Here is a 45,503-nt window from a genome sequence, read left to right on the forward strand (position 1 = left end):
GTCGGTGTCGACGTTCGACTGGCACAGCATCGCGCCGGCCACCCTGAAGCGGATGCCGTGGGGCGAGCTGGCCGTCATGGCGATCACCGTCGCCGGCACGCTGACCACCCACAACCTCGCGGTCGGCGTGGTGCTCGGCGTCCTGGCCGCAATGATCGTCTTCGCCCGCCGCGTCGCGCACTTCGCGTCGGTCGAAAAAATCGACAACACCTATCTGGTACGCGGGGAGCTCTTCTTCGCGTCGAGTAACGATCTCGTGTACCAGTTCGACTACGCGGGCGACCCGGACCACGTCGTCATCGACCTGTCCGGCACCCACGTCTGGGACGCCTCCTCGGTGGCCGCCCTCGACGCGATCACCACGAAGTACGCCCAGCGTGGCAAGACCGTGGAGATCACCGGCCTGAACGAGGCCAGCGCCCGCATGCACGAAACCCTAGCCGGACAGCTCAACGCCGGCCACTGAGAGACTGGTCCGATGACCGCAGGACTGATGCAGATCGGCGAGGCCGCCGACCGGGTCGGGCTGAGCATCCGCACCATCCGCCACTACGAGGAGGCCGGCCTGGTCCTGCCGTCCGCGCGCAGCGAGGGCGGGTTCCGGCTCTACACCGAGCCCGACCTCGACCGGCTGCGCGTCATCAAGCGGATGAAACCCCTCGGCTTCACCCTCGACGAGATGCGCGACCTGCTCACCACCCTGGACGCACTCAGCGACCCAGCCGTCACCGGCGACGCCCGTGCCACGCTCCAGGATCGGCTCGGCATGTTCCACGCCGCCGCCCGCAACCGGGTAGACGCGCTGCGCGACCAGCTCACGATGGCCGAGGGCTTCGCCAGCCAGATCGAGGAGCAGATCGACCGGCACAGTTAGTTAGTGGGACATCCGTTGTCGCCGCCGTGCTTCCGGCTATCCGCCCCGTCGGCTATCCGCCCCGTCGGCTATCCGCCCCGTCGGTCATCCGCCCCGTCGGCTATCCGCCCGCCGCCTGCTGCCGGCCATCCATCCATCCGCTGCCCGCTGCTCGGCGCCCACCGTCCGCTACTCGGCGCCCACCGTCCACTGCCCAGCGCCCACCGTCCGCGGCAAGTCGGCCAGTACCGAGTCCGCTGGATTCGCCACAAGCATTTCTCCGTGGAGTCCCTCGATCGCCATTCTTCCGTTTTCCGGATACGGCCACTTCGCCAGTGCGATATGAGGATTCCGTTACCCCCGGAATACCCACCTGGGCAGAATTGTGGGCAGGCTCCGGTCATGTGGGCGCCGGCCATCGGGTCACGATGGATGCCCGATGAATCCGGCACGGGGCACGCGGCCTCGCCGTACTCTTGCGGCTGCCGTGCGTGGTGCGAAGTAGCAAGCCGAACGTCTGCGCTCGGCCGTCGGCCCTTACTTCGGGCCGGCGATCATCAGCCGAGCGGTCCCGAGGCGTGTCGGTGTGCCCCACGTTGCTTCGGACCCTGCCGTCTTGAGCTGAGCCGTCTTGGGCTTGGCCGTTTTCAGCTTGACCGTCTTGAGCTGGGGCTTCGTGAGCCTGGCCGTCTTGAGCTGGGGCTTCGTGAGCTGCGCTTTCTGGCCGTTCGGGAGGTCCGGTTCCGGCTGCCGCCGGCTGCACGTCACGCTGATCCACCGTGCTGAGCGGCGCTGCCGGACACAGGTCATCAAATCCGGGCTGCGGACCCGCGGACCTCTCCTCGTACGCGCGCAACTGACGCAGGCGCCGGCCGTGGCGCTGCGTCAAACCCCACGAACGGTGCCGCCCATGCTCTCGCCGAAACTCCTCAGCTTTCGGCGAATAGTTGCGACGCAGCGTCCGGTCCCGCAAATGCCTGGTGGGAAACAATGCGAGCTGCGCCATACCCCCATTGTCCCCGGCGCCCCGGGAATCAGCGATGCCGGCCGCAATTATTTCATATCAGGAAATCATCCGAGTCCGACTGGATGATCCGCACATCCGGCGCTACGAGAAACAGCGATAAAGTGACAAGATCGACGCGGGCGATTCGTCGCCGCTTCACCCATTCGTCCACCTCTACCGGGCACTTCTCCGTCTGCGCCACTCCGGCGAGGGCTTCGGGCCGCGGCGTTTGCGGAGGGGACGGGGGTCGTCGTCGTGGACGTAGCTGATCTCGACGTCCGGCAGTTCGTTCTGCAGCAGGTACGCCAGCCGCAACCCCTCCTGCCTCCAGGCCTCCTCCACCTCCGCACTGGGGAACTCGAAGCCGGTCAGGGCGATCGCGTTGAACTGAGCGTTCCACGCCTGCAGCGACGAGATCAGCGACTCGCTGATCCCGAGGTCGGCGAGCACCACGGGACCCATGTGGTCCCAGTCGCTGTCCCAGACCGGGTCGTCGTCCATGTACTCGGCCATCACACGCAGCGCGACCGGGCGGTACCACTCTTCCACCTGATGATCATGGCAGATGATGATCATGGCGGGCGGAGAGGCGAGCGGCGGGGCCCTTCCGGCCATGGGTTGGCGGCGCGGCGCGGCCCGCTGGCCGCCATGGCGCCGGCCGAACTCGTCGACCGGCTCACCGGAACGCTGCGGACGATCATGTTGGAGCGACAGACGCGGCCGGATGCCCCGGCCCCGCCCGGCCAGGGACCCCCGGCCCGGCCAGGGACCGCGAGGGCGAAGCGGGGATTCTGCCCCTGCGTGCCGCCGGCGGTTCTCCTGCGTACGGTGTGGCGTAGAGCGCTGTCCGATCCTTTCCGTCCGGTGCCGTGGCTGTGTCACGGTTGAGGCCGATCGACGGAAGGAGGTAGTCCCATCATGAATGCCGCCCCGGTTGCGTCCGCCGGCATCTCGATCATTCTGTTGGTGCTGGCTCTGCCGGCGTTGCTGCTGCTGGCGAACCCGCGAGCGCTGCGGGACCCGCGGCTGGCCACGCTGGAAACGGTCGGTGTGCTGCGCCGCCTCCGGAGGGACCGGTCCCGCCGGCGCGAGCAGGCGCTGGAGGCGGTGCGTTACGCCGCGGAGGTCCGGGTGGCCGCCGAGCGGGCACACAACGCCGCCCAGCGATGGCAGGAGATCTGGCGGCAGGCCGAGGAGCACGCCGAGGGCGCGTGGCAGGCCTGGCGGAACGCCGAAGAACAACTCGAGCGCACGCGCGAGGCCGCGGCCTTCCCGGCGCCGCGTTCACCGCAGACCCCGGCAGAGTACGCCGACCGCGAGCAGGCTCTGCGCCGGATGCTCCAGGCCGCCGCGGATCGCGGCGACCTGCCTGCCGAGGCTGTCACCATGCTCCAAGCCGCCGCGGATCGCGGCGAGTTGCCCGCCGGGGCTGCCGGCAGCAGGGCCGTCGGTGGCGAGGCAGCCGTCAGCGGCGGTTGGAACCCGAGATCGCACCCGGTCGAGCAGGAACTGCAGGTGCACCGCGCCATCGCCGCGCACCGGCACCGGCTGTACCGGCAGGCCGTCGCCGCCGAACAGGCCGCCTGGCACGACGCACAACTCGCCGCCGCCACCCGCGACAGCCTGCGCCGCGAGTGGGCAGCCGCCGCCCGCACGTCGAGCGACCTGCGGATCCCCGAGCCCGCCGCGGTGCCGGCCCGCCTGCGCCGCTGGGCTCAGCGACGGGTGGTCCAACGCGCGGCGTGATGCCGGCCGGTGTGCCGGTCCGGCCTGCGTCGCTGTGCGGCGGCCTGCTGTGTGATGCCGGCCGTTGCGTCGCCGGGCTCAGCGGCACGTGTCCGGCCCCGGCGTGACGCGGCCCGGTCGTGCCGTCGCACTGTGTGCCCGGGCAGCGGTTCGTCGCCCGGGCACGGCGGCGGTTCGTCGCCCGGGCACGGCGGCGGTCTGGCTAGGACTCGTCGGCGGCCGGGGCGAAGTGCTGGACGCCGAACTCGATCGCGGCCGCGAGGGCGTCGTCGCTGGTGCCCCAGGCCTTTTGGATGGCTGCTCCCCAGGCGTGGCAGCTGCGAGTCGCGAACTCCTTCGCCTCCGCGGTGTCCTCCCAGGTAGCCGGGTCGATCGGCTCGCCGCGCAGGTGCAGGTCGAGACCGAGCAGGGTGAGATCCCACCCGCCGCCGATGCCGATCGTGCCGCCCGGGCCGTACATCTGCACCAACTCGTCGACGATCTCCGCCGGTGAGGAGTGCTCCAACTCGAACGCGGTGCGCTCATCGCCGTCGGCCGCCAGCCGTACTTCGACTTCGGTCGCCATGCCTTCGCCGAGCACCCAGGTCACCTTGAGCAGGTGCGGCTGCTCGCAGCGCAGGATCTCCCCGCCGGCGTTGTCCTTGAGCTGGAACGTGCCCCCGAGCTTGAAGTCGCCATCCACTTGGCCCAGCCAGCGGCTGAGCCGCGCCGGATCGGTGCAGGCGTCCCAGACGTCAGCGATCGGCGCCTCGTAGACCCGTCGCAGCAACAGCGACCGGCCTGGCCCACTGGACACCGGCAGTTCGCCGATCTCGCGGTGAGTGGCGTTGATCTGGTTGACGATGTCGATCACTTGTTCTCCTCACTATGGGGACGATCGGTGTTGCCGGTGCTGGTGCTGGTGCCGGTGCCGGTGCTGGTGCTGGCGCTGGCGGGGCGGTCTGGGCCGGACCCGGCGCGCTGGTGGCGTTCGCGCCGGCCCCGTGCCAGTTCGGTGGCCAGGGCGTCGAGCCGCTGATTCCAGAACGGACGGAATCTCTCCAGCCAGATATGCGCCTCCTGGAGCGGTTCCGCCTCCACGGCGTAGAGGCGGCGAGTGCCCTGCGCCCGGACCGAGGCGAACCCGGACTCCCGCAGGACCCGGAGGTGCTGGGACACGGCAGGAGGTGAGATGCCGAACTCGGCCTTGATGACGTCACTGATGGCGCCGGCGGACTGCTCGCCTGCGGCCAGCAGTTCCAAGATCCGGCGCCGGACCGGATCACCGAGGATGTCGAACGCGTGCACCTCCGCACTATTTCAGGGACTACTTAAGTAAGTCAATACTTAAGTAGCTGTGTCGAGAGGGCGGCAGTTGACCCGTCCCCGAGAAGGAGGCGCAAGCGGACGGCGGCGCCGGACCACGTCGGTGTTTTCGGCGGCTGGAACCGGGCAATGCTGTCGCATGTTCCCAGCTGAGAACCTGCGTGACTGGCGCGGCGAGAACGTCGTCGACCCGGAGGGCGACAAGATCGGCGAGTTGGAGGCCGTCTACGTCGACACGGTCACCGACGAACCGGCGTTCGCCACGGTCCAGATCGGCATGATCGGGCGGCACCGGCTCGTCTTCGTGCCGCTCGCCGGGGCGACCGTCAGTCCCAAGGCTGTGCGCGTCCGCTACGACAAGAAGCTGGTCGGCAACGCGCCCGGCATCGGCATGGACGGCGAACTCGCCGCCGCCGACGAGCCGTCGCTCTTCGCGCACTACGGCCTGCCCTACGATCCCGGGTCCTCCGGAGCACGGCGCCTCGCCCGCCGGTGAAGCCCGCTGCTCTTCGCGGCGCGAGGAACCGGTGCGCCTGGCTGCCGTCGAGGAGCGGTATTCAGTGAGTGTCCGCACCTCCTTCGAACGTCCGCATGGCGGGAGTGATCTCGACGGGTCTACGCCGCTGCGTGCCGCTGCGACTTTGAGTTCGGCGAGCGAGCGAGCGAGGGCTGCGGCGGCGGGCGCGGACGTGCCGAGTGGCGCCCGAATCGGCACTCGGATCTGCCGTAATGTGCAGGGCTCCGGAGGGCCCGGTCGATCACCCGGCGATGGGCTTGGGTAACGCGTCCTGTCGGCAACTCCGGTCGGCGCGGGCATGCCGACCGGCATTAGAAAGATGTCGTGAGGTCGTTCCTGAGCGGTCGGCGGTATAGCCCTCAGCGCTGCGACTCGAAGTGCTCCCGCAGCGCCGGGTAGTAGTCGTCGAACGATGGCGCCGGCGTGCCGTCGCGGGAGGCGACCAGCAGGTCCAGGTAGTACTCCCAGCCGGGGCCGACCTCGCCGACGTTCTCCTTGCCGGTCAGGTGCTGGGTGAAGCGCAGCTCGGTCACGCCGGCGGTCTCGGTCAGCGTCAGATCAAGGTGCCAGGCGCCGTAGTCGTCCACCGCGGACAGCGTCAGCCGGCGCGGCGGCTCGCAAGCGTCGATCGTCATGTCCATCCATGGCTGGCCCTCCTCCTGCGTCATCTGAACCTTGATCGGGCGACCCGGCGCCGCGTCACCCTGCCACGGGCCGAACCAGCGGGCCGTCCGATCCGGCTCGGTGAGGCTCGCCCACACGTCGTCGATCGGTGCGCGGAACGTGCGGGTCAGCACCAGGTCGTTGCCGAACAGCCGTCCGGTCGGGGTGGGGCTCATGCGATCTCCTCCTGGGATGGGCGCCGCTCGCGGCGTGTGCGGTAGACCTCGGTCTCGAGGGCGTCGAAGCGGTGGTGCCACCCGGACGGGCGCCGCACCTGGTCCAGCCAGGCGGTCAGCTCGTCGAGTGGGGCGGTGTCGAGCGTGTAGACGCGGTGCCGACCCTCTGCGGTGTCCTGGACCAGGCCGGACTCGCGCAGCACCCGCAGGTGGCGGCTGACGGCGGGCCGGCTGATCTCGAACCCGTCGGCGATCTGGCCTGCGGTGAGCGCGGCGTCGCGCAGCATCAGCATGATCTGTCGCCGAACCGGGTCGGCGATCGCGCCGGCCACCTCGTCCATTTGCTCCACCGGGAAAGCGTAACCCGCTGGTTACGCGTCAACAACTGGTGACTTATGGGGGTGGCTACACCGTGGTGTCGGCCGGGAGCTCGTGCAGCCATGCTTCCGGCGCGGTGCGGAACTGCTCGTCGACCGGGACGGCCGCGTCACGCAGCGCGCGCTGCCAGGCCGCCGCCCGTGACATCCGGGTGACCCGGCAGGCGAGGGTGACCGATCTGCGCAGCGTCGCCGGATCCGGCAGGTCGGACCACGGTTCCAGGTATGCGTCGCGCAGCCGGGCCACCTCGCGCCGCCGGTCCGGCGTGTCCAGGGCGTCGTGCATGACAGGGGCGCATGCGCACCCGCTCGATCGGGCCGCTCGGCGGGGTGCCGAACTCGGTGAGCCGAGCGGTGAACCATGCGTCGGCCTCGGCTTGCCAGGCAGGGTCGTTTCAGTCGTTGGCGCGCACGAGCGTTGACAGTAGAGGTCGGCGGGGCCGGCGATCATCCGGAATTCGGCGCTGGCGCCGGACCCGGCGCGGGTGCTGCCGCGCCGGGCCGGATGCGTGGAGGGTGGACGTGCTGAGCCGGATGCGTGGCGGGTCGACGTGCTGGCGGCTCCTCCAGGCGTCGAATTCAGCATCGAACTCAGGCGTCGTGGTCAGACGTCGATGAAGATGGGGTTGGTGTAGAACCAGGTGTCGAGCCAGGGATCGCCGTCGCCGGGGGTGTGCGCCACCGGGCCGTGCGGGTCGATCGCGGCGCCGAGCAGGCCGGGCCCGTTACGGCGGCCGTCGCTGCCGCGCAGGCGCAGGTACGTCGGCTCACGCACCGGATCGATCGGGATGCGCAACGTGTACGTGCCGGTCCGTCCACTCACGTCAACGCTGCGCGCGACCTTGGTCGCGGGCGCCCGCCATGATGTGCGGTCGGCGGCCGGGCCACGGACCGCGCCGCGGATCACGTCGACGTGGGCCAGGGCGGGCAGCACGCCGTGATAGTTAGGCCGCGACGCGGTGGTGACCGTGACCAGCAGGGTCAGCTTCTGACCCTTGCGGGCGCGCAGCCGTCCACCGAGGGTCGCGCCGCGCCCGGAACCGCCGGCGACCAGGCGCACGTCGATCGCGTCGATCAACTGACCATGGTCCACCCACACGCGGCCCGCCCGGAGGCCCGCCATCACCTCACGGTAGCCGTACCGGGTGACGCCGACGTGGGTGCGGCTGAACTGGCCGGGCCAGAAGTCGCTGCCAGGCTGGGGCGTGCTCGTCTGCACCGGGTCGGGCAGCTTGCCGGTGTTGTCGAAGTTCTTGCCGGGCGCCCAGTCACCGTTGCGCCAGGTGTCGTACACCGTACGGTGGCTGTCCGAATTTGATGTGATCGAGAAGAGCTTGCCCTCGGCGAGCAGCGCGTCCCACATGCCGCCGACGGTCGCGGCCATCCAGTCGAAACCGCCATAGGTCACATACGACTCGGCGGGATAACCGGGCCAGGACTGGGCGGACGGCTTGTTCTCGTACTCGCCGCGGATGCTGTTCGCGCCGCGCCAGCCGGGCAGCGCCGCACCCTGGGCACCCGGAGCACCCTCCATACCGATCATGATGCCGGGTGCGGCATCACGCCATCCGCGCATCTCAGCGGGGGAGTCGATGCCGAGCCGGGACGGGTGGTTGGCGAACACCAGCGCGTCGGGCACGTCGCCGGCCCGCTTGCGCGCGGCCAGCCACGTCAGCGCCTCGACGGCGAGAGCCTGGTTCTGCGGGGTGTCGGTGGTGCGGTTGAGGAGCTTTCCGTCGTACGCCAGCTCGAACTGTCGCAGAATCTCCGCTTCGTTGGGGCCGGGCGCGGTGAAGACGGTGGCGTGCTCAGCGGCCGGGATGTACCACTCGAGGCCTTGGAACAGCAGCATCCGCGGGTTCTCGGCGCGGGCCGTGACCACCTCGGCGTGTTCGGCGAGGGCACCGCCGGCGTTGGCGTGACCGATGTTGCTGTGCTCGGTGAGCACCATCCAGTCCAGACCGAACTGGGCTGCACGCATGGCCTGCTGGCTGAACGTGTATTTCGCGTCGTGGCTGTAGACGGTGTGCACGTGGTGGTCACCCGCCAGGTACACGAATTCGGGATCGTCGTCCCCGTGGGACGGGCGTGACGCGGTGGCGGCAGCAGAGGCTGCGGCGGGAGAGGCGAGCACGCCGGCGGTCGCGAAGCCCGCTCCGAACAGGCCGGCGTTACGCAGCAGGCCGCGCCGGGACACACCCTGCGCGTCGAGCCGGTCGACGGAGACGGCGGGGTCCGCCCACTCCGGCAATGGTTGTTCCGTAGACATGATCATGGAGGCTTGCCGACAAGGCCGTCCGGCGTGCCAACGCCCGGTCAACGGTGGGCGGCCGATGCACCAACTCCTCATCGGTCAACCCCTCTCCGCGCTGCGGCGACGAGGCGCGATGAGGCCGGATTCGTAGGCCCAGACGACCAGTTGTGCCCGGTCGTGACAGTGCAGCTTGATCATCGCCCGGTTGACATGGGTCTTGGCGGTGAGCGGACTGATCACCATCTGGTCGGCGATCTCGTCGTTGGTCAGGCCCCGCCCGACGAGTTCGACGATCTCCTGCTCGCGGGCCGTCAGGACGGCACGGCCGGCCGCCGGGTCTCCCGGCGGCCGGCTGGACACGAACTCGCTGATCAGGGTGCGGGTCACCGTGGGGGCGAGCAGCGCCTCGCCGCGGGCCACTGTGGTGATGGCTCGGAGCAGGGTGGCTGGGTCGGCGTCCTTGAGCAGGAAACCGCTGGCACCGGCGCGGAGGGAGGCGAACACGTACTCGCTCAGCTCGTAGTTCGTCAGGATCAGCACGCGGACGCCGGTCAAGTCGGGATCGGCGCTGATCCGGCGCGTGGCTTCGATCCCGTCCATGCCGGGCATCTGCACATCCATCAGGACGACGTCGGGCTGCAGCTTCCCGGCCATGTCGACGGCAGCAGCGCCGTCGCCGACCTCACCGACCACCTCCAAGCCGTCCTCGGCGTCGAGCAGCGCCCGGAATCCGGCTCGCATGAGCGCCTGGTCATCGGCGAGAAGCACCCGGATCACGCGGGATCCCTCAACGGAAACGCGGCTCGGACGGTGAATCCTCCGTCCTCGTCATGCGCGGCGTGCAGGGTGCCGCCCAGCCCGGTGACCCGTTCCCGCATGCCGTGCAGACCGATCCCCGGTGTCACCGCCGGGTTCGCGGCAGGCTGACCATCGTCGGTGACCGCCACGGTGAGCTCGGTGGGGGAGTAGCCGACGTGGACCCTGGCGTTGGCGGGACCGGCAGCGTGCCGGGTGACATTGGTCAGCGCCTCCTGAACGATCCGGTAGCTGGCCTGGTCGACCTCGACCGGCAGCTGCATCGGCGGGCCGGAGAAGGTGATCTCCACGGGAACGCCGGCCGCCCGGGTGCGCTCGGCCAGCTCGTCGACCCGGGCCAGACCGACACGGTCGGCGTCACCGGGAGAACGCAGGACGGCGAGGGTGGCGCGGAGCTCGCGCATCGCCGCACCACTGGCCTCCTGGATCGCCAGCAGCGCCGGAGATGGCTCGTCGCCGTTCTTACGGCCCAGGTGCACGGCGATGCCCGCCTGCACCTTGATCACCGAGATGTTGTGAGTCAGCGAGTCGTGCAGGTCACGGGCGATGCGCAGCCGCTCCTCGCCGGCGCGCCGCAGCGCCACCTGCTCGCGGGTGCGCTCCGCCTCGAGGGCGCGTTGCTCAGCCTGCTCCAGATAAGCGCGATGCTGCCGTGCGACCAGGCCCGCGACGTTGGCCGCGACGAACCAGCCCAGCAACAGGGTGGTGCGCTCGACAAGGAGTTGAGCGGGCCGGCCGGCGGGTGCGGTCGCGATGTCACGGGCCAGGAAACCGGCGAGGAAGAGCACGCTGGTGATGCCCGCCGCGAGCCGGTGACCGCGCCACGCCGCCAGATAGACAGCCGCGAGAACCGGGAACGCCGCGGTCACCCCGGCGTGCACCCGGACATGTAAGGCCAGCATCGCGACGGCGACCACGCACAGGGTCAGAAGCGGGAAGCGACGGCACATGGCGAACGCGGCCGCCATCGCCAGGACCAGGGCAACATCGATCAAGCTGAGCGCCGCGGCGTCCGGTGACAGAGCCGCGTTGCCGAGCAGGAGGGCGCCGAGTGTGACGCCGCCGAGGGCGTAGGGCAGGTCCGAGCGCATGAGCGAACTGTAGGACGCACATCGACCGGTGGGCATCCCACGCTTGCGGTATGTGGATAGTACTGCGGGCGCGGTATCGGCATCCGGTCAAGTGCCTGCGGCGGCAGGACGCTTCGCCGGCCCGCCGGGACGAGCATCGACGGCATGGCATACCGCTTCTTCGCACCGCCGCCGGCCAGGGCAGCGACCGGCCGCGCCGCACAGGTCTATCAGCAGATGCGCGACGACTTCCCCGGTCCGGCACCGACGTTTCACGCGCTGTCGGTCGCGCCGGACGTCATGGCCGCCACGTGGGCGCTGATGCGCGAATCCCTGCTGGCGAACCGCGACGGCCGGTCCAGCGACGGCCGGTCCAGCGACGGCCCGTCCAGCGACAGTCGTGCGACACCTCACCGGGCAGGTGATGGCGCGAGCCGGGTTGACCGGGAGGTCGTCGCGGCTGCGGTGTCGCGTGCCAACGACTGCCGGTTCTGCGCCGACGCCCACGTGACTCTCCTGCACGGGCTCGGCGAGCACGACCTCGCCGAGACCATCGCTCGCGGCGGCTCCCCACCGCAACCCGCCCAGGCCGAGCTGGCAGGGTGGGCCCGAGCCAGCCGCCACCCCCGCGCGACCGGATGGACCAGCCGATATAACCCTCAGCTGACCGGCACCCTGCTCGCCTTCCACTTCATCAATCGGGTCGTCTCGGCGCTCCTCGCACCGGACCTGCTACCCGGCGGCCTGCAACGCTCGTCCACCGCCCGGGCCGCCGGCGGCCGCCTCCTCGCCCGCAGCCTCCGCACCTCGATCGTGGCGGGTCGTAGCCTGCCACTGCTGGACGTTGCGAATGGGCCGCCCCCGGCGTGGGCAGGAAACGACCCGGTCGGAGCGGCCTGGGTCGCGCTGCGCGATGCCACGGCACGCGGTGGTGACCTGCTGGGCGACCTGGCCCGGCACACCGTCACGGCGACCGTTCGCTGGGAGGACGGTGGTCATCCCGCCGACCCCGTCGCCTGGGCCGGCGACCTGGTCCGGGACCTGCCGGCCAAGGAGCGGGTCGGCGCCCGCATCGCACTGCTGGCCGCGTTCGCCCCCGAAGCGATCACCGCCGGAGACATCGGTCTCTGGCGGTTGACTCATCGGTCCGACGCCGACCTCGTCCGGCTCGTCGCTTATGGCGCCATCACCGCGACCGAGCATGTCGCCCAGGCGCTCGACCCCGCGCCTGCCCTGACCCATGCCCACGATGCCGACCGGGAGGAACCGTCGTGCGCAGAGCTTTCGTGATCGCCAGTGGCGCGCTCCTCGCGGCGTTCGCGCTGCAATTCGTGTTCGCCGCCGTCGGCGCGTTCACCCAACCCGCCGAGGACGGCTCCTACCGCCTGCACAGCATCACCGGCATGGCGGTGATGCCCGCATTGTGCCTGGTCACCACCCTGTTCGCGGCATTGGCCCGAGCGCCCGGCCGGGTCATCGCCCTTACTTTGCTGCCGTTCGGGCTGGTTCTGCTTCAGGTGTTGCTGGCGACGCTGGCGAGCGCTTTCACCGGCCCGTCCGGCGCCAGCACGCCGCTCGGCCTCACCATCGGCGGACTGCACGCGGTCAACGGCATCATCGCCGTGCATGTCGTCGCCGGTGTCCTCCGCGAGGCCTTGAAGCCGGCCGCGCAACCGAGCATGGCTGGTACCAGCGCATGACCGTCGGCACGCTGCTCGCCCTCGACCTGGTCATCGCCGTGATCGCGTCCGCCGGCTGGCTCGGCGCCGGTGCCGCGGCGGCTGGCGGCCACCGCCGAACCGCACTGGGTGCGGCGACGGCTGCGCTGGCTGCCACCCTGGCGCGGGCGGCGACCACGATCGCGCTGGCCGGGGCCGGGTGGTGGTTCGCCGCCGAGAAGGTCATGCTCGCGGCCCCGCTGGCGCTCGCGTCCGTCGTGGTCGTGATGCCGCGGCTGGTGAGGCCGCCCGGCGACATCCGCCGGGCGACACTCGCGCTTCTCTTCGCCGGGTACGCGCAGAGCAGTGCCCTGCTCGTCACCGTGCTGCACGGATACCCGCTGTCGGCGGGCGTCGTGCTGCTCGCGGTGGCCGGAGTGGCAGCGGCGACGCTTGTCACGTGGCGGTTGACCGGTGCGCGGCCGGCCCCGGCGATATCACGGGCGGCCGGTGTGGTGACCCTTGCGGCGGTGACGGCCGGCTTCGGGCTCATGGTCGACGCGGACGCCTCCGTACCCGTACATGACCACTCAGATCTCGCGGCGCCCACCGCAGGCGACCCGACCCGGCGTTTCACGCTGACGGCCGGGACGGCTGTGGTGAAGACCGAGGGCCGCGACGTGGAGGCCTGGGCGTTCAACGGGCAGGTGCCGGGCCCGGCGCTGACCGCGACCGTCGGTGACGTGATCGAGGTGACTCTGCACAACCGGGACATCGCCCGTGGGGTGACGCTGCACTGGCACGGCTACGACGTGCCGAACAGCCAGGACGGTGTACCCGGGGTCACCCAGGACGTGGTGCTGCCCGGCGCGAGGTTTGTCTATCGGTTCCGCGCCGACCAGACGGGGACGTACTGGTATCACACGCATGCGGTCTCGGATGTCGGCGTGCGGATGGGACTCTACGGGACCCTCGTGGTCGCGCCGGCACGCCCGGTGCCCGGCGTCGACGTTGTCGTGCCAGTGCACACCCTCAACGGCCGGCTCCTGCCGGAGCCGGTCGTGCAACCCGTCGGCACGGAGCGGAGGCCGGTGCGGCTGCGGCTGATCAACACGGACAGCGTGACCCACCGGTTCGCGCTGGCGGGCACCGCGTTCCAGGTCGCCGCGATCGACGGGACGGACCTGCGCGGGCCGCCCTCGGTGGCGGAGACGGCGGTGCTGATTCCGGCAGGTGGCCGATATGACCTGACGTTCACCGCCTCCGGCGCGGCGGTGGGGCTGTTCGTCGATGGGCGGATCGTATGGTCCACCGGACCTGTCACGGCGGAGACCGGTGGATGGCCGGTGCTCGATCCGTTGAGCTACGGGACGCTCGGGCCGGCACCCTGGGCACGGTTCGACCGAGAATTCACGCTGGTGCTCGACCGAGGGCTGGATCTGCACGGGCTCCTGCCGCGGTACGCGCACACGGTCAACGGGGCGGCCGGTCCCGGCATCGCGGATCAGTCGGTGCGGTACGGAGAGATCGTGAAGCTGACGATCGTGAACCGGTCACTGGTGGTGCATCCGTGGCATCTGCATGGTCACCACGTGCGGGTGCTGCGCCGGGACGGGCAGGAGGCTCGGGGCAGTCCGCTGTGGCTGGATTCGTTCGACGTGCTGCCGGGCCAGGTCTGGGAGGTGGCGTTCCGGGCGGACAACCCCGGGATGTGGGCCAACCACTGCCACAACCTGCCGCACGCCGAGCAGGGGATGACGCTGCATCTGAGGTACGGATGAGCGGGTTCCCGAGCCGCCGTACGCCAATGGCCTGCGCTGACCCGGTCAGCGCCCTGGTGCCGGCAGGTCCCCAGAGGACCTCCCGGCACCACCACGAATCCGGCGAACCGTCAGAAGCTCTCGCAGTTGACCGTGGTCCCGCCGCCCAGGCTCAGCCGGCAGGTGTCCCCGGCGTCGGTACGGTTGGCGCCGCCGTCCAGCGCGTCCGGCCCGTCGAACTCGCTCACCCCGCCCTCCAGGTAATCGTCGCCGCCCCGGCCGGAGATGGTGTCCTGGCCGCTGCTGCCGTACAGCGCGTTGTCCCCGCCGTTACCGATCAGCACGTCGTCCGCGGTGGTCGCGGCGATGTTCTCGATGCGCAGCAGCGAGTCGCCCTCGCCGGGTTCGCCGTCGTCGCCGCGGGCGTTGTCGAGATCCGCGACGATGCCGCTGGAGCGCTCGGTGTAGAAGGCACCGTCCCGGCCCGCGCCACCGTCGTGCAGGTCAGCGCCGAGCCCGCCGATCAGCTCGTCGTCGCCGTCCCCGGCCAGCAGCAGGTCGTCGCCGTCCTCGCCGTAGAGCACGTCGTTGCCGCCCGCGCCGTCGAGCAGGTCCTTGCCCGGCCCGCCGGACACCTGGTCGGCGCCCGGACCGCCGCTGACCGTGTTGTCACCGCCTCGGCCCTGCACGCTGTCGGCGCCGGCCTCGCCGCGCAGCTGGTCCGCCGCGACGTCCGAGCCGATCAGCGTGTCGTCGCCCAGCCCGCCGGAGGCGAGCAGCCCGATGGCGGTGTCGTTGATGACGGTGTCCGCGCCGTCGCGGACGTTGACGACCAGGCCGAGCGCGACTGCCGGGGCTCCGAGATCACAGGTCACCTGCGTGGGGTCGCCGGCGACCGACGCGCAGCCCGCTCCTGCGGTGATCGTGACGTCGTCGTCGAACGTCACTGCCTGCCCATCTCCGGTGATGAGCAGATTGTTGACCTCACCGGCGGCGGCGTCGAAGCGGACGCTGCCGGGCGCGGCCACGGAGGCGGAAGCGCCTGCCGGCGCCGAGAAAGCCGGCAGCGCGGTGAACACCAGCCCGGCCGCGGTCACGGTGGCGATACCACCAGCGACCTTGGCGAAGCCGCCAACCTTGGCGAAGCCGCCAACCTTGGAAACGCCGGCCATCGAGAAGCCGCCGACCCTGGAAAAGCCGGTGAATTGGAACATGGAGTCCCCCGTGGGTTGAATGCCGCACATCGGACGAGCGACACGGTGATCACCATGAATACCCGACAGCGGCCCGCACCGCGACCCAATCCATCCGCCTCTACTGTGGACCGGTGCGCATTCACCCACGTACCGTGGGATTTTGTGAATGCGGAATCCGTAACCGACATCCTGTCCCCGGAGTGCCTGGCCGACCCGATCCCGGTGTGGGAGGCGCTGCGGGAAACCGCACCGCTCGCGTTCCACGAGGGCATGAACGCGTACGTGATCAGCCGTTACGCCGACGTCGAACGCGCCTTCAAGGACCCGGTCTTCAGCACCGACAACTACGGCTGGCAGCTCGAACCGGTGCACGGGCGCACTATTCTGCAGATGGACGGCCGGGAGCACTCCATCCACCGCCGCCTGGTCACGCCCGCGTTCCGGGGCAGTGAGCTGACCGCGACGTTCGTGCCGGTGATGCGCCGCAACAGCAGCGCGTTGATCGACGGGTTCCGGCACGCGGGCGAGGTGGATCTGGTCGACGCGTTCACCATCCGGTACCCGATCAACGTGATCGTGGACATGCTCGGCCTGCCCACCTCCGACCACCTGCTGTTCCACCGCTGGTACACCTCGATCATGGCGTTCCTGGCGAACCTCACCCAGGACCCGGCGGTGGCCGAGCGGGGCCTGCGCACCAAGGATGAGCTCCAGGACTACCTGCTGCCGCGGATCGCCGCCCGCCGTGCCGATCCGCGCGACGACCTGCTGTCGCTGCTGTGCACCGCGCGGATCGACGGGGAGCAGATGACCGAGCTGGAGATCAAGGCCTTCGTCAGCCTGCTGCTCGTCGCGGGCGGCGAGACGACGGACAAAGCCCTGGCGAACATGTTCCTGAACCTGGTCCAGAATCAAGACCAGATCGCGAGGGTACGGGCGGACCGGTCCCTGATCCCGAACGCGCTCGCCGAGACACTCCGGCACTCCCCGCCGGTCCAAATGATCATGCGGCAGCCGTCCGAGGACGTCGAGTTGTCCGGCGGAACCGTGCCCGCGGGCGCCACGGTGGTGTGCCTGATCGCCGCCGCGAACCGCGACCCGCGGCGCTTCACCGATCCGGATCGCTTCGACATCACCCGCGACGACCTGGACTTCGCCAAGGCGTACACGGCGGCGGCGAACCACGCCGGCTTTGCCCTCGGCCGGCACTTCTGCGTCGGCGCGACCCTCGCCAGGACGGAGGTGGAGGTCGCCGCCAACGCGCTGCTGGACGCGATGGACGACATCGAACTGGTCGAGCCGCCGGTGTCCCGGGGCCTGTTCACCAGGGCGCCGTCGTCCCTGCGCCTCCGATTCACCCCGACCGGCTGACGCTGGTCAGGGCATTCGCTCGGCTTCACACCGATCGGCTGACGCCAGTCAGGGCAGTCTCTCGGCGAGCTTGACGGCCTGCGTGCCGAGCACGTCGTCATGCCGGGCGATCTCGGTGCCGCCGCGGTACACCGTCACACCGCCCTGCCACGCACAGTACTCGACCTCCTGGTAACGACTGACGCTGTCGTCGTGGTGGTGAACTTCGAGGACATCCGCTCCTGTTGCAGCCATCAGCAGGACCGCCTTTCATCACGTGGTCCGGGGACACGACCTATCGGCCGGGTATCCGTGTGCTGAAGGATTCGGGTGCCACCAGGTTGCGGATGTCTGGTTAGCTGGTTCGCGGAGAGTGATGACTGTGGACAGTGACGGTGACTACGGCATCGATGCGGTCGATTCGCCGGAGCTCAGCTCCCCGGAGTCGCGGGTGCTGGAGAGCTTTCCGGTTCGAGCGCTCTGGATGATCAGCATGCTGGTGGTGTTCTTCGGGTGGACGCCGCTCTACCTGCTCGACTGGGAGGAGCACTCGTGGAACGACGAGCACGCCTTCTGGTGGCGTTTCACCCTGTTCGCGTGGATCGCCGCCATCGTCGTGGTGTCCGCCATCTCCCTGGCCGAGCGCATCGCACATCGCCGCCTACTGCGCCGCCTGTCCGAAATGCCCCCGCCGTGACGCCGCTGTCACGGGTGCCCGACGACAGCGGAAGCGCCGGGCACCGCGATCAGCTGTCCTTGTTCACCAGCGTGGGGTGGTCGAGCAGGAACTGCGCCACGGTGTCGGCCTTGACCGCGTCGAAGAACTCCTGTGCCAGTTCAGGCTGGGTGAACTCCTCGCCCAGGTAATCGTCGGTGCCCGGCGCGTACTTGCCGCCACCGGGCAGCTTGATCGTGACCATGTCGTCGACGTTGACGCCCTTGAGCGCCACCGCCCATTCGATCGGGCTGTTGCCGCCACCGGCGAACGTCAGCGACTCGCCGGCCGCGTCCAGGATCTTGCCCATCTTGCCGACGTCGGTGATGACGTCCTTGCTCATCGCCTCTTTCGCCATGGCCTTGATGAACTGCTGCTGGTGGCGCTGCCGGTCGTAGTCGGTCATCGGCGGACCGCCCTTGAACCCGTAGCGCTGCCGCACGTAGTCCAGCGCCTGCCAGGGCTCCAGCCGTACCGGCTTGGTGCTCTTCTTGTAGTAGGCCTGCGGCCCGGTGTACGGGTGTGAGCAGTCGCTGGTGACCGGGCAGCTGCGCAAACGCGGCCGCTGCTTGCCGTCGGGCGTGAGGTGCTCCGACTTCACGTCCATGTCGATCACCATGGAGACGCCGCCGAGCGCCTCGACGATCTCCTTGAAGCCGCCGAAGTTGATGATCGCGGCCGCGTCGAACTCCTTGATCCCGGTGAACTTCGTGATCGTCTTCGACAGCACCTTGAAGCCGTTGATCACGTCGATCTTGCCGTCGACCTGGCTGCCGTTCGCCATCGCGGAGTTGATCTTCGCCTGGTGCGTGCGGAGGCCCGCCTTCTCGTCAGCGGCGATCTCCACGTAGAGGTCGCGGGGGATCGAGAACAGGTAGGCCGTGCTCATGTCCTTCGGGATGTGCGCGATCAGGATCGAGTCGGAGAGCGGCGGCGTGGTCGCCTTCCGCGGGTCGATGCCGACGAGCAGGATGGTCAGCGGGCCCTTGATGTCCTTCTTCCCGGCCTGCGCGGCGCCGGTGTCGAGCAGCGCGTCGTTGGTGATGTCACCGGTGTACTTCGAGATCAGACTCTGACCGGCGACCAGGGTGCCGCCGCTGATCACCATCAGCGAGCAACCAAAGATGGCACAGAGCCGCGTCCACAGTGGCGCGCGGCGTTTCGCTGACGTACCCAACCCGCTGTCTCCAACCCCGTGCTCGGATATCGAGCACGCATGATTCCACGACCGGTCAAGAACCGTTATCTAAGGTATGGCAGTGAAGATTTCCCATCGCGCTCAGGCCGTCGCACCCTTTTACGCGATGGAAGTCGCCAAGCACGCCGCCATGTTAGAGACCGACGGCCGCCACGTCATCCGGCTCAACATCGGCGAACCGGACTTCGGCGCCCCGCCGGTGGTGCGCGAGGCGATGCGTGCGGCGATGGACGGGCGCCCGATGCCGTACACGGCGGCGCTCGGCCTGCCCGCTCTGCGCCAGGCGATCAGTGGCTTCTACCGCGACGAACACGGCGTCGAGGTGGACCCGGCCCGGGTCGTGGTGACCGCCGGGGCGTCCGCCGCGCTGGTGCTCACCGCGGCGGCGCTCGTCGATCCGGGCGACGAGGTGATCATCGGCGATCCTTCATACCCCTGTAACCGGCAGATCATCGAGAGTTTCGGCGGCCGGGTCCGTCTGGTCCCCACCACCGCGGACACCCGCTTCCAATTGGACCTTCCTTCGGTACGGGCACACTGGTCCCCGAAAACCGCCGGGGTGATGATCGCCACCCCGTCCAACCCGACCGGCACCTCGATCCCACCCGCCGAACTCGCCGCCGTCTGCGACCTGGCCCGCTCCCACGGCGCCTGGCGGATCATCGACGAGATCTACCTGAACCTCGCCCTGAACCCGGCGCCGACCGCCCTGAGCTCCGACCCGGACGCCATCGTGATCGGCAGCTTCTCGAAGTACTTCGGCCTGACCGGCTGGCGGCTCGGCTGGTGCGTGCTCCCCGACGCCCTGATCCCGGCCGTCGAGCGGCTGGCCCAGAACTACTACATCTGCGCGTCCGCCCCCGCCCAGGAGGCGGCGCTGGCCTGCTTCACCCCGGAGGCCCGCCAGGTCTGCGAGGACCGCCGCCTCGAGTTCGTGGCCCGCCGTGCCCTGGTCCTCGACGGCCTGGCCCGGATCGGCCTGCCGGTGCCGGTCCCGCCGGACGGCGCGTTCTACTGCTACATCGACGTGAGCGGCACCGGCCTGGGCTCGTGGGAGTTCTGCGAGCGGGCGCTGCAGGAGGCACACGTGGCGCTGACCCCGGGCCGGGACTTCGGCACGCACAGTGCGGAGACCCACGTGCGGCTGGCCTACACCGCCTCCATGCCGGACCTGGCCGAGGGCTTGAGCCGCTTGGAGCGCTTCGTGGCCACCCTCTGACGCGCGCCCCTGTGTACTGCGGCCCGGGCGAGCCGAGGCGCGCGTGTTGATTTCGGGCACGGAGCGGACCCGAAGTCGACATGCTCGTGCGGGTCGGGGTGGGTGTGTGGATTTGGGGTGCGGAGCGGACCCGAAGTCGACACGCTCGTGCGGGTCGGGGTGGGTGTGTTGATTTCGGGCACGGAGCGCGCCCGAAGTCGACACGCTCGTGCGGGTCGGGGTGGGTGTGTTGATTTCGGGCACGGAGCGCACCCGAAATCCACACGCTCGGAGGGGCGTGGCGCAGTCGGACATCCCCGTCACGGGGCTTGACCCTGCCGCCCCCGGCCTTTCCGCGCGGCGCCGTCGGCGGGCCCCGGCCTCCCCGGCCTCCCCGGTCTCCTCGCTGCCGCTGCCGCTGCCGCTGCCGGTGACGGTGCCGGTGAACCCGGCACGCCGGACGCGCCCGGTCTCGCGCCGAGGCGGTTCGGCCGGTCGGGTCGTTCGAGCCAGGGCCGATGCGTCCGGATCCACCGCTCCACATCGGCGATGTCCCACACCTTGCCCATCTGCAGCACCTGGTAGGGCTCCGGGAAATCCTCCCGGCTGATCAGCTGATAAGCGCGCTGCCGGGACACCCGCAGCCAGGTGCGGATCTCCGCCGGGCCCACAAGGACCAACTTCGTCATGCCTGCCTAACCTAGTCCCAGGCCTAGTAGTGCGCGACAACTTGTCCCGGGCTTGGCACACTTCGGCGACCCGGTTCCCCCGCAGGGAGGAACCCGCCCGGTACCGGTCACCGATTACGCGATGATCACACGTCGTGCCCGCATTCAAGGCACGCGCTGCCGAGGCGCTGCGGGCGCGGCGATCGCCGGGGCGGTCGCGGCGGCGTGCGAAGGCCATAATCGGACGCATGACGTATCCGCCGCCGCTCTACCACGGCGCCACGGGTGAGGTCTCCGCGACTCACCGTCCCGCCGACGCCGCGCCCGAGCTCGTCTACCCGAACGGCACCCGCGTCCACTACCTCTCCACCGGGGAGTCGACCGGGGGGCTGTTCGGCCTCTACCGCTGGGAGTGCGGGCCCGGCGTGACCGGCCCCGAGCCGCATTTCCACCACACGCTGTCCGAGTCGTTCTACATCCTGTCCGGCGTCATGAACATCTACGACGGCAACCGGTGGATCGAGGCCGAGCCCGGCGACTACGTGCACGTCCCGCCGGGTGGCATCCACGCGTTCAAGAACCGGTCGGGCGCACCGGTGTCGATGCTGCTGCACTTCTCGCCGGGCGCGCCGCGGGAGGGTTATTTCGAGGGCCTGACCCGGGTGGCGGAGATGACAGAGGAGGAGCGTACGGCCTTCTACCTGGAGCATGACAACATCTGGCAGTGACCATCGTGCACCCGCTCGTGCTGATCTCGCCCGCCATGGGGATCGGATCGCGGTACTACCGGCCGCTCGTCGAGGAGTTCGAAACTCGTGGCTGGTCGGCTGCCGCGCTGCCGCGCCGCGGGTTCGAACCGGGTGATCCGCGGGCGTCCCGGGACCACGACTGGTCGTACCGCGACGAGATCGACGAGATGGCCCGGGCGGTGGACGCCGCGCGGGCCGGGGCGCCCGGCCGTCCGGTGATCCTTCTCGGGCACAGCCTGGGTGCTCAGATCGCGGTGGGACATCAGCTCAGCCGGGTTCCCGCGGACGGGGTCGTCACCGTCGGCGGCTGCCTGCCGTACCACCGGGACTACCCGTGGGGCGGCCCGCATCTGGTCCTGATGGGCGCGGTGATCGTGCCGGCGCTCACCGCTCTCTTCGGTCACCTGCCGGAACCCGCGTTCGGCGGTCCCGGCGCGCGCACGCTGATGCGCGAGTGGGCCCGGATGGCGGTCACCGGCCGCACCCCGTTCCCGGCAGCCGGAACCGTCGGCACGCCGTCGCTGGTGGTCGCGCTGGAGGGCGACCGGCTTGCCCCACCGACAGCGGTCGACCGGTTCGCCACCCGCATGTTCACCGCCGGGAGCGTCACGAGCTGGCTTTACCGCCACGAGGAGGTCCCGGAAGGGGCGAGCAACGACCACATCTCGTGGGTACGCACTCCGGCGCCCGTCGTCGACCAGGTGATCAGCTGGTGGGTGAAGGCCGGATCCGTCCCCTCCACTTCTAAGCTATAGCCGAGGTGGGGGCTTGCCGCAAGACCGGGGGTGTCGCGCAGAATCGCCCGGTCTGCGAGCGAAAGGACGGTGGACGGTTTGACCCGCCACGTCGTGAATCTGGATGAGACCGACCGGGACGAAGCCGGTGGCAAGGCCGCGCACCTGGGGCAGCTGTCCCGGATAGACGGCATCCGGGTTCCGCCCGGGTTCTGTGTGACGACCGGTGCCTTCGAGCGGGTCGTGGCGGAGACGCCGGCGATCCGGGAGTTGCTCGGCCGGCTCGCGAAGACCGACCCGGACGACCGGGAGGCGATCCGGACGCTCAGCGCGGAGGCGCGCGCGGCCGTCGAGGCGGCCGACATACCGGAGGAGCTGGCAGCCGAGATAACCGGCCGGATCAGCCCGGCGGGGGAGAAGAACCGGGCGGGGGAGCAGACCCGGGCGGGGGAGGACGCCGCGTGGGCGGTGCGGTCCAGTGCGACAGCCGAGGATTCGGCGGCGGCCTCGTTCGCGGGGCAGCACGACACGTACCTGAACGTCGTCGGCCCGGCGGCGGTCCTCGATGCCGTCCGGCGCTGCTGGGCCTCGCTCTTCACCGAGCGGGCCGTCACCTACCGGCTGCGCACCGGCGCGGGCCTCGACGTGCGGATGGCCGTCGTCGTGCAGCGGATGATCTTCCCGCGGGCGGCCGGAATCCTGTTCACCGCCGACCCGGTCACCGGCAACCGCACTGTCACCTCGATCGACGCCGGGTTCGGCCTCGGCGAGGCGCTGGTCTCCGGCCTGGTGAACGCGGACGTCTACCAGGTCCGGAACGGCGCGGTCATCGGCCGGACGATCGCCGCGAAGGGCCTCGCCATCCACGCCGTGCCGTCCGGCGGGACCGAGCACCGGCAGATCGAGCCGGACCGCCGGGAGCTACCGGTGCTGACCGACGACGAGATCGTCAGCCTGGCCGCCCTGGGCCGGCGGATCGAGGAGCGTTTCGGCGCCCCGCAGGACATCGAATGGTGCCTGGACGACGACGGGTTCGCGATCGTGCAGACCCGCCCGATCACCACGCTCTTCCCGATCCCGGCGGTCGGCGACGACGAGAACCACGTGTACGTCTCGGTCGGCCACCAGCAGATGATGACCGAGGCGATGACACCGCTGGGACTGTCGGTGTGGAAGCTGACCTCGCCGGCTCACATGGTGGACGCGGGCGGGCGCCTCTTCGTCGACGTCACCCCGCGGCTGGCGTCCCCAGCGACAGGTCCGGCCCTGGCCGAGATGCTGGGCCGCTCGGACCCGCTGATCGGCGACGCGCTGCGCGCCGTCCTGGACCGCAAGAACTTCCTGCCCACACCCCCCGATCAGGGTACTGCCACACCCCCCGATCAGGGTACGGAGCCGGCCCCGCCCCCCCGAGCAGCCGGAACCGATCTCCACCGACCCCGGCATCGTCGCCGAGCTGATCGCGCAGCGCCGGGCGTCCCTCGCCGTGCTGAAGCGGGAGATCCGCGGGAAGACCGGCCCGGAGTTGCTGGACTTCGTCACCGCGGACATCCACGGGATGCGGAAGATCCTGTTCGACCCGCGCGGCATGCCGGCGATCATGGCGGGCATGGAGGCCACCTGGTGGCTCAATGAGAAGCTGCGGGACTGGCTGGGCGAGGTGAACCCGGCGGACACGCTCAGCCTCTCCGCGCCGAACAACGTCACCTCGGAGATGGGGCTGGCGCTGCTCGACGTCGCGGATGTGATCCGCCCGTACCCGGAAGTGGTGTCCTTGCTGGAGGCCGCCGCCGACGACGGTTTCCTGGACCGGCTGCCGGAGGTGACCGGCGGGCGCGAGGCGCGCGACGCCATCGAGCGGTACCTCGACGAGTACGGGATGCGCTGCGTCGGCGAGATCGACATCACCCGGACCCGGTGGAGCGAGCACCCGCTCACGATCGTGCCGATGATCCTCAGCAACGTCCGGAACGCCGAGCCCGGCGCCCGCGAGCGCCGCTTCGAACAGGGACGGCGGCGGGCGTACCGGAAGGCGGAGGACCTGCTCGCCCGGCTGCGGGAACTGCCCGGCGGTGAGGAGAAGGCGGCCGAGACGAAACGGATGATCGACCAGCTGCGGACGTTCATCGGCTACCGCGAGTACCCGAAGTACAACATGGTCAGCCGGTACCTCGTCCACAAGCAGGCCCTGCTCGCGGAGGCCCGGCGCCTGGTGGACGCCGGGGTGCTCGCGGACCCCGAGGACATCTACTTCCTCACCCTGCCGGAGCTGGCCGGTGTGGTGCGCGAGCAGCGGGCCGACGCGCGGCTGCTGGCCGAGCGCAGGGAGGCGTTCGCGTCGTACCGGGCGCTGACCGCGCCGCGGGTGCTCACGTCCGAGGGCGAGGCCGTGACCGCCACCTATCAGCGGGACGACCTGCCGGCCGGGGCGCTGGCCGGGCTGGCCGTCTCCAGCGGAACGGTCGAGGGCCGGGCCCGCGTCGTGTTCGACATGGCCGAGGCCGACCTGGAGCCCGGGGACATCCTGGTCACCCCGTACACCGATCCGAGCTGGACCCCCGCGTTCGTCACGATCAGCGGTCTGGTGACCGAGGTGGGCGGCCTGATGACCCACGGCGCGGTGGTCGCCCGGGAGTACGGTCTGCCGGCCGTCGTCGGGGTGCAGAACGCGACAGGGCTGATCACCGACGGTCAGCGGATCCGCGTGCACGGCCGGGACGGGTACGTGGAGATTCTCTAGTCGTCGCCGATGGCCGGCAGCGTCCGATCCGGGGACGCGCCGGCCTCGGCGGCCTGCCGGTCGGGGAAGATCAGCAGCTCGTCGCCCGCGCGGACGACCCAGGGCGTGGTCCACCGCTCGCCGGGTCCCGGCTCCAGCACCCGGTCCGAGGATCGGTCCGCGTCGTGGATCAGCACCGAGTTGATCACGCTGCCGCCGAAGCCGTAGTCCTGCTCCGGGTGGTCGTCCGGCCCGTCGACCTCGATCACGTAGAACCGGTCGTCGAGCCATCGCCCCCACTCGCCGAGGCGGATCCGCTCGCCGACCCGGACGCCGTCGATCCAGAGCCGCACCCGCACCTGGTCGTCGGTCCAGGTCACCGCGCGATGCCGGTCGCCGGCGCTGAACTCGACCCGGACGCGCTCGCCGGCGTACGTCTCGCGGTAGAACGTGTCGCAGGCGCCGGGCAGCGGCCCCTCCCGGCGCACCCGACCGTCCGGCGTGCCATCGGCGCCGGCCGGCCGGTCCTGCGAGCAGATCTCCGGCCCCCGGCATGCCCGGTCCATGCGCCGGGTGCAGCCGAACCGTGCCGCCGCGCAATCGCGTGGCGCCACGCGGGCCAGAATCTGAATCAATTGCCTCCGGTACGCGTCATCGCCGAGCAGATACCGATACTCGTCCTCGGCGGTCGCCCGGGTGTACAGCTCCACGCCCGTCGCGGACTCCCGCAGCCAGTCCTGCCAGTGGTCCATCGCGTCCCGCCAGCGCCGGGCGCCGCGCAGGTGAACGGGTTCCGGTGGCTTCATCAGCGCCCGGACGATCTGCTCCTCGCGGGGGAGGTCCCGCCGCCACTTCACCCGATCATCATCACCGCCGATGTCAACCGGAGATTCGCGTGCCGTGTCCGGGATCTGCCCATAAGGTGATTTCATGAAGATGCTGGCGGGACGGTTGCACCTCAAGGAACGCGCGCTGCGGATGGAGACCGTGGACGTGCCCGAGCCAGGGCCGGACGAGGTCCTCGTGAAGGTCACCGCAGCGGGGGTCTGCCTGTCCGACGTGCACCTGATCGAGGGCGGGCTGACGCCGCGGCTCCTCGACGGCGATGTCGTCACTCTCGGGCACGAGACAGCGGGAATCGTCGACCGGCTCGGCGACCGGGTGGAGGGCTGGAAGCCCGGCGACCGGATCCTGATGCAGGCCGGTCAGCGCGACCGGCGGGGCATCGTCTACACCCGCGGCGTGGACTACGACGGCGGCTGGGCGGAGTACACGGTCGCCCGCGCCGACACGCTCGTCGCGATCCCCGACGACCTGCCGTTCGAGCAAGCCTGCATCATCCCCGACGCGGTCTCCACGCCGTGGGCCGCGATCACCGCGACCGCGCAGGTCAAGCCCGGTGACGCGGTGGCCGTCTGGGGCGTCGGCGGCCTCGGCGCGCACGCCGTGCAGCTGCTCCGGCTGATCGGCGCGGCGCCGGTGATCGCGGTGGACCCGCTCGCGCCGGCCCGGGAGCGGGCCCTCGCGCTCGGCGCCGACATCGCGCTGGACCCGAGCCAGGCCGACACGATCAGGGAGCTCACCGGCGGCGGGCTGGCTGTCGCGCTGGACTTCGCCGGTGTGCCGGCGGTGCGCGAGCAGGCCCTGACCGTTCTCGGACGAGGCGGGAAACTGGTACTGGCCGGCATCGCGAACAAGCCGGTCACGATCAGCTCGGACAGCTTCTTCAACTACCTGAAGCTCTCCATCCACGGGCACTACGGGTCCGACCCGGAGCACGTGGAGGAGCTGGTCCGGCTCGCCCGGCAGCGGCGCCTCGACCTGGCTGCCTCGATCAGCGACGTGCTGCCGCTGGCCGACGCGCCGGCCGCGGTGGAACGCCTGCAGCGCAAGGAGGGCAACCCGATCCGGCTGATCCTGCGCCCCTGACCGGCGTCAGACGCGCGCCAGCTCGGTCGACAGGCTGACCATCGTGTCGCTCACCTCGCGGGCCTGGTCGTGCAGGTCACGCAGGATGTCGGCGGAGCCCTCCGGGTGCCGGACCGCGCGTTCCTCCAGGTCGGCGCAGATCGCGGCGAACCGGTTCGCGCCGAGCGTCGAGGACGAGCCCTTCAACCCGTGCGCCAGGCGGGCCAGGTTGCGGGCGTCGCCGGACGCCGCGGCGTGGTCCATCTTGTCGAGCACCACCGGCAGCCGGTCGGCGAAGTTGTGCAGGATCGTGGCGATCCGCTGCCGGTCGTCCGGGACCGCGCCGGCGATCGCGCCGACACAGGCCCGGATGCTGGCCGGCTCCTCGACGTCCGAGTCGACGAGCGGGCTCTGCCCGGCCAGCCGCACGTCCGCGTGCGCGGCGGCGGTCGCCAGCACGGTGTCCAGGTCCGTCTCGTTGATCGGCTTGGCGAGGAAGCCGTCCATGCCGGCCAGCTGGCTCGCCTTGCGGTCGTCGACCAGGGCGTTCGCGGTCAGCGCGACGATCCGGGGCGCGCCGTGGGCGGGCGGGTCGGCGCGGATCATGCGGGTGGCGTCCAGGCCGTCCAGGACCGGCATCTGCACGTCCATCAGGACCAGGTCGTAACGGGTGCGCATGACCGCCTCGACGGCCGCCTCGCCGTCACTGACGATCTCCACCCGGTGGCCGCGGCGCTCCAGCAGCAGCTGGGCGACCCGCTGGTTCACCGGGTTGTCCTCGGCGACCAGCACCAGCAGCGATCGGGCCGTGGTGCCCCGGCTCGCCACGGCGGTGCTCCGGTCGTACCCGGGAAGGGTGTTGATCTCCGGGGTGGAGGACTCGCCCAGGCGCAGGGTGACCGCGAAGGTGGAGCCGTGGCCGGGCTGGCTGTCCACGGTGATGCCGCCGTCCATCGCCTCGGCCAGCCGCTGGCTGATCACCAGGCCCAGGCCGGTGCCCTCGTAGCTGCGCGCGGTCGTCGCGTCCACCTGGCTGAACGGGAGGAAGAGGCGGTCCATCCGGTCCGCCGGAATGCCGATGCCGGTGTCCCGCACGGCGAGCCGGATGGCCACCCGGCCGCTCTGCCCGGCGGCCAGATCGGGCGCCGACGAGACCGCCACCGTGACCGCGCCGTGGTCGGTGAACTTCACCGCGTTGCCGAGCAGATTGACCAGGATCTGCCGGATCCGGGCCTCGTCGCCGCAGACCACTTCCGGACACTCGGGCTCGAAGTGGCTGGACAGGTGCAGGCCCTTCGCGTCTGCGGTCAGCGCCACCAGGTTCATCGCCTGCTGCACGCACGCGCGCAGCACGAACGGCTGCTCGTCCAGGCTCAGCTCGCCCGCTTCGATCTTGGAGAAGTCCAGCACGTCGTTGATGATCACGAGCAGCGAGGCGCCGCTCGCGTGCACGGTCTCCACCAGCTCCCGCTGCCGGGCGTCCAGATCGGTCTCCATCAGCAGGCCGGTCATCCCGATCACGGCGTTCATCGGGGTACGGATCTCGTGGCTCATGGTCGCCAGGAACGCCGACTTCGCGGCGGTCGCCGCCACCGCCTCGTCATGGGCGGCCAGGATCGCGCTCATCGACGTGTTCACCGCCTGCGCCATCTGCGCCAGCTCACGGGGCGACGTCACCTCCGCCCGCCGGGTCAGGTCACCCGCGGCCACCCGCTGCGCCGCCGCGGTGATCTTCTTCGTCGGCTGCGTGATCCTCTTGGTGATCCAGCGCGCGCAGAGCGCGACGAGCACCGCCGTCGCCACCACGAACCACAGGATCAGCCAGCGGGTGTTCTGCGCGCTGGCCCGGCTCTGCGCCAGCTTGCCGGCCAGCTCCGCCTCCTCGTGCTGGTGCATCTCGCTGACCAGCGGGAACAGCAGGCTGACGTCGCCCTGCGGCTCGGCGATCCGAGCCTCGACCATCGGCTCCAGGCGGTTCAGCAGCTCCTGATGAGTGTTGTCACCGGCCGACGCGGCGCGGACCTCACGCAGCCTCCGCTCCACGGTCGCCGCACTGCTCCGGTAGCTCTCCGCCCACTCCGCGCTCGGCGGATCCGGGCGGGTCCGGGATGCCCGGTCGAGCACGTGAAGCGCGTCGCCGAGGCCGCCGATCTGACCGAGCAGCACGTGCGAGTGACGCAGCGGCGTCTGGCTCTCCACCAGGCTGCCGATCCGGACGTAGGCGCTGATCCCGACGACCACCAGGGCGACGAGGGCGAGAAGAAAACCGGCCGCCAGCATCCGGCCTACGGTCCACCGGGACATGAGTCTCACTCTAGGTTTTTGTGGTGGGCTTGGTGGGCGTCCCGAGGTTCCTGCCCGATTGACCGGTTCGGCGTTGTTCGGGGACGCTCGTCGGCCATGAGCGCCACACCGGTAGCGGTCCGTCGCCGCACAGACCGGGGAAATCGTGGGTCGGGGTGATCGGAACCGCCATACCCTGAGGTGGTGACGTCGGTGCTGGTGGTGGACGACGATCCCACGATCCTGCAGATCGTGGAGACGGTGCTGCGGTCGGGTGGGCTCGATGTGGACACCCGCAGCACCGGGCGGGACGGGCTGGTCGCCGCTCACGAACGGCATCCGGACTGTGCGGTGCTCGACGTCAGCATGCCGGGCATGACCGGGCTGGAGGTGTGCCGGGCGCTGCGGGACGACGCGGAGACCGCCGACATCCCGATCCTGCTGCTCACCGGGCGGGGGCAGTGGCTGGACGTGGCGTCCGGGTTCGACGCCGGGGCCGACGATTACCTGGTCAAGCCGTTCACGGCGCAGGACCTGCTGACCCGGGTGGAGGCCCTGACCGCGTCGGTCGCCGGCTGACGGCGCCGGTTGCCGGTTGACGGCGCCGGTTGCCGGCTGACGGCAGCGGTTGCCGGCTGACCGCGCCGGACGTGAGGCGGCGCTGCCTGGTTGTCGATCGTGGAGCGGTGGGAGCGGGCCGGCGCTGAGTGCTCTCGAAACAAGCGTCCGGCAGCACTGGGGACCAGCTCACACGGGCCGGCTGGCTCTCCGGGTGCCAGCGGAAATGCGAAATCCCTGAGCCCCGCGCCCCCGCGTGCCCCGCGCTGGCGTGCTGCGGCTGCCATCTCGCATCTGGCACGTACCGCCTCGCCGATCTTGGAACCCGCCGTCCCGGCCGTAGCTCAGACATGTGATCAAGCCCGGATAACCGCTCTGGCCTACGGCTCGCGCCGCCCAGCCGTAGCTGCGACATGTGATCAAGCTCGGTTAACCGCTCTGGCCTACGGCTCGCGCCGCCCGGCCGTAGCTCAGACATGTGATCAAGCTCGGATAACCGTTCTGGCCTACGGCTCGCGCCGCCCAGCCGTAGCTCCGACATGTGATCAAGCTCGGATAGCCGCTCTGGCCTACGCTCCGCCGGACCGTAATCGGGCTGGTCCGGCTGGCTGTGAGTGCTCTGGGGCGCGGCCATGCTCCGGGCGGCGCCGCGCTGACCGGAACGTTGAGCGCCGGCCTGCGTCCTCAGCGTGCGCTCAGGACCGCCGATGGATGCTGTCGGCCGTGACATTCATGATCCACGGTTTACACCTGACCATTGCCGAACTCGCTGTCGTCGTGGGTTCGATCGTGCTGGTGCTGGCTCGGTGGCTGCCGCCGGCCGCCCGTGGCCGCGCCGCCGCCGGCGCGACGGTACTGGTGATCGCGGGCGCCGCCGGGACGCTGCCGGAGCCGCGCTGGCAGATCCTGATGGTGCTGGGTGCCGACCTCCTGATCGGTGCGGCGACCGGCGCGGCGTGGTGGTGGGGGCGGCGCAAGGACCGGCGCGACGAGCGACGCGACGACGGCGTGCTGAGCGGTGGGGCGGGGCGACGCGACGACGGCGTGCTGAGCGGTGGGGCGGAGCGACGCGACGACGGCGTGCTGAGCGGTGGGGCGGGGCGGCGCGACGACGGGAGGAGCCGGCGGGTCCGCTGGTGGCTGGCGCTGCCGGGGTCGGTGCTCTGCGGCGTCCTCGTGCTCGGCGGCGGCGTCGCGGCCTGGGCGCTGCCCGTCCCGACATTTCCGGAATTGTCCGGGCCGTCGCAGGTTGGCACCACGGTGCTGCAGTGGACCGATCCCACCCGTGACGAGCCCGCGACCCGGGACGCCGCCGACCACCGTACCGTGGTCGTGCAGTTGTGGTATCCGGCGCAGGGCGTGGCCGGCGACGCGGGACGGGCGCAGTACCTGGGCCGCACCCGCCGGGAGGCGGACGTCGTCGCCGGCGCGGTGGCCGGCTACCTCGGGGCGCCCGGCTTCCTGCTCGACGGGCCGACCCGCGCGCGCACGCACGCGGTGGCTGGCGCGGCGCCGGCGGACGGTCGGTTCCCGGTCGTGCTCTTCTCGCCCGGGCTCGGCGGGGTGCGCACCCAGAACACGGCGTGGGCCGAGGACCTGGCGAGTCGCGGGTACGTCGTGGCCGGCGTCGACCACCCCTACGACTCGGCCGCGGTGGTGCTCGCCGACGGCCGTACCGTGAAGACGCGGATCGCGGCGACCGGCGACCGGGCCGAGGGCGAGCGGCTGAGGACCGCCTGGACGGCGGTGCGGGCGGCCGACCTCAGCTTCGTCCTCACCCGGCTGGGCCGCCTCGACCAGGGTGAACTCGCCGGGCGGATCGACATCGGGCGGGCGGCGGCGACCGGCCACTCGATCGGCGGCGCCGCGGCCATGCAGGCCGCCGCGCAGGATCCGCGGTTCACCGCTGTCATCAACATGGACGGCGGCCTCAACCCCGGCCAGGGTCCGCTGCGCCAGCCGGTTCTCGCCCTGACCCACGAGGTGCGGGATCAGGCGGACGCCGATTTCGTCGCGAAGGTGGACACCGTGCTGGACCGCGGCGGCGCGACGAGTTACCAGCTGAGCGTGCCCGGCAGCGCCCACCTGACCTTCACCGACGCGCCGCTCTACCTGCCACCGGTCCCGGCGCTCGTGGGTTCCCTCGGCGGGTCCGGCAGTGTGCGGATGACCGAGGCGACCACTGCCGCGTTCCTCGATGCCACCCTGTCCGGCCGGGCCGTCGACCTGCGCGCGACGCTGGCGGAGTACGGGACCCTCTCGGTCCACGATCACTGATCTCGGTCACCGAGGGAGTGTGGCGCACAGGTACGGCGTACCCCGCGATGTCTCGACCGCGACGTGCCCGCCGTGCCGGCCCACCACCGCTCGTGCCAGCATCAGCGCCATGGCGTTGCCCTGGCCGCCGCCGCCCGTGAACAGCCTGTCGGTGGGCTGTTCCGGCGGCAGGCGGAACGCCACCTGCCAGTGGCCGTCCACCACCGCCGCCTCGATCGCGCCGTCGCCGCCGAGCGCGCGGACGGCCGCCAGCAGGCGGCGGAACGCCTGGCCGAGCCGCTCCCGGTCGCCGGTGATCCGGCCGGCCGCGGGCGCCGTGAGGGAGGCGCCCGCGCCGATCTCGGCCAGCAGCTCGGGCAGGTCGAACGGGACCTGATCGAGCGGGATCGTGCCGTTCTCGATGCCGCTGATCGTGGCGATCTCGGCGACCACGTCGTCGATCCGGCGCAGGTTGCGGGACAGGATCGGCAGCACGTCGTCCAGAGCCGGGTCGCCGGTCCGCTCGGGCAGCAGCCCGAGCACGGCCAGCGCCGCCGCCAGCGGGGTGCGCAACTCGTGCAGCAGGGCGCTGACCAGCTCGGCCTTGGAGGCGGTCAGCTCGGCGAGGGCGCGGTTCTGCTGCCGCTGCCGGTGCCGGTGGTGCGCAGTCGGCAAAGAGGACTCCTGCGGATCGGCGAACGGCGACAATGCGAACATGAGCACAGTAACGGGGCAAAGCCGGGCTAAACGGCGCGTTCGCTGGATCGGCGCGGCGATCGTGCTGGCCGCCGCGGTCGCCGGCGGGATCATGCTCGCCGTGGCGGGCGAGGAGACCACCACGACGATCAAGGTGGTCACGGTGGCGGTGGACCGCGGCGAGGTGACGCTCGACGTGGCGACGACCGGAACCGTGGAGCCGGCCACCACCCGCAGCCTGTCGTTCGCTGTCGACGGCACCGTCGCGTCCGTCGCGGTGCGGGCCGGCAACAAGGTGAAGGCGGGGGACCAGCTCGCCGTCCTGGACAAGACCGGCGCCACCGAGGACGTGAGCGACGCCCGGGAGAAGCTCGCCGACGCGCGGGAGCGGCTCGCGGCCGCCGACGACAACGCGGCGGCCGCCACCGCGAGCGCGACAGCGTGCGCCGTGGCCACCCCCGCCGGTCCGCCGGTCGTGGTGGCCGCCGAGCCGTCGGCGGCGGCGACCGTGCAGGCCGCCGCGACCCCGTGTGTCACGCGGGGATTCCCGGTCGCCGGCAACGACCAGGTGCTCAGCGCCGAGCAGGCGGCCAACAACGCGGAGGTGGCGCTGGCGAAGGCCGAGGAGGCCCTCGCCGGGACGGTCATCAAGGCGCCGATCGCCGGCACCGTGGTGTCGATCGCCGGCAGCGTGGGCGACAAGGTCACCGCCGGGGCCACGTTCGTCGGGCTGGCCGACACGTACGACATGCAGGTCTCCGCGGACTTCCCGGAGGCGGACGCGGGTTCGCTGGCGAAGGGGCAGAGCGGCACCGTGACCCTGGCCGACTCCGACGCGACCTACGCGGCGAAGGTCGTGCAGGTCGACCCGGTCGGCACCTCCGACGGCACGCTCGTGCGCTACGGGGTGCTGCTCGCGTTCACCGACGCGCCGTCCGAGCTGCTGGTCGGGCAGAGCGCCCAGGTCCGGGTACGGACCGGCGAGGTGGCCGCCGCGATCCGGGTGCCGTCGACAGCGGTGCACGACGTGGCCGGCGAGTCCGGGACGGTGCTCGTCCGCAGCGGCGGCGCGTCGGTGGAGCGGACCGTGGCGGTCGGCCTGCGCGGCGGCCAGTACACCGAGATCACCGACGGGCTGAGGGAAGGCGAGCTGGTGGTCCGATCGTGGTGACCGGGATGCCGCGAAGGCGGCCGGGAAACTTCGAACAAGCCACCACGAACCGGTACTACCGGACAGAATGCAGATGTGAAAGCGCTTCGTCGTCCCAGCACGGCCGTGAACGCCCTGCTGGCGCTGCTCATCGTCGGCGCCGCGTTCTGGGGCTGGACCCTGCTGCGGGACACCGACTCGGACACCGAGGCGAACGCCTCCGCCCTGCGCACGGTCGCCGCCGAGCAGGGCACCGTCACGAAGACGGTGACCGCCGGCGGCAGTGTGGAGAGCGCGTCGACGGCCACCGCCACGTTCGCCACCTCGGGCACCGTCACCAGCATCAAGGTGAAGGTCGGCGACAAGGTCAGCTCGGGTCAGCTGCTGGCGCAGGTGGACGCCACCGACGCGCAGCGGTCGCTGGCCCTGGCCGAGGCGAACCTGGCCGCGGCGCAGGGCGCGCTGGGCCGGGCGCAGGCCGCCGGCACCGACACGAGCAGCGCGACGAACGAGGTCACCCAGGCGGAGCTGAGCGTCGACGAGGCCGAGGCCGCCGTCGCGGGCACGAAGCTGACCGCCCCGATGGCCGGCACGGTGACGGCTGTCAACGGAACACTGGGCGGCTCCAGCAGCGGTCAGTCCGAGAGCGGCAGCGGCTTCGTGGACCTCGCCGATCTCGCGAAACTGCAGGTCACCGCCGCGTTCTCGGAGGCCGACGCCACCGAGCTCAAGGAGGGCCAATCCGCCACGATCACCTGGAACGCGCTGCAGGGCGCGGAGACCACCGGCCAGGTCGTCGCCGTGGATCCGGCCGCCACGACGACAAACAGCGTGGTGACCTACGGCGTCACGGTCAGCCTGCCGAACCCGCCGGCGGGCGCGAAACCCGGCCAGACCGTCACGGTCGCGGTGATCACCGGCAACGTGGAGAACGTCGTCTCGGTCAACTCGGCGGCGGTCACCACCACCGGAAACCGGCACACGGTCACGGTGCTCGGCACGAACAACGCGTTGGAGACGCGACAGGTGCAGGTGGGGCTGAAGGGCGATGACGCGTACCAGATCACCTCGGGTCTCACCGCGGGGGAGCGCGTGGTGATCCCGACCTCGGCCACGACGTCCACCTCGGCCACGACCGGCCGCACCGGCGGCGGTGGGCTCGGCACCGGCGGCGCCGGCTTCACCGGTGGCGGTGGCGGCGCGCCCGGCGGGCGCTGACCCATGTCGAACCGCCCGGTCCTGGACGTGCGCTCGGTGACCAAGGTGTACCGCGACGGGAACACCACCGTGCGTGCCCTCGACAACGTGTCGCTGCGGGTGGGACACGGCGAGTACGTGGCGATCATGGGCTCGTCCGGCTCCGGCAAGTCCACCCTGATGAACATCCTGGGCTGCCTGGACGTGCCCACGACCGGCACCTACCTGCTGGACGGCGTGGACGTGAGCCGGCTCAGCGACGGGCAACTGGCCCTGGTCCGGAACCGGTTGATCGGCTTCGTCTTCCAGGCGTTCAACCTGATTCCCCGGACCAGCGCCGCGGCGAACGTCGAGCTGCCTCTCGCGTACTCCGGGATGCGCGCCGCCGAACGCCGCCGCCGCGCCCTGTTCTCGCTGGATCTGGTCGGTCTCGCGGATCGGGCCGACCATGAGCCCAACCAGCTCTCCGGCGGGCAGCAGCAGCGGGTCGCGGTGGCTCGCGCGCTGGTCACCGAGCCGGCGTTGCTGCTCGCCGACGAGCCGACCGGCAACCTGGACAGTCACGCGACCGAGGAGGTGCTCAGCGTGTTCGACGACCTGAACGCGGCCGGCCGGACGATCGTGCTGATCACTCATGAGAACGAGGTGGCGGCCCGCGCCGACCGGTTGATCAGGCTGTTCGACGGGCAGGTCGTGGAGGACGCGCGAGTCGGGCGGCACGCGGCATGAACGTCGGTGAGATCGTGCGCTTCGCGCTGCGCGGGATCGGCGCCAACAAGCTGCGTTCCGTCCTCACCATGCTCGGCATCCTGATCGGTGTGGCAGCCGTGATCCTGCTGGTCGCCGTCGGCAACGGCTCCGCCCAGTCGGTCGCCGACCGGATCGAGGCGCTCGGGACGAACACGCTCACCGTGATGAGCACCAGCCGCGGCGCCGGCGGCCTCACCACGGAGGTCGCGGACGCGCTCGACGACAGGGTGCTCGCCCCCGGCGTCGCCTCCGTCTCGCCGGTCGTCAGCACGTCCGCCACCCTGACCTATGCGGGCGCCGAGCACGAGATCAGCTCGTTCGTCGGCACCACACCCGGCTGGTTCACCGCCTCCAACTTCCCGGTGGAGACCGGCGCGACCTTCACCGCCGACGACGAGGCGCAGGCCCGCCGGGTCGTGGTGATCGGCCGGACCGTCGCCGAGGAGCTGTTCAGCGGCGTCGACCCGGTCGGCAAGCAGGTCACCGTCGGGGGCGCGCTGTTCACCGTCGCCGGCGTGCTGCAGGAGAAGAGCTCGTCGGGGTTCCAGGATGCCAACGACACCGCTGTCGCGCCGATCAGCGCGGTCCAACAGGTGCTTTCCGGGTACGGGCCCCTCAGCTCCATCCTCGTCGAGGCGCGCGACCCCGGCATGGTGGACACCGTCCAGTCGGAGATCACCACGATCTTGAACCAGCGGGCCGGCGCGGACACCTACCGCATCCAGAACGCGTCGCAACTGCTCGAGACGCAGACCGAGACCGCCGACACGTTCACCACGCTGCTCGGCGCCGTCGCCGCGATCAGCCTGCTCGTGGGCGGGATCGGGATCACGAACATCATGCTGGTGACGGTCACCGAACGTACCCGGGAAATCGGCATCCGGAAGGCACTCGGCGCGCCCCGGCGGGTGATCCTCAGCCAGTTCCTCATCGAGGCCACCCTGCTGAGTGTTATCGGTGGAGGTCTGGGAGTCGCAGCCGCCGTGATCGGCAGCCGCTTCGAGATCGTCGGCGTGCAGCCGGTGATCGTGCCCAGCTCGGTAGCGCTCGCCCTGGGCGTCTCCGTGCTGATCGGACTCTTCTTCGGCGGCCTGCCCGCCGCCCGCGCCGCGCGGCTCCGGCCGATCGACGCCCTGCGCTACGAGTGAGGACCTGTGACCTCTGCGAACGACGACACCGAGGTGCTGCCCCGCGCCATCGACGACCCGCCGCCGTCAGCACCCGACGACGACCTGAACAGCGCCATCGCCGCGGCCGCGCCGAAACGCTGGTGGAACCGCACCACGCTCGCCCTGATCGGCCTGGTCCTCGCGGTCGGCGGCTTCCTCGGCGGCGTGCAGGCCCAGGAGCGCTGGGGGTCGGCCTCCACCGACGGGGCCGGGAGCTCCTTCCCCCGCAACGCCGGCATGCCGAGCGGCGGCTTCGGCGGCAACCGGACGACCGCGGGCGGCGGCACGTCCGGAACGGTCAAGCTGGTCGACGGCGCCACGCTCTACGTGCAGACCGCGGAGGGCGAGACGATCACGGTACGCACGAGCGACACCACCGCCGTGAAACTGGCACAGACCACGACGCTCGATCAGCTGTCCACCGGCCAGCAGGTCACCGTGCAGGGCCAGGCCGACGACGAGGGCGTGGTGACAGCGACAACCGTGACAGCGGGTTGAGGAGGTCAGGGCCTCTCATCGGCGGCGAAGAAGAGCAGCGGATCGAGGTCGGATTCAGGGGTCCCCATCGCGCGCTTGTGTGCCAGATAACTCGACACGGCGTCACTGACTTCTGCGACATCGAGATCAGGCCGGTTGTCGAGGAGCCGGTGAAGATCGTGCGGTTCCACATGTTCCCAGCTCAACTCCCCGTAGCGGCTCAATAATTGGAGCAGATGAATGGCGAAGCTGTCACTTATGGAACACCCGGCAAGCTCATGAACCATTTCCGGGGATACGCTTACGCTGGACAAGTCCTCTGGGATCCAGTCGGCGGGCGATGTGCCCGATAGTAGATCTTCGGTCCATGCGTTGGGGTTCTGCCGAGCGGAGATTTTCATGAGAACGAAGCCTAGGGGAGTTCGCGATGAATAATCTGTCGATATGGCCCTGACGAAAAAATTTTCATTCATGAGGTAAGGGCATCGGTGAGCCAGTGCCTGCAGTGTGTAATCTCTCGGGCTCACGTCCGCAAGTGTGTCGAGGGCGAGCCGGACCAGGGCCCGTGTCAAGTCAGCAGGAAGATAGGGTCCGTCATCGACGAGCAGGTTGAGGAGCGCCTGAGCCGATGCCGGATCGATGGGGGGTGTCGTCGTTCCGTCGAATTCGAGGAGCATTTGATACTGATTGACATCCGGCGGAGTCATCATTCTCAGTGCGGGAACCGGCCACCTTTCGGTCAGGAGACCGTAGATGGTCAGACGGTAGTCGCGCTGGTCCTGCCCGACTTGCGAGGTGCCGGCCCAGATCATGTCACCTGTTCTGGAGTTCACCTCTGATTCATAGTCCGCGATCAACTCTGCAGCGGCTGCGTCGAGATTTCCGGTTTGGCCTGCCAGCAGGTTCAAGCGGTCGTTCATTCGGGCGAGAGAACCGAAGAGCCAGGCTTGCTCGCCTTCGTCCAGTCCCGCACGCCAGAGCCGCACCGTCGTGGACCACGTCTTCAGCGGCTCGATCGGCACCCCCTCGTCGCTGGAGAGCGCCAGCAGCGTCGCGAGGTTCGCCGTATAGGTGGCGAGGCGATTCACCACATCGGCACTGGTCGGAGCGTAGCGAACCACGTCACTGCGATTACGCGGCTCGCGTGCGCGGTCGAACAGGTACATGAGTGTCGCCCGGAGCGACTCATTGTCGATGCTCTTCATGAGGTGCCGCGCGAAGTCGACGACAGGTTCCCGGGCGGCGAGCGCCCGCTGGCTCAGGAGGGCGAACAAAAGGTCGTCGTCAAGGGAGTCGACGCGCCATTCGGCGGTCAGTCGCTGGTGGTCGCCGGCGAGCACCGCCAGGATGTGGACGGTGTATTCGGCGACCAGGTATTCGCCGAAGGTGGCGTGCAGGAACTCGTAGTTCTCCAGCGGCGTCTCCCCCCGGCTCTGTCCCGCCTTCGCCACGTGGACGAAGAAGAACGCCGCCACCGTGGCCTTCACCCGGTTCAGGGAGCCGCCGCGGCCGGTTCGAGCCTCGGGAGATTCTCGAGTCAGGATCTCCAGGTCGTCGCTCAACTGGTCCTCGGAGATCTCCTGTTCACCGCGGTTGAACATGGCGAACGCGGCGATCGACAGGTTGCGCCGGAGAGCCCTTTCGCCGTTCCGCTGTTCGTCTCTGCTCAGTGGAGTCGTCGCTTTGTCCCTGATCTGGCGCGTGATGAACGAGCTGATCAACTCCTTGTAGAGCCCGGCACCGGCCAGCGCGGGGTCGTCCAACCGGCGACCGCCGTCGCCAGCCGCGTAGATCGCGAGCAGGGCGACGAGCAGTGGCTGGCGCAGTGCCCGCTCCCGGTCGATCACCGCCTCGGCCGCCAGCGGATGGAAACTCGGCGTCTCCAGATTGGTGTGGTTCCAGATCTCGACCCATCGGTGCAGTTGTGCGTCGGAGAAGTCCTCCAGCCGGATCACCAAGGCTTCCGGAGGGACGCTGACCTGGTCCATGACGATGTGCCGGGAAGTCACGACGGTGATCACGGCGGTGCCGTCCAGCCATAGGCCGCGCTGGAACTCGGTGACTCTCTCGATGAATTCGGTCTGCGGCGTCTTGGTGGCCTGGATCAGCTCGTCCAGGCCATCGAAGATGACCACCTTGGTCCGGGCCGACTCGCGGCAGAGCGATCCCCAGTCCACCGACTCCTCGACTGTCGCTTCGAGCGCTGCCTCGATCTGCCGGTACAGGGGGACGCCGGTCGGAACCTCGCGCAGCTTCACCAGGATGGTGGTGAACGAATCGGCGGGGATCCGGGCGGCCACCACCTTGCTGAGCAGCGTCTTGCCGGCGCCGGGATGGCCGAGCACGACGAGGGGACGCCGAGCGCTCTCCGGGGAGGTGAGGTAGTCGGCCAGGAAACCGGCCAGGTCACGGAGGAGTGGCGCCTTCATCCACCAGTCGTCGCTGGCGAGCGTGGGTTCCGCGGACATCTCGGCGAGACGGAAGTCCGGGCTCACGAATCCGTCCTCCACGGTAGGAAACGCCAGCCCGGCCAACCGGGTCGGCCAGATCGGCTCGGTGAGGACAGCCTGGGTTCGCCGCTCCAGCTTGCGCTCGACAGCGTTGACAGCACCGGCCGCGCCGATGGCGTTGAGCGACTCCTTCAATTCGGCTAGCGAGCCGGTGATTACGGAGGCGAAGTTCGTCTGCATCCAGAATCCGAACTCCGGAACGTCCACCGCGAGCCGCATGAACCGTTCGCGATAGATCTCGGTGGCGCGCGACGTCAGCGGCTCGACGAAGGTGGAAGGGTCGCCCGGACGACGTCGTTCCCACGCCGCGATGTCGGACATGAACCGCATCAGACTGTTGGCGAGGACAGCGTAGCTATGCCTCACCATGACGGTGTTCGCGTCGAAGCCACGTCGCGGTGTGGGTAGCGGGAAGGACTCGGTTCGGAGCTGGCCGGTAAATGGGTCGTTCAGCCCTCGATCGGTGATCAGCTGGCGCTCCGCAGGACTGAGCTCCAAATCCCGGTAGAGGTCGCCGGCGACCGCCTCGAAGGCGTCGAAGAACGACGACAGGCCGAGCATCGTGTGCGCGGCCTCAAGTAATTCCAGGTGTGTCTTGCCGGTCGTGCTTTTGATTCGGCCCGGAGACGTGTCCGTCGCCTGCCGGATCTGAGAGATCAGCTCGGTCTTCGGGTCGATCAAGGCGAGCGTGGCGCCGGCGGTGAACGGCGCCGCCGCCAGCAGGAATGCTCCAAGCGCCCGGTCCAGGCGGCTGATCCGCTGGTCGTCGCGGGCGACGATGCGTAAGGCCTCTGCGTACGTCATCGGCGGGATGCGGCTCACGAAAATGGACACTGGCAGCGGCTCCCTGCCCTGTCAATGCGGCCGGCGTCCCGAAACCCCCTAGCGGGGGCGGGCGCGGTGGCGGCGGACCAGGACGAAGGCGAGCGCGGCCGCGAACGCGTCCACGGTGATGAGCAGGCCGGGCCAGTTGAAGAGCAGCATCACCAGGGGCACGGCGAGGAAGAGCAGGACGCAGAGCACCGGGATCGTCGGGAACGACACCTCGGCGCCGCCCGGCTCGAACTGCCGCTCCAGGTCGGCGAGGATGCGGCGGTCATTGTCGTCAAGCATCGATCTTCCCAGGTCATGACCCTGACAGGTATCGACAATCTTAAACCTCGACGAGCGCCGGCAGGAGGGCGGCGAGCAGGGCGATCCGCTCGCCCACACCGGATTTCGACACCCATTCGGTACGGGCATGAGCACCCCCGCCCCGTGGGGCTAGCCCGTCCACCGTCGGCACCCCGAGCGCCCCCGTGGTGTTGGTGTCGGCCGCCCCGTCCGCCGGGCGGCCATCCAGAGACTGACCGATCCCGGTCGCCACCGCCCGGATCCGGTCCAGCAGCGCGGACCCGCCCGGCTGCCAGGTCGGCCGGTGCGACAGCAGCTCAGCCGCCACCCGCGCCTTCGCCCGCACCGGCCGCAACCCGCGCAAGAGCCCGAGCACCGCCTCCTCGTCCGCCGGGTCGGCGAACCGCAACCCCAGGTCGGCGTGCGCCTCGCCGGCCACCACGTTGGTCCGCCCGCCACCGGCGATCGTCCCGGTGTTCAGCAGCACCGGCCGGCCGGCGATCCCGGCCCGGACCCGCAGGAGCTGGTCGATCAGCTCGTCGATGGCGTTGGCCCCGGCGTCCGGGTCGAGAGCGGCGTGCGCCTCCACCCCGGTCACCGCGATCCGCGCGCGGGTGCTGCCCCGGCGCCCGGTCTTGAGGTCGCCGCCCGGGTGCGGCGGTTCCAGCCCGAGCACCGCCGCCGCCCGGCTCGCCTCGGAGCGGACCAGGTCACCGGCGGTGGGTGAGCCGATCTCCTCGTCCGCCACCACGATCATCCGGATCTCCGGGTGCGGACCGGCCATCCCGGTCACGGCGGCGAGGAGCGCGGCGAGGCCGGCCTTCGTGTCGTAGACGCCCGGCCCCCGGATCACGTCACCCTCCACGGTCCACGGCATCGTGGCGAGGGTGCCGGCCGGCCAGACCGTGTCGTAGTGGCTGAGCAGCAGGACCGGCTCGCCCGCGGATGCCGTCGCGGGCCGGTTCCAGAGCAGGTGGTCGCCGGTCGGGTGCGTCTCGCGGGTCACCGTGAAACCGGCCCGGACGGCGTCCGCCTCGAGCACCTCGGCCAGCGCGCCCAGCGCTCGCGGGTCACCGGTGGGGGACTCCAGCAGCGTGTACCGATGCAGCGCGTCAAGGGCGGAAGCTGTCATATGCGGAACCTAAGTTGCGCCTTCACAGTTGTCAACGTGCTGATATACGGTCGGCCTGGCAAAGATACGATCGCTATCTTCTGACCCGGAGGTGCTCATGGCGGAGATCCGCAGCCTGGACGGGCTCGCCGAGCAGACGGCGGCCGCCCGCCTCTACCGGTCCGTCTTCGGATACACCGCACCCGAGTGGGGCCTGAGCCCGCGCCTGCTCGCCGCGCTCCGGGAGAACTCCGGGACGGTCATCGGCGCGTTCGGCGAGGACGGCACGCTGATCGGCTTCTGCTACGGCTTCACGGCGGTGGAGGCCGGCGAGATCTACCACTACAGCCAGGCCGCGGTGGTCGCGCCGGGCGCGCAGGGCGGCGGCATCGGACGCCGGCTGAAACAGGCGCAGGCCGCGGCGGCGCGCGGCACGGGGGCGCGGTCCATGCGGTGGACCTTCGATCCGTACGCGTTACGCAACGCCCATTTCAATCTGGCGGTTCTCGGCGCGACCGGGATCCGTTTCCATCCCGATTTCTATGACGAGCCGGGCACCGATCGGGTGGTGGTCAGCTGGGATCTCTCGGGGGCGCCGGTGACGCGTACCGGAAAGGGGGGAAGCGTGGTGACGCCCGCGAGTGACCGGATCGCCGCGCCGGACCCCGCGGATCGCAGCCGGCTGCGGTGGCAATTGGCGGACCACTTCGGGGCCGGCCGCCGGCTCGTGGCGGTGACCCGCGCCGGGGATGCCGTCACCTACACGTTCGAGAATGGCGAACCGTGACCTCCACTCCCTCCGAGCGCTTCGACCGCAACGTTCAGCGGCGTTCCGCGCAGGTGCTCAAACAGCGGGTGCTCGAACAGCAGCGCGTCGAATTCGAGAAGGCTCTCGCCTGGGCCGCCGAACAGGACGCCATCGAACGGGCGGCTGCCCTGATCGTCTCCGCCCGGCGTCGTTATCTGCTCGGGCACGGCAAATCGTTCGGGTACGCCTCGCTGCTCGGCGCCGATCTGAGCGCCGGCCTTTCCGGCGTGCACGTCGTCGACGGGGCGGCGCTGCGTTCTCTCGACGTGCTCAGCGACATCCGGCAGGGCGATCTGCTCGTCGCCGTGTCGCTGTCGCGGTACCGCCGGGAGACCGTCGACATCGCGTCCGCCTACGTGCGGCAGGGCGGTGACCTGGTCCTCGTCACCGACGCCGAGGACGCGCCGCTCGCTCCGCTGGCCGCCGCCAGAATCGTGGTCGGCGCGGATTCCGCCTCCTACGCCAATTCGCCGGCGTCGATCGTGCTGGCTTTGCATCTGCTCGCCACCCTGACCATCGCCAGTTCCAAAGGCGCCGGCCGTCGCCTGCGGGAACGCGACGCCCTGGCTCGTGAACTCGGCCTCTACACCGGAGAATGATGAGAGTCTCGCTGCGCCGGGTGCGCCTGCCGCTGGTCCACCAGTTCCGGACGAGTTCGCACGCCAAGCGGTTCCTGGAACACATCCTGGTGACGTTCGAGGCCGCGGACGGCACGGTGGGCTGGGGCGAGATCGCCTCGCCGAGCGGCCCGTTCTATTCGGCGGAGACGGTCGACTCGTGCTGGGCGGTGTCCCGTGACTTCCTGGCGCCGATCGCGCAGCGCACCCGATGGGAACACCCGGCGGAATTGGCCGCCGCGATGAGCAAGGTCCGCGGCAACCATTTCGCCCGCTCCGGTTTCGACGTGGCTGCCTGGTCGCTCTTCGCGGCGCGGTCCGGCATTCCGCTGTCCCGGGCCCTCGGGGGTACGCGTTCTCGTGCCGAAGCCGGCGTGTCCCTGGGAATCGAATCCACCATCGACGAGCTGCTCGCCCAGGTGTCCGCGCGGGTGGCGGAGGGCTATCGGCGGATAAAGCTGAAAATCGCGCCGGGGTGGGACGTTGCTCCGGTGCGTGAGGTGCGTGCCGCGTTCCCGTCGGTGCCCGTGCACGTGGACGCGAACGGCGCTTACGACTCTTCGGATATGTCGGCTTTCTTCGCTTTGGACGCACTCGGACTTCTCATGATCGAGCAGCCGTTCGCGCCGCGCGACCTGCTCGCCCACGTGGCGCTGCAGAAACGGATCAGCACCCCGGTCTGCCTGGACGAGTCCGTCGAGGAGGTCGCCGACCTGGCCACCGCGCTCACCCTCGGCGCCGGCCGGATCCTCAACATCAAGGTGTCCCGGATGGGCGGGCTCACCCCCGCCCTCCGGGCCCACGAGCTGGCCCGCTCGGCAGGCGTCCCGGTCTGGTGCGGCGGCATGCACGAGTTCGGCATCGGCCGCGCCGCGAACGTCGCCCTCAGCTCGCTGCCCGGCTTCACGCTGCCGTCCGACGTCTCCGGCTCGGACAAGTACTACGCCCGCGACGTGACCACCCACCCGATCGTCTGCACGGACGGTCACGTGGACGTGCCGTCGGCGCCCGGCCTGGGCTGGGAGCCGGACCTGGAGTTCATCGAGTCGCAGACCGTCGACCGGCTGACCGTGACGTAGGGTCGCCGCATGGCACTCTCCACCGCAGCGATCACCGCGGGTTCCCTCATCGGCGGCTGGCAGCTGGCCCGCAGCACCGGCATCCGCCCCCTGGGCGGCGCGGTCCTGGCCGCCGGCGGCATCCTGGCCGGCCGCGAGTGGGCCCGCACCACCAGCCCGGCCGTGACGACGGCGCTCGTCGCGACGTACATCGGCGCCTTCGGCCTGTCCCACCCGCTGGCCAAGAAGATCGGCTCCTGGCCCTCGGTCCTGGCCGTCTCCGCTCTGACCGCGGCGGCGTCCTACGCCCTCTCCGACCGCCGCGCCTAGCCATCCTTCACGAGACGGGACCTACCTTAAAAAAACGGGCCCTACAGCCACTTGGTCAGATTGACCATGTTGCCGTCGGGGTCGAGGACGTGCGCCACCCGCTGGCCCCACGGCATGTCGTGTGCCTCCCCCGGCACGGTGCCACCGGCCGCCGCGACAGCGGGGAACAGCGCGTCGACGTCCGCGACGTCGGCGCTGAGGATGATCCGCACCGGTGCGCCGATCTGGGTGCCCTCCTCCTGTACGAGCCCGAGCGTCGTCGCGCCGATCCCCAGCTCGACGTAGAACTCGGGGCCGTCCTCGGGTACGCGGAGGGTCTGCGTCGCGCCGAGCACCTTCTCGTAGAAAGCGCGCAGCCGGGGCAGGTCGGGCGTGCTGACGATGGGCTGGATCGAGGTCATGGTCTCTCCCGAGTAGTAGGTCTCGCGAGGTAGACCGCCCAACCGCCAGCAACTCATCGGCGTGCGTGCCCCACGGCGCGGAGTGGTCGCGCACCGGATCGTGTCACGGTCGGTCGCCGATGACCGTGGAGCGCTGGGGGTCTGCGTGATTCTGTGGGGCCTGGGGCGTCCGCGCGTTTCCGAAAAGCGACGTTGACCGCAGGTGCCGGCACGCTGAGTGACAACGGTTCACACTGAGGGCGTGTCCCGCCCCCCGCCGCGCCCCCGCGCCCCCGCCGCGCCCCCGCGCCCCCGCCGCGCCCCCGCGCCCCCGCCGCGCCCCCGCGTGTCCCGCGCCCCGCGTGTCCCGCGCCCCCGCGTGTCCCGCGCCCCCGCGTGTCCCG

The 45,503-nt window shown here is 70.5% G+C and carries 46 protein-coding genes (1 of these 46 running past the window's edge); 26 read left to right on the plus strand and 20 right to left on the minus strand.

What is annotated here, in order from left to right; genetic code table 11:
* Positions 1-466, plus strand: partial view of a SulP family inorganic anion transporter gene (locus tag AB0F72_RS32895; protein ID WP_360439608.1) — the 3' end only. Its footprint begins 1,016 nt before the window's first position; the window shows 466 of its 1,482 coding nt (coding positions 1,017-1,482); the start codon falls outside the window, past its left edge; the stop codon is at positions 464-466.
* A 12-nt stretch (positions 467-478) separates the two neighbouring features.
* Positions 479-874, plus strand: a complete 396-nt coding sequence (locus AB0F72_RS32900) for a MerR family transcriptional regulator (RefSeq protein WP_360439611.1) — start codon at positions 479-481, stop codon at positions 872-874.
* A 1,159-nt stretch (positions 875-2,033) separates the two neighbouring features.
* On the opposite strand, the gene AB0F72_RS32905 is transcribed toward AB0F72_RS32900, so the two are convergent.
* Complete coding sequence (locus AB0F72_RS32905; protein ID WP_360439614.1) at positions 2,034-2,408, minus strand: hypothetical protein; 375 nt, start codon at positions 2,406-2,408, stop codon at positions 2,034-2,036.
* A gap of 369 nt (positions 2,409-2,777) precedes the next feature.
* Here AB0F72_RS32905 and AB0F72_RS32910 point away from each other — a divergent pair, with 369 nt between their 5' ends.
* A complete protein-coding gene (locus tag AB0F72_RS32910; RefSeq protein WP_360439617.1) occupies positions 2,778-3,605 on the plus strand; it encodes a hypothetical protein in 828 nt (275 codons plus the stop codon).
* Positions 3,606-3,807: 202 nt separating this feature from the next.
* On the opposite strand, the gene AB0F72_RS32915 is transcribed toward AB0F72_RS32910, so the two are convergent.
* Positions 3,808-4,458 (minus strand): SRPBCC domain-containing protein, encoded by a 651-nt coding sequence (locus AB0F72_RS32915; RefSeq protein WP_360439620.1) that lies wholly within the window; start codon positions 4,456-4,458, stop codon positions 3,808-3,810.
* Positions 4,455-4,892, minus strand: a complete 438-nt coding sequence (locus AB0F72_RS32920; protein WP_360439623.1) for a metalloregulator ArsR/SmtB family transcription factor — start codon at positions 4,890-4,892, stop codon at positions 4,455-4,457. The genes AB0F72_RS32915 and AB0F72_RS32920 overlap by 4 nt, the downstream gene beginning before the upstream one ends.
* Positions 4,893-5,049: 157 nt before the next feature.
* Here AB0F72_RS32920 and AB0F72_RS32925 point away from each other — a divergent pair, with 157 nt between their 5' ends.
* Positions 5,050-5,406: a PRC-barrel domain-containing protein gene (locus AB0F72_RS32925; RefSeq protein ID WP_360439626.1), complete on the plus strand. Its 357-nt coding sequence runs from the start codon at positions 5,050-5,052 to the stop codon at positions 5,404-5,406.
* Positions 5,407-5,786: 380 nt separating this feature from the next.
* Here the strand turns inward: AB0F72_RS32925 and AB0F72_RS32930 are convergent, their stop codons facing one another.
* From AB0F72_RS32930 to AB0F72_RS32955, 6 genes are all read right to left on the minus strand, one after another.
* Positions 5,787-6,266, minus strand: a complete 480-nt coding sequence (locus tag AB0F72_RS32930) for an SRPBCC family protein (protein WP_360439629.1) — start codon at positions 6,264-6,266, stop codon at positions 5,787-5,789.
* The gene (locus AB0F72_RS32935) at positions 6,263-6,607 is read right to left on the minus strand and encodes a metalloregulator ArsR/SmtB family transcription factor (RefSeq protein ID WP_360439745.1); all 345 of its coding nucleotides are present in this window, start codon (positions 6,605-6,607) and stop codon (positions 6,263-6,265) included. Before AB0F72_RS32935 ends, AB0F72_RS32930 begins: the two co-directional genes overlap by 4 nt.
* Before the next feature lie 64 nt (positions 6,608-6,671).
* On the minus strand, positions 6,672-6,929 hold the full coding sequence (locus AB0F72_RS32940) for a hypothetical protein (protein WP_360439632.1): 258 nt from the start codon (positions 6,927-6,929) through the stop codon (positions 6,672-6,674).
* Between the two features lie 318 nt (positions 6,930-7,247).
* Positions 7,248-8,912 (minus strand): PHP domain-containing protein, encoded by a 1,665-nt coding sequence (locus AB0F72_RS32945; protein WP_360439634.1) that lies wholly within the window; start codon positions 8,910-8,912, stop codon positions 7,248-7,250.
* An 84-nt stretch (positions 8,913-8,996) separates the two neighbouring features.
* The gene (locus tag AB0F72_RS32950; RefSeq protein ID WP_360439637.1) at positions 8,997-9,674 is read right to left on the minus strand and encodes a response regulator transcription factor; all 678 of its coding nucleotides are present in this window, start codon (positions 9,672-9,674) and stop codon (positions 8,997-8,999) included.
* Positions 9,671-10,804, minus strand: coding sequence for a sensor histidine kinase (locus AB0F72_RS32955; protein WP_360439640.1), 1,134 nt, complete (start codon positions 10,802-10,804; stop codon positions 9,671-9,673). Before AB0F72_RS32955 ends, AB0F72_RS32950 begins: the two co-directional genes overlap by 4 nt.
* A gap of 144 nt (positions 10,805-10,948) precedes the next feature.
* On the opposite strand from AB0F72_RS32955, the gene AB0F72_RS32960 reads away from it, so the two are divergent.
* The 3 genes from AB0F72_RS32960 to AB0F72_RS32970 are packed head-to-tail and all read left to right on the plus strand — an operon-like array spanning position 10,949 to position 14,222.
* On the plus strand, positions 10,949-12,073 hold the full coding sequence (locus AB0F72_RS32960) for a carboxymuconolactone decarboxylase family protein (protein WP_360439642.1): 1,125 nt from the start codon (positions 10,949-10,951) through the stop codon (positions 12,071-12,073).
* Positions 12,070-12,483, plus strand: a complete 414-nt coding sequence (locus tag AB0F72_RS32965) for a DUF6220 domain-containing protein (protein WP_360439644.1) — start codon at positions 12,070-12,072, stop codon at positions 12,481-12,483. The genes AB0F72_RS32960 and AB0F72_RS32965 overlap by 4 nt, the downstream gene beginning before the upstream one ends.
* Positions 12,480-14,222 (plus strand): multicopper oxidase family protein, encoded by a 1,743-nt coding sequence (locus tag AB0F72_RS32970; protein WP_360439647.1) that lies wholly within the window; start codon positions 12,480-12,482, stop codon positions 14,220-14,222. Before AB0F72_RS32965 ends, AB0F72_RS32970 begins: the two co-directional genes overlap by 4 nt.
* A gap of 110 nt (positions 14,223-14,332) precedes the next feature.
* Here AB0F72_RS32970 and AB0F72_RS32975 read toward each other — a convergent pair whose 3' ends face one another.
* Entirely contained in the window at positions 14,333-15,415 is a 1,083-nt protein-coding gene (locus tag AB0F72_RS32975; RefSeq protein WP_360439650.1) for a calcium-binding protein, read from the minus strand.
* Positions 15,416-15,559: 144 nt separating this feature from the next.
* Between AB0F72_RS32975 and AB0F72_RS32980 the strand changes: the two genes are divergently transcribed.
* Complete coding sequence (locus tag AB0F72_RS32980) at positions 15,560-16,768, plus strand: cytochrome P450 (protein ID WP_360439653.1); 1,209 nt, start codon at positions 15,560-15,562, stop codon at positions 16,766-16,768.
* Between the two features lie 48 nt (positions 16,769-16,816).
* Here AB0F72_RS32980 and AB0F72_RS32985 read toward each other — a convergent pair whose 3' ends face one another.
* Complete coding sequence (locus tag AB0F72_RS32985) at positions 16,817-17,002, minus strand: hypothetical protein (protein ID WP_360439656.1); 186 nt, start codon at positions 17,000-17,002, stop codon at positions 16,817-16,819.
* 121 nt (positions 17,003-17,123) lie between these two features.
* On the opposite strand from AB0F72_RS32985, the gene AB0F72_RS32990 reads away from it, so the two are divergent.
* Positions 17,124-17,444, plus strand: a complete 321-nt coding sequence (locus AB0F72_RS32990) for a hypothetical protein (protein WP_360439659.1) — start codon at positions 17,124-17,126, stop codon at positions 17,442-17,444.
* A gap of 49 nt (positions 17,445-17,493) precedes the next feature.
* Here AB0F72_RS32990 and AB0F72_RS32995 read toward each other — a convergent pair whose 3' ends face one another.
* Positions 17,494-18,570, minus strand: a complete 1,077-nt coding sequence (locus tag AB0F72_RS32995; protein ID WP_360439662.1) for an LCP family protein — start codon at positions 18,568-18,570, stop codon at positions 17,494-17,496.
* 196 nt (positions 18,571-18,766) lie between these two features.
* Between AB0F72_RS32995 and AB0F72_RS33000 the strand changes: the two genes are divergently transcribed.
* Positions 18,767-19,879: an aminotransferase class I/II-fold pyridoxal phosphate-dependent enzyme gene (locus AB0F72_RS33000; protein ID WP_360439665.1), complete on the plus strand. Its 1,113-nt coding sequence runs from the start codon at positions 18,767-18,769 to the stop codon at positions 19,877-19,879.
* Positions 19,880-20,178: 299 nt separating this feature from the next.
* Here AB0F72_RS33000 and AB0F72_RS33005 read toward each other — a convergent pair whose 3' ends face one another.
* Positions 20,179-20,547 (minus strand): hypothetical protein, encoded by a 369-nt coding sequence (locus tag AB0F72_RS33005; protein ID WP_360439668.1) that lies wholly within the window; start codon positions 20,545-20,547, stop codon positions 20,179-20,181.
* Positions 20,548-20,774: 227 nt separating this feature from the next.
* Here AB0F72_RS33005 and AB0F72_RS33010 point away from each other — a divergent pair, with 227 nt between their 5' ends.
* The 4 genes from AB0F72_RS33010 (at position 20,775) to AB0F72_RS33025 (ending at position 24,749) form a co-directional block, all read left to right on the plus strand.
* Complete coding sequence (locus tag AB0F72_RS33010) at positions 20,775-21,254, plus strand: cupin domain-containing protein (protein ID WP_360439671.1); 480 nt, start codon at positions 20,775-20,777, stop codon at positions 21,252-21,254.
* On the plus strand, positions 21,251-22,030 hold the full coding sequence (locus tag AB0F72_RS33015) for an alpha/beta fold hydrolase (RefSeq protein ID WP_360439674.1): 780 nt from the start codon (positions 21,251-21,253) through the stop codon (positions 22,028-22,030). The genes AB0F72_RS33010 and AB0F72_RS33015 overlap by 4 nt, the downstream gene beginning before the upstream one ends.
* Positions 22,031-22,123: 93 nt before the next feature.
* The gene (locus tag AB0F72_RS33020; RefSeq protein ID WP_360439677.1) at positions 22,124-23,644 is read left to right on the plus strand and encodes a PEP/pyruvate-binding domain-containing protein; all 1,521 of its coding nucleotides are present in this window, start codon (positions 22,124-22,126) and stop codon (positions 23,642-23,644) included.
* On the plus strand, positions 23,568-24,749 hold the full coding sequence (locus AB0F72_RS33025) for a PEP-utilizing enzyme (RefSeq protein WP_360439679.1): 1,182 nt from the start codon (positions 23,568-23,570) through the stop codon (positions 24,747-24,749). Before AB0F72_RS33020 ends, AB0F72_RS33025 begins: the two co-directional genes overlap by 77 nt.
* On the opposite strand, the gene AB0F72_RS33030 is transcribed toward AB0F72_RS33025, so the two are convergent.
* Positions 24,746-25,585 (minus strand): hypothetical protein, encoded by an 840-nt coding sequence (locus AB0F72_RS33030; RefSeq protein WP_360439681.1) that lies wholly within the window; start codon positions 25,583-25,585, stop codon positions 24,746-24,748. The two genes, AB0F72_RS33025 and AB0F72_RS33030, sit on opposite strands and share 4 nt — an antisense overlap.
* A gap of 73 nt (positions 25,586-25,658) precedes the next feature.
* Between AB0F72_RS33030 and AB0F72_RS33035 the strand changes: the two genes are divergently transcribed.
* Positions 25,659-26,657, plus strand: coding sequence for a zinc-binding dehydrogenase (locus AB0F72_RS33035; RefSeq protein ID WP_360439684.1), 999 nt, complete (start codon positions 25,659-25,661; stop codon positions 26,655-26,657).
* Between the two features lie 6 nt (positions 26,658-26,663).
* Here the strand turns inward: AB0F72_RS33035 and AB0F72_RS33040 are convergent, their stop codons facing one another.
* Positions 26,664-28,940, minus strand: coding sequence for an ATP-binding protein (locus AB0F72_RS33040; protein ID WP_360439687.1), 2,277 nt, complete (start codon positions 28,938-28,940; stop codon positions 26,664-26,666).
* A 183-nt stretch (positions 28,941-29,123) separates the two neighbouring features.
* Here AB0F72_RS33040 and AB0F72_RS33045 point away from each other — a divergent pair, with 183 nt between their 5' ends.
* Positions 29,124-29,498 carry a response regulator gene (locus AB0F72_RS33045; RefSeq protein WP_360439690.1) on the plus strand — a complete coding sequence of 125 codons (375 nt, stop codon included), beginning with the start codon at positions 29,124-29,126 and terminating at the stop codon, positions 29,496-29,498.
* Positions 29,499-30,209: 711 nt separating this feature from the next.
* A complete protein-coding gene (locus AB0F72_RS33050; protein ID WP_360439748.1) occupies positions 30,210-31,754 on the plus strand; it encodes a hypothetical protein in 1,545 nt (514 codons plus the stop codon).
* 6 nt (positions 31,755-31,760) lie between these two features.
* On the opposite strand, the gene AB0F72_RS33055 is transcribed toward AB0F72_RS33050, so the two are convergent.
* Positions 31,761-32,408 (minus strand): histidine kinase dimerization/phospho-acceptor domain-containing protein, encoded by a 648-nt coding sequence (locus AB0F72_RS33055; RefSeq protein WP_360439693.1) that lies wholly within the window; start codon positions 32,406-32,408, stop codon positions 31,761-31,763.
* Between the two features lie 40 nt (positions 32,409-32,448).
* Between AB0F72_RS33055 and AB0F72_RS33060 the strand changes: the two genes are divergently transcribed.
* From AB0F72_RS33060 to AB0F72_RS33080, 5 genes are all read left to right on the plus strand, one after another.
* Positions 32,449-33,600, plus strand: a complete 1,152-nt coding sequence (locus AB0F72_RS33060; RefSeq protein ID WP_360439696.1) for an efflux RND transporter periplasmic adaptor subunit — start codon at positions 32,449-32,451, stop codon at positions 33,598-33,600.
* Between the two features lie 75 nt (positions 33,601-33,675).
* A complete protein-coding gene (locus AB0F72_RS33065) occupies positions 33,676-34,797 on the plus strand; it encodes an efflux RND transporter periplasmic adaptor subunit (protein ID WP_360439699.1) in 1,122 nt (373 codons plus the stop codon).
* Positions 34,798-34,800: 3 nt separating this feature from the next.
* Positions 34,801-35,505, plus strand: a complete 705-nt coding sequence (locus AB0F72_RS33070) for an ABC transporter ATP-binding protein (RefSeq protein WP_360439702.1) — start codon at positions 34,801-34,803, stop codon at positions 35,503-35,505.
* On the plus strand, positions 35,502-36,674 hold the full coding sequence (locus AB0F72_RS33075; protein WP_360439705.1) for an ABC transporter permease: 1,173 nt from the start codon (positions 35,502-35,504) through the stop codon (positions 36,672-36,674). Before AB0F72_RS33070 ends, AB0F72_RS33075 begins: the two co-directional genes overlap by 4 nt.
* A 6-nt stretch (positions 36,675-36,680) precedes the next feature.
* Entirely contained in the window at positions 36,681-37,193 is a 513-nt protein-coding gene (locus tag AB0F72_RS33080; RefSeq protein ID WP_360439708.1) for a hypothetical protein, read from the plus strand.
* A gap of 5 nt (positions 37,194-37,198) precedes the next feature.
* On the opposite strand, the gene AB0F72_RS33085 is transcribed toward AB0F72_RS33080, so the two are convergent.
* From AB0F72_RS33085 to AB0F72_RS33095, 3 genes are read right to left on the minus strand one after another with little or no spacing between them, the layout of a single operon-like run.
* A complete protein-coding gene (locus AB0F72_RS33085) occupies positions 37,199-40,516 on the minus strand; it encodes an ATP-binding protein (RefSeq protein WP_360439711.1) in 3,318 nt (1,105 codons plus the stop codon).
* A 48-nt stretch (positions 40,517-40,564) separates the two neighbouring features.
* Entirely contained in the window at positions 40,565-40,795 is a 231-nt protein-coding gene (locus AB0F72_RS33090; protein ID WP_360439714.1) for a DUF3040 domain-containing protein, read from the minus strand.
* 40 nt (positions 40,796-40,835) lie between these two features.
* Entirely contained in the window at positions 40,836-41,927 is a 1,092-nt protein-coding gene (locus AB0F72_RS33095) for a M20/M25/M40 family metallo-hydrolase (protein ID WP_360439717.1), read from the minus strand.
* 97 nt (positions 41,928-42,024) lie between these two features.
* On the opposite strand from AB0F72_RS33095, the gene AB0F72_RS33100 reads away from it, so the two are divergent.
* From AB0F72_RS33100 to AB0F72_RS33115, 4 genes are read left to right on the plus strand one after another with little or no spacing between them, the layout of a single operon-like run.
* Positions 42,025-42,693 carry a GNAT family N-acetyltransferase gene (locus AB0F72_RS33100; RefSeq protein ID WP_360439720.1) on the plus strand — a complete coding sequence of 223 codons (669 nt, stop codon included), beginning with the start codon at positions 42,025-42,027 and terminating at the stop codon, positions 42,691-42,693.
* The gene (locus AB0F72_RS33105; RefSeq protein WP_360439723.1) at positions 42,690-43,313 is read left to right on the plus strand and encodes an SIS domain-containing protein; all 624 of its coding nucleotides are present in this window, start codon (positions 42,690-42,692) and stop codon (positions 43,311-43,313) included. The genes AB0F72_RS33100 and AB0F72_RS33105 overlap by 4 nt, the downstream gene beginning before the upstream one ends.
* Positions 43,310-44,410, plus strand: a complete 1,101-nt coding sequence (gene menC, locus AB0F72_RS33110; protein WP_360439727.1) for an o-succinylbenzoate synthase — start codon at positions 43,310-43,312, stop codon at positions 44,408-44,410. The genes AB0F72_RS33105 and menC overlap by 4 nt, the downstream gene beginning before the upstream one ends.
* A gap of 9 nt (positions 44,411-44,419) precedes the next feature.
* The gene (locus AB0F72_RS33115) at positions 44,420-44,719 is read left to right on the plus strand and encodes a hypothetical protein (RefSeq protein ID WP_360439730.1); all 300 of its coding nucleotides are present in this window, start codon (positions 44,420-44,422) and stop codon (positions 44,717-44,719) included.
* A 41-nt stretch (positions 44,720-44,760) separates the two neighbouring features.
* Here AB0F72_RS33115 and AB0F72_RS33120 read toward each other — a convergent pair whose 3' ends face one another.
* A complete protein-coding gene (locus tag AB0F72_RS33120) occupies positions 44,761-45,120 on the minus strand; it encodes a VOC family protein (protein WP_360439733.1) in 360 nt (119 codons plus the stop codon).
* Positions 45,121-45,503 lie beyond the last annotated feature (383 nt).

The organism is Actinoplanes sp. NPDC023936 (genome assembly GCF_040639325.1).
Classification (GTDB): domain Bacteria; phylum Actinomycetota; class Actinomycetes; order Mycobacteriales; family Micromonosporaceae; genus Actinoplanes.

Excerpts from the sequence above, each read along its gene's own strand:
- AB0F72_RS33075 (WP_360439705.1), top strand. The coding sequence starts at position 35,502 with ATGAACGTCGGTGAGATCGTGCGCTTCGCGCTGCGCGGGATCGGCGCC.
- AB0F72_RS33035 (WP_360439684.1), top strand. The coding sequence starts at position 25,659 with ATGAAGATGCTGGCGGGACGGTTGCACCTCAAGGAACGCGCGCTGCGG.
- AB0F72_RS33070 (WP_360439702.1), top strand. The coding sequence starts at position 34,801 with ATGTCGAACCGCCCGGTCCTGGACGTGCGCTCGGTGACCAAGGTGTAC.
- AB0F72_RS33000 (WP_360439665.1), top strand. The coding sequence starts at position 18,767 with ATGGAAGTCGCCAAGCACGCCGCCATGTTAGAGACCGACGGCCGCCAC.
- AB0F72_RS33095 (WP_360439717.1), bottom strand. The coding sequence starts at position 41,927 with ATGACAGCTTCCGCCCTTGACGCGCTGCATCGGTACACGCTGCTGGAG.
- AB0F72_RS32940 (WP_360439632.1), bottom strand. The coding sequence starts at position 6,929 with ATGCACGACGCCCTGGACACGCCGGACCGGCGGCGCGAGGTGGCCCGG.
- AB0F72_RS33060 (WP_360439696.1), top strand. The coding sequence starts at position 32,449 with ATGAGCACAGTAACGGGGCAAAGCCGGGCTAAACGGCGCGTTCGCTGG.
- AB0F72_RS33100 (WP_360439720.1), top strand. The coding sequence starts at position 42,025 with ATGGCGGAGATCCGCAGCCTGGACGGGCTCGCCGAGCAGACGGCGGCC.
- AB0F72_RS33115 (WP_360439730.1), top strand. The coding sequence starts at position 44,420 with ATGGCACTCTCCACCGCAGCGATCACCGCGGGTTCCCTCATCGGCGGC.
- AB0F72_RS33010 (WP_360439671.1), top strand. The coding sequence starts at position 20,775 with ATGACGTATCCGCCGCCGCTCTACCACGGCGCCACGGGTGAGGTCTCC.
- AB0F72_RS32995 (WP_360439662.1), bottom strand. The coding sequence starts at position 18,570 with ATGGTGATCAGCGGCGGCACCCTGGTCGCCGGTCAGAGTCTGATCTCG.
- AB0F72_RS32975 (WP_360439650.1), bottom strand. The coding sequence starts at position 15,415 with ATGTTCCAATTCACCGGCTTTTCCAGGGTCGGCGGCTTCTCGATGGCC.
- AB0F72_RS33050 (WP_360439748.1), top strand. The coding sequence starts at position 30,210 with ATGATCCACGGTTTACACCTGACCATTGCCGAACTCGCTGTCGTCGTG.
- AB0F72_RS32930 (WP_360439629.1), bottom strand. The coding sequence starts at position 6,266 with ATGAGCCCCACCCCGACCGGACGGCTGTTCGGCAACGACCTGGTGCTG.
- AB0F72_RS32935 (WP_360439745.1), bottom strand. The coding sequence starts at position 6,607 with ATGGACGAGGTGGCCGGCGCGATCGCCGACCCGGTTCGGCGACAGATC.
- AB0F72_RS32900 (WP_360439611.1), top strand. The coding sequence starts at position 479 with ATGACCGCAGGACTGATGCAGATCGGCGAGGCCGCCGACCGGGTCGGG.
- AB0F72_RS32955 (WP_360439640.1), bottom strand. The coding sequence starts at position 10,804 with ATGCGCTCGGACCTGCCCTACGCCCTCGGCGGCGTCACACTCGGCGCC.
- AB0F72_RS32990 (WP_360439659.1), top strand. The coding sequence starts at position 17,124 with ATGACTGTGGACAGTGACGGTGACTACGGCATCGATGCGGTCGATTCG.
- AB0F72_RS33040 (WP_360439687.1), bottom strand. The coding sequence starts at position 28,940 with ATGTCCCGGTGGACCGTAGGCCGGATGCTGGCGGCCGGTTTTCTTCTC.
- AB0F72_RS32960 (WP_360439642.1), top strand. The coding sequence starts at position 10,949 with ATGGCATACCGCTTCTTCGCACCGCCGCCGGCCAGGGCAGCGACCGGC.
- menC (WP_360439727.1), top strand. The coding sequence starts at position 43,310 with ATGATGAGAGTCTCGCTGCGCCGGGTGCGCCTGCCGCTGGTCCACCAG.
- AB0F72_RS32910 (WP_360439617.1), top strand. The coding sequence starts at position 2,778 with ATGAATGCCGCCCCGGTTGCGTCCGCCGGCATCTCGATCATTCTGTTG.
- AB0F72_RS33090 (WP_360439714.1), bottom strand. The coding sequence starts at position 40,795 with ATGCTTGACGACAATGACCGCCGCATCCTCGCCGACCTGGAGCGGCAG.
- AB0F72_RS32925 (WP_360439626.1), top strand. The coding sequence starts at position 5,050 with ATGTTCCCAGCTGAGAACCTGCGTGACTGGCGCGGCGAGAACGTCGTC.
- AB0F72_RS33005 (WP_360439668.1), bottom strand. The coding sequence starts at position 20,547 with ATGACGAAGTTGGTCCTTGTGGGCCCGGCGGAGATCCGCACCTGGCTG.
- AB0F72_RS32945 (WP_360439634.1), bottom strand. The coding sequence starts at position 8,912 with ATGTCTACGGAACAACCATTGCCGGAGTGGGCGGACCCCGCCGTCTCC.
- AB0F72_RS33120 (WP_360439733.1), bottom strand. The coding sequence starts at position 45,120 with ATGACCTCGATCCAGCCCATCGTCAGCACGCCCGACCTGCCCCGGCTG.
- AB0F72_RS32970 (WP_360439647.1), top strand. The coding sequence starts at position 12,480 with ATGACCGTCGGCACGCTGCTCGCCCTCGACCTGGTCATCGCCGTGATC.
- AB0F72_RS33025 (WP_360439679.1), top strand. The coding sequence starts at position 23,568 with ATGCGGAAGATCCTGTTCGACCCGCGCGGCATGCCGGCGATCATGGCG.
- AB0F72_RS32985 (WP_360439656.1), bottom strand. The coding sequence starts at position 17,002 with ATGGCTGCAACAGGAGCGGATGTCCTCGAAGTTCACCACCACGACGAC.